The organism is Microcoleus asticus IPMA8 (assembly GCF_013179805.1).
Taxonomy (GTDB): Bacteria; Cyanobacteriota; Cyanobacteriia; order Cyanobacteriales; family Microcoleaceae; genus Microcoleus; species Microcoleus asticus.
The window spans coordinates 1-45,471 of sequence record NZ_SRRZ01000057.1; the positions used below are offsets into that span (position 1 = coordinate 1).

The 45,471-nt window shown below is 45.4% G+C and carries 38 protein-coding genes and 3 tRNA genes; 16 read left to right on the forward strand and 25 right to left on the reverse strand.

The window, feature by feature from the left end:
• Positions 1-83: 83 nt before the first annotated feature.
• Entirely contained in the window at positions 84-2,072 is a 1,989-nt protein-coding gene (locus E5S67_RS16125; RefSeq protein WP_246276810.1) for a CHAT domain-containing protein, read from the forward strand.
• Positions 2,073-2,238: 166 nt separating this feature from the next.
• The gene (locus E5S67_RS16130; RefSeq protein ID WP_172188936.1) at positions 2,239-3,696 is read left to right on the forward strand and encodes a hypothetical protein; all 1,458 of its coding nucleotides are present in this window, start codon (positions 2,239-2,241) and stop codon (positions 3,694-3,696) included.
• A gap of 202 nt (positions 3,697-3,898) precedes the next feature.
• On the opposite strand, the gene E5S67_RS16135 is transcribed toward E5S67_RS16130, so the two are convergent.
• From E5S67_RS16135 to E5S67_RS16155, 5 genes are all read right to left on the reverse strand, one after another.
• On the reverse strand, positions 3,899-4,678 hold the full coding sequence (locus E5S67_RS16135) for a photosystem II electron transport protein, Sll1252 family (RefSeq protein WP_172188938.1): 780 nt from the start codon (positions 4,676-4,678) through the stop codon (positions 3,899-3,901).
• Positions 4,679-4,916: 238 nt separating this feature from the next.
• On the reverse strand, positions 4,917-5,741 hold the full coding sequence (locus E5S67_RS16140) for an SWIM zinc finger family protein (RefSeq protein ID WP_172188940.1): 825 nt from the start codon (positions 5,739-5,741) through the stop codon (positions 4,917-4,919).
• A 15-nt stretch (positions 5,742-5,756) separates the two neighbouring features.
• Positions 5,757-9,047 (reverse strand): DEAD/DEAH box helicase, encoded by a 3,291-nt coding sequence (locus E5S67_RS16145; RefSeq protein WP_172188942.1) that lies wholly within the window; start codon positions 9,045-9,047, stop codon positions 5,757-5,759.
• 213 nt (positions 9,048-9,260) lie between these two features.
• Entirely contained in the window at positions 9,261-9,851 is a 591-nt protein-coding gene (locus E5S67_RS16150; RefSeq protein WP_172188944.1) for a Uma2 family endonuclease, read from the reverse strand.
• A gap of 84 nt (positions 9,852-9,935) precedes the next feature.
• Positions 9,936-10,442 (reverse strand): hypothetical protein, encoded by a 507-nt coding sequence (locus E5S67_RS16155; protein WP_172188946.1) that lies wholly within the window; start codon positions 10,440-10,442, stop codon positions 9,936-9,938.
• Positions 10,443-10,730: 288 nt separating this feature from the next.
• Between E5S67_RS16155 and serA the strand changes: the two genes are divergently transcribed.
• The 3 genes from serA (at position 10,731) to E5S67_RS16170 (ending at position 14,077) form a co-directional block, all read left to right on the forward strand.
• Positions 10,731-12,314: a phosphoglycerate dehydrogenase gene (serA, locus tag E5S67_RS16160; protein WP_172188948.1), complete on the forward strand. Its 1,584-nt coding sequence runs from the start codon at positions 10,731-10,733 to the stop codon at positions 12,312-12,314.
• A gap of 184 nt (positions 12,315-12,498) precedes the next feature.
• Entirely contained in the window at positions 12,499-13,389 is an 891-nt protein-coding gene (prmA, locus tag E5S67_RS16165; protein ID WP_172188950.1) for a 50S ribosomal protein L11 methyltransferase, read from the forward strand.
• 157 nt (positions 13,390-13,546) lie between these two features.
• A complete protein-coding gene (locus E5S67_RS16170) occupies positions 13,547-14,077 on the forward strand; it encodes a pentapeptide repeat-containing protein (protein WP_172188952.1) in 531 nt (176 codons plus the stop codon).
• Positions 14,078-14,268: 191 nt separating this feature from the next.
• On the opposite strand, the gene E5S67_RS16175 is transcribed toward E5S67_RS16170, so the two are convergent.
• The gene (locus tag E5S67_RS16175) at positions 14,269-14,835 is read right to left on the reverse strand and encodes a pentapeptide repeat-containing protein (protein WP_172188954.1); all 567 of its coding nucleotides are present in this window, start codon (positions 14,833-14,835) and stop codon (positions 14,269-14,271) included.
• Between the two features lie 109 nt (positions 14,836-14,944).
• Positions 14,945-15,091, reverse strand: coding sequence for a hypothetical protein (locus E5S67_RS16180; protein WP_172188956.1), 147 nt, complete (start codon positions 15,089-15,091; stop codon positions 14,945-14,947).
• Positions 15,092-15,306: 215 nt separating this feature from the next.
• Between E5S67_RS16180 and E5S67_RS16185 the strand changes: the two genes are divergently transcribed.
• Complete coding sequence (locus E5S67_RS16185) at positions 15,307-15,903, forward strand: pentapeptide repeat-containing protein (RefSeq protein ID WP_172188958.1); 597 nt, start codon at positions 15,307-15,309, stop codon at positions 15,901-15,903.
• 46 nt (positions 15,904-15,949) lie between these two features.
• Here E5S67_RS16185 and E5S67_RS16190 read toward each other — a convergent pair whose 3' ends face one another.
• From E5S67_RS16190 to trxA, 3 genes are all read right to left on the reverse strand, one after another.
• Positions 15,950-21,106 (reverse strand): DNA/RNA non-specific endonuclease, encoded by a 5,157-nt coding sequence (locus E5S67_RS16190; RefSeq protein ID WP_172188960.1) that lies wholly within the window; start codon positions 21,104-21,106, stop codon positions 15,950-15,952.
• A gap of 859 nt (positions 21,107-21,965) precedes the next feature.
• The gene (locus tag E5S67_RS16195) at positions 21,966-22,364 is read right to left on the reverse strand and encodes a hypothetical protein (protein WP_339382885.1); all 399 of its coding nucleotides are present in this window, start codon (positions 22,362-22,364) and stop codon (positions 21,966-21,968) included.
• Between the two features lie 87 nt (positions 22,365-22,451).
• Entirely contained in the window at positions 22,452-22,769 is a 318-nt protein-coding gene (gene trxA, locus E5S67_RS16200; RefSeq protein ID WP_015178505.1) for a thioredoxin, read from the reverse strand.
• A 73-nt stretch (positions 22,770-22,842) separates the two neighbouring features.
• Here trxA and fabG point away from each other — a divergent pair, with 73 nt between their 5' ends.
• Positions 22,843-23,607, forward strand: a complete 765-nt coding sequence (gene fabG / locus E5S67_RS16205; protein WP_172188962.1) for a 3-oxoacyl-[acyl-carrier-protein] reductase — start codon at positions 22,843-22,845, stop codon at positions 23,605-23,607.
• Positions 23,608-23,669: 62 nt separating this feature from the next.
• Here fabG and E5S67_RS16210 read toward each other — a convergent pair whose 3' ends face one another.
• The 3 genes from E5S67_RS16210 to E5S67_RS16220 form a co-directional block, all read right to left on the reverse strand.
• Complete coding sequence (locus E5S67_RS16210) at positions 23,670-24,188, reverse strand: HD domain-containing protein (RefSeq protein ID WP_172188964.1); 519 nt, start codon at positions 24,186-24,188, stop codon at positions 23,670-23,672.
• A gap of 69 nt (positions 24,189-24,257) precedes the next feature.
• Entirely contained in the window at positions 24,258-24,698 is a 441-nt protein-coding gene (locus E5S67_RS16215) for an NUDIX domain-containing protein (protein WP_172188966.1), read from the reverse strand.
• Positions 24,699-24,734: 36 nt separating this feature from the next.
• The gene (locus tag E5S67_RS16220) at positions 24,735-25,790 is read right to left on the reverse strand and encodes an adenylate/guanylate cyclase domain-containing protein (protein ID WP_172188968.1); all 1,056 of its coding nucleotides are present in this window, start codon (positions 25,788-25,790) and stop codon (positions 24,735-24,737) included.
• Positions 25,791-26,342: 552 nt separating this feature from the next.
• On the opposite strand from E5S67_RS16220, the gene E5S67_RS16225 reads away from it, so the two are divergent.
• Both E5S67_RS16225 and E5S67_RS16230 read left to right on the forward strand, forming a co-directional pair.
• Positions 26,343-27,476, forward strand: coding sequence for an SAM-dependent methyltransferase (locus tag E5S67_RS16225; protein ID WP_172188970.1), 1,134 nt, complete (start codon positions 26,343-26,345; stop codon positions 27,474-27,476).
• Positions 27,477-27,797: 321 nt separating this feature from the next.
• A complete protein-coding gene (locus tag E5S67_RS16230) occupies positions 27,798-29,501 on the forward strand; it encodes a lipoxygenase family protein (protein WP_246276811.1) in 1,704 nt (567 codons plus the stop codon).
• Between the two features lie 59 nt (positions 29,502-29,560).
• On the opposite strand, the gene E5S67_RS16235 is transcribed toward E5S67_RS16230, so the two are convergent.
• From E5S67_RS16235 to E5S67_RS16250, 4 genes are all read right to left on the reverse strand, one after another.
• Entirely contained in the window at positions 29,561-30,691 is a 1,131-nt protein-coding gene (locus E5S67_RS16235; protein WP_172188974.1) for a fatty acid desaturase family protein, read from the reverse strand.
• A 486-nt stretch (positions 30,692-31,177) separates the two neighbouring features.
• Positions 31,178-32,443, reverse strand: a complete 1,266-nt coding sequence (locus E5S67_RS16240) for a glutamate-5-semialdehyde dehydrogenase (RefSeq protein ID WP_172188976.1) — start codon at positions 32,441-32,443, stop codon at positions 31,178-31,180.
• 4 nt (positions 32,444-32,447) lie between these two features.
• A complete protein-coding gene (locus tag E5S67_RS16245; protein ID WP_172188978.1) occupies positions 32,448-32,852 on the reverse strand; it encodes a hypothetical protein in 405 nt (134 codons plus the stop codon).
• Positions 32,853-33,098: 246 nt separating this feature from the next.
• Positions 33,099-33,170: transfer RNA gene (locus E5S67_RS16250), tRNA-Gly, on the reverse strand.
• 219 nt (positions 33,171-33,389) lie between these two features.
• Between E5S67_RS16250 and E5S67_RS16255 the strand changes: the two genes are divergently transcribed.
• On the forward strand, positions 33,390-33,530 hold the full coding sequence (locus tag E5S67_RS16255; protein WP_172188980.1) for a hypothetical protein: 141 nt from the start codon (positions 33,390-33,392) through the stop codon (positions 33,528-33,530).
• A gap of 35 nt (positions 33,531-33,565) precedes the next feature.
• Here the strand turns inward: E5S67_RS16255 and E5S67_RS16260 are convergent, their stop codons facing one another.
• On the reverse strand, positions 33,566-33,712 hold the full coding sequence (locus tag E5S67_RS16260; protein WP_172188982.1) for a hypothetical protein: 147 nt from the start codon (positions 33,710-33,712) through the stop codon (positions 33,566-33,568).
• Between the two features lie 105 nt (positions 33,713-33,817).
• Between E5S67_RS16260 and E5S67_RS16265 the strand changes: the two genes are divergently transcribed.
• From E5S67_RS16265 to E5S67_RS16275, 3 genes are all read left to right on the forward strand, one after another.
• Positions 33,818-35,638, forward strand: coding sequence for an ABC transporter ATP-binding protein (locus E5S67_RS16265; RefSeq protein WP_172188984.1), 1,821 nt, complete (start codon positions 33,818-33,820; stop codon positions 35,636-35,638).
• Positions 35,639-35,832: 194 nt separating this feature from the next.
• Positions 35,833-35,917: transfer RNA gene (locus E5S67_RS16270), tRNA-Tyr, on the forward strand.
• A 71-nt stretch (positions 35,918-35,988) separates the two neighbouring features.
• Positions 35,989-36,060: transfer RNA gene (locus E5S67_RS16275), tRNA-Thr, on the forward strand.
• A 62-nt stretch (positions 36,061-36,122) separates the two neighbouring features.
• Here E5S67_RS16275 and E5S67_RS16280 read toward each other — a convergent pair.
• Entirely contained in the window at positions 36,123-37,037 is a 915-nt protein-coding gene (locus tag E5S67_RS16280; RefSeq protein ID WP_172188986.1) for a peptidoglycan DD-metalloendopeptidase family protein, read from the reverse strand.
• Positions 37,038-37,069: 32 nt separating this feature from the next.
• On the opposite strand from E5S67_RS16280, the gene E5S67_RS16285 reads away from it, so the two are divergent.
• Together E5S67_RS16285 and E5S67_RS16290 are read left to right on the forward strand one after the other, a co-directional pair.
• Entirely contained in the window at positions 37,070-37,351 is a 282-nt protein-coding gene (locus E5S67_RS16285) for a hypothetical protein (protein ID WP_172188988.1), read from the forward strand.
• Positions 37,352-38,572 carry an HhoA/HhoB/HtrA family serine endopeptidase gene (locus E5S67_RS16290; RefSeq protein ID WP_172188990.1) on the forward strand — a complete coding sequence of 407 codons (1,221 nt, stop codon included), beginning with the start codon at positions 37,352-37,354 and terminating at the stop codon, positions 38,570-38,572.
• 297 nt (positions 38,573-38,869) lie between these two features.
• On the opposite strand, the gene E5S67_RS16295 is transcribed toward E5S67_RS16290, so the two are convergent.
• The 6 genes from E5S67_RS16295 to E5S67_RS32480 form a co-directional block, all read right to left on the reverse strand.
• Positions 38,870-39,217, reverse strand: a complete 348-nt coding sequence (locus E5S67_RS16295) for a DUF760 domain-containing protein (RefSeq protein WP_172188992.1) — start codon at positions 39,215-39,217, stop codon at positions 38,870-38,872.
• A 42-nt stretch (positions 39,218-39,259) separates the two neighbouring features.
• Entirely contained in the window at positions 39,260-39,775 is a 516-nt protein-coding gene (scpB, locus tag E5S67_RS16300; protein ID WP_172188994.1) for an SMC-Scp complex subunit ScpB, read from the reverse strand.
• Positions 39,776-40,149: 374 nt separating this feature from the next.
• Positions 40,150-41,001 carry an ABC transporter ATP-binding protein gene (locus E5S67_RS16305; protein ID WP_172188996.1) on the reverse strand — a complete coding sequence of 284 codons (852 nt, stop codon included), beginning with the start codon at positions 40,999-41,001 and terminating at the stop codon, positions 40,150-40,152.
• Between the two features lie 363 nt (positions 41,002-41,364).
• Positions 41,365-42,051: a hypothetical protein gene (locus E5S67_RS16310; RefSeq protein ID WP_172188998.1), complete on the reverse strand. Its 687-nt coding sequence runs from the start codon at positions 42,049-42,051 to the stop codon at positions 41,365-41,367.
• A gap of 65 nt (positions 42,052-42,116) precedes the next feature.
• Complete coding sequence (locus E5S67_RS16315) at positions 42,117-42,368, reverse strand: TIGR02450 family Trp-rich protein (RefSeq protein ID WP_172189000.1); 252 nt, start codon at positions 42,366-42,368, stop codon at positions 42,117-42,119.
• A 632-nt stretch (positions 42,369-43,000) separates the two neighbouring features.
• Positions 43,001-43,225, reverse strand: coding sequence for a hypothetical protein (locus tag E5S67_RS32480; RefSeq protein WP_006635912.1), 225 nt, complete (start codon positions 43,223-43,225; stop codon positions 43,001-43,003).
• Between the two features lie 1,302 nt (positions 43,226-44,527).
• On the opposite strand from E5S67_RS32480, the gene E5S67_RS16320 reads away from it, so the two are divergent.
• Positions 44,528-45,471, forward strand: a 944-nt coding sequence (locus E5S67_RS16320) for an IS1634 family transposase (RefSeq protein ID WP_172189002.1), incomplete at its 3' end; no start/stop codon positions are given.

Consider the following 45,471-nt stretch of genomic DNA (forward strand, 5'->3'; position numbering starts at 1 on the left):
CCACTCCTCCTACAAATGCAGTTCACGCTTCTGTTGACGCTCTACCTATTATCCTCTCTGGATAGCACTTTTACAAAACCGGGATGCTCCCGATTGAATTTCACCAACAGTCTTTAGAGATTTCGCGGGAAATAGGAAATCGCCAATGGGAAGCCAATTCCCTAGGCAATTTGGGATTAGCTTACTATCAAGTCAGCAACGGACTTAGGATGCGTTATAAAAGTCTTTCCAAAATTTTAGCTTTCATTTTTAAAAAAATATTCATTATTTCGGATAATTATTGGCTTGAGCAAGCTGAAACAGCACTTCGTGCCTCAATCAAAATTCTTGAAACTCTGCGTTCTGAATTAGTTAATAATGACCATAAAGCTTCAATCTTTGAAACCCAAGTATTTGCCTATCGCCTGCTGCAACAAGTCCTAGTCGCCCAAACTAAATTCGATGAAGCCTTAGAAATATCAGAAATGTCGCGCACCCGTGCCTTCGTCGAGTTATTGCAACAAACCTTATTAACAAATGATTTACCAGCGAATGACCAAGCAGAAAGATTATCAATTCCCAAAATCCAACAAATCGCCCGCGACAGAAACTCCACAATCGTTGAATATTCGATTATTGATTCAGACATCATTTACATCTGGGTAATCCAACCAAACGGCAACATCACCCATCACGCCGCCAACCTCGAACCCCTCAACCAACAAAACCAAACCCTCAAACAAATCATCCTCAAAACCCGCGTCTCCATCGGCACCGAAGAAACCGACGACCAAGGCAACAAAATTCAGCTAGAATCCCAGTACAAACGAGACGAAACAGGCCGCTTTCCCCTACTGCAACTCCTCCATCAAATCCTAATCGAACCAATCATTGACTTACTCCCCACCGATGCCAATAATCCCATCATCTTCATCCCCCACTACGACTTATTTTTAGTTCCTTTCGCCGCCTTGCAAGATAGCAACAACCGCTACCTAATCGAAGATCATACCATCCTCACCGCCCCTTCCATCCAAGTATTAGAAAAAACCGCCGAACATCAACAGCGAGTGCGAGGATTGAGACAAGCCGCCCTAATTGTCGGCGATCCAACCATCGCCGCCAAATTCAACGAAAACCCCTACAAACTCCGCCAAATCCCCAGGGCAAAAGAAGCCGCCGAAGCCATAGCCGCAACTTTAGGAACCCAAGCAATTAGCGGAGACAATGCCACAAAAGTCGCCATTTTAGACAGGATGCTAAACACGCGCATCGTCCATTTATCCGCCCACGGACTCCTCGACGATTTCCAAGGTTCCGGCATCCCCGGCGCGATTATTTTAGCACCATCAGGAGATGACGACGGCGCACTTAACGCCGCAGAAATCCTGCAATTAAAACTCGATTCCGAACTCGTAGTATTAAGCGCGTGCAGCACCGGGCGCGGTAAAATTACCGGAGATGGAGTTGTCGGATTGTCGCGCTGCTTCATCCTCGCCGGAGTCCCCAGCATCATCGTTTCCCTGTGGAATATAGGTACACCAACAGCCAAATTGCTAATGACGGAATTCTACAAAAATTTAGCACGGGGCGACAATCGAGCAGCGGCTTTGCGGTGTGCTATGCTAACTACAAAAGCTCAATTTCCGAATCCGAAAGCTTGGGCTGCATTCACTTTAATTGGCGAAACCGAAACTTTACCGCTATCAACTGAAAAAACAGATTTAAGGAGATTAGTCATGTCACTTCCCGATGATAAACCTAAAGAAATTGTGGTCGCTTTTAGTAAGTTATTGAAAATATCGGAACCGCAATTTGTCGCCGAATTATCCGCGATTGATATTGGTGCGATGGATAATGTGAATGTTATAGCTGAAAGAATCAAGGATTGGTGCAAAAATAACCCTCAAATTGAAGATAATTTGGAGAATGAAATTTATGAAGCGGCTGCGGGCGGGACTGATAGTGATGCACCGGAGGAAGTTGTGAGGGAGTTTTACGAAACGCTGAAGGAAAATAAGATTCGATTGGGTTTGTCTGAGTCTTCTGTGGATGTGGTTGAAACTGATACTTCGGGCACAGAATCGACATAAAAAACTCTTGTCCCCCCCTTATTAAGGGGGGCTAGGGGGGATCGGAGGAATGTGGAGTCACAGATAAATCTCGCTTGCACTCCAGTCTCGATCCCCCTAAATCCCCCTTAATAAGGGGGACTTTGAACCGCCACGGAATCCCCTAAAATAATTAACAAACTTGATTATGAGCCAAGAATGGCAAATTAAAAATCCCAGCATTACCCTCTTTCCTTTCCACCTGCGGGATGATAGCGACGCAGGCTACGGACAAGTAGCCAGAAATGCTCAATCCTTGTGGGACAATCTAGCAGATAATGTCGGCAAAGAATTTAACATCCACGAACTAAAATCCCTCAGAGACAAGCTAATTTGCTACAAAAACGGTGTGTATTATCCCGACGGCGAACGGGAAAATCTGACTAACGAACAATTGCTAATTCCAGATGGTGGAAAAACTCTGAAGTTTCCGCAAATTATTCAGCCAGATAACCAGAAACTTGATGGTTCTATCTATGCCCTACGAATTCACGACACTTACACCGCAGACTTGACATTTTACTATAAAAATGTCACAATGAAAGTAGCGGACTTAACTCGATTAAATCCCCAAGGTTGCTTGTTGCCAAATGCAATTAAACCCTCTCTGGGACAAACATTATTATTATACGCCGAACCAGCAGTTTATGATAGTTACCGCAAACTAGCTGACGAATCGGTTAAAGCTTTTGTACAAGATAAACAGCAACCATTAGTAGAGTTTCGCGCCGAAGGAAAGTTATTCGGCAGTCCGATTTTTGAGTATGACAGCCGCGAAGATGATGCGCGTCAGCGGTGTCATTTTTTAGTATGGTTGCGAGAGAATTCCCAAACTTTGAAATTCGCAACCCTGGCGTTTAATTCTAACTTGATGAATCTGCTGTGCTCTCGCGCTAAAATTGTATTTGTGTATGGCGAAGCTAGGAAAAAGTATCGAAAAGCACAGCAAATAGTCAGCGAGTTAGAAAAGAAGCTTCCCGAATTCAGTCAAATAGAAAGCGAACAAAATCGACAAGTTAAGTTGCAGAAGTTAAAGCAATTGCTGGCTGAAGTCCGCACTAAAATGTTTGATTGTGCTCAGCAAGTGCGGTATTTGCAAGAAGACAGAAATACTATTGACACTAATGCTGAAAATTATGGTAATGCCTTGACAAAAATTAAAAGTTTGTGCATCCCAGGCGATAATCTAGATTTCTTGCAGAAGTTTCTAGATTTGGCTGAGAATAAATATCAGCGGCAAATTGAAATAGATTTAAACTACTTGATTGCTAGTCAAGATTTGTTCCAGCAGTCGATATCCACTGTGCGGGGGATGGTGGAAATTGAACAAGTAGAATTGGACAGGGAACAGGAAGACGGGGAGAAAAAGCACGATCGCCAGCTTGAGAATATCATCTTTTTTGTCGGAACTGCGATCGGCGGCGGACAAATCTTTTCCGCCGCCTATCCTCTAATTAAGGATAAACCGATTCAATGGCAACTCGATTTTTCTCTACCGCTGCATCCCTTTGCGGCGACTATTATCTGGAGTCTGCTGTTTGGCTTACTATTTGGCTTGTTAATGCTGGGTATCGCCGTGTGGGTAAGGAAAACTTTTCCCCGATAAATGAGTTAGCCGAAATCAGGACACGTCCGAAATCAGGACACGGCAGTGCCGTTTCCCTACAATTAATCCTCGGGCGATGGTTATATCCTCGCAAGGGCGATCGCGGCCGATCCCTCGCCCTTGCTACGATGTTTTGGGGTAGGGAAAGGGCATTGCCGTGTCCTCAATTGCTGGTAAAATAACCCGGTTTCTGGGCTATAAATTACAAATATCGAGTTAACTGGACTCGGTAGCGTTCCTTCTTAGTAACAGCAACTTCCCCAATTTCCAATCTTCCCTTGCCGGTAACAGCAATTAAATCTCCAGACTTGACATTATAACTAGCTTGAGTAATGTCTTTCCAGTTAACTCGCACGTCACCGCTGTCAATTAAATCGGCCATTTTGCTGCGAGACATTGCGAACCCAGCCGAGGCGACAGCATCCAATCTCATGGATGCTTCAACGGTTGTCATTTCTTTCTTTTTGGGTTCTCTAATTTTGAGTTCGCTCAACTCAATGCGCCGCGTTTGTACAGGAACCGATCGCACTTGCTGCAAACTCATCTCCAAATACTCTACCATCTCCGGCATGACAATGGCTTGCGCGCCGCGTTCTCCCAAAACAATCACATCGCCAGTTTTCTCCCGGACAATTCCCGTACCTAACATCGCCCCCAAAAAGTCGCGGTGAGAAGCTGTATCGAACAAGAAATTGCCAGCGATTTCTACCGCAGCAACGTTAACGCTAGCAGAGTCGATCGGGATATCCGATCGCGCGATCGCAATTCTTTGTCTTTCAGCTTGCGGGTAGCCACCCCAAGCCACTAATTCCACGTCTGTTAAGCGCTTAAATACCGTCAGAGTGTCCGCCAATTCTGGAGGAGACAGAAAATCAGTCTGAGTAACTTCCCAAGTTTTAATTGCTTGTTCCGCTTGGTCGAGTACCCGCGCCACACATTCGCGGTTTTCGATGCCTTTTAACAGTTCTTCTTTTTGTAACATCAGTTAATGCTAGATTCTAATTTGAAATTGCCAAAAATTGCTGTAAGTAAAAAGTCTACTTTTTTAACAGTCACGCTACTTTAATTATAGTCTAAGATCATCAAATAACGATCGTAGGATTTTAGTTGCTGGTAAAGCTGATATGATGAGCACGATTATTGTACCAAATCTATGAAGTCTTCGAGTTAAAGTTTTTGCAAGAGCTCGATCGAGTATGGCAGCAAAATTGTCCACCCAACTACTTATTCTTCTTCACCCGCAAATACAGTTCTTCCATCGCCTCAATAAACGAACCATCCTTGTGCCAAAACTGTGGAAAATCTCCCTGTTTCTTCACCACGATCGCACTTACCCCACTTTGCGCTGCCACCTCAATCGTCTGTGGCAATCGCTTCGCACCATGCCAAAACTCTTTCAGGCTGACCGTTTGCGCCTCACTGGCGATCGCCTGCGTGTAATAGGAATCCACCGCCACAGGAGCCGCTGCATCAGCCGTTAACTCGGCAGAAAGTGCCATTCCCAAAGGCGTTTTTGCCAATTCGCGGTGCAGCACTTCCTTAGAAAGCCCCCGTAATTCAAACAGTAAAAATGGATCTTTGTCCAATTCGGCCGCCACCAAATAATAAACTCCGGCAATATGTTTGCAGGGATTGCTATAGTCTGGGCAAGAGCAAGTAGTCTTAAAGTCCTCGCGGCTGCTGGGTAAAAGGTGCAATCCGAGGGGTGCAAAAGCATTTTCAATATTGTCGGGCATTTCGTTGAGCAGCAGCCGAGAAATGAAGCTGGCTTTTGATGCCATTTGGGCGATCGCCACTTTCCACTTTTCCTGACTAATCGGCTCAAACTCAATTTTAGTTTTGTACAGAGGCTCCTTATAAACCCCAAAATAAGGATTAACCGAGCCTCTTACTTCTGCCCTCACTAAGCCATCATTAATCTTAAAGCTTTTTACCTTGTCATTCCGTGCATAGGAACGTCCCCGTCCGAGCCGCCCAGAATCAGTAAATCTTTCCAGACCCTCGATAAATTTATTGCCCCACCAAGTCCGAGTAAATTGTGACATATTTTTTGGCTTCTCCTAATCTAGAACCGCATTTTTATTGAGCCTAATTAATTTCTTAAATGCCTCATTATCCAACTCAGTCAACCACGACTCATCCGCACCAATAATTGACCCTGCCAATTTCTTTTTGTCTTCAATCATTTGGTCAATCTTTTCTTCCAAAGTGCCAATCGCTACAAACTTATGCACAAACACATTTTTTTGTTGTCCGATCCGAAACGCCCGATCCGTTGCCTGATCTTCCACCGCCGGATTCCACCAGCGATCGAAATGGAACACGTGATTGGCTTTTGTCAGCGTAATTCCCACGCCGCCCGCCTTCAGTGACAGAATAAATACCGAAGGTTCAGACTCTGGATCTTGAAACTCTGAAATCATCCGTTCCCGTTTTTCGCGACTGGTGCCCCCGTGGATGTAGTAAGTGTTGTAATGTAGCGTTTGTTTAATATATTTTTCCAACGCGCTTCCCAGTTCTGTAAACTGCGTAAATACCAATAAACTTTCGCCTTCTGCTTTGACTTCCTCAATCATCTCGATCAGCCGTTCCAGTTTGTGCGATCGCTCTGGTGTAAACTCACTTTCATCTTGCAAAAACTGGCGCGGATGGTTACAAATTTGCTTCAGCTTCAGCAGTGTCGCCAAAATCATCCCTTTGCGCTTCATCCCTTCCGCCGCGTCAATTTCTTGCTCTACCTCTTTGACAATCGCTTCATAAAGCGAAGCTTGCTCGCGGGTGAGATTGCAGTAGAGTTTTTGCTCAACTTTGTCGGGGAGATCCTGAATAATCGACTTATCGGTTTTCAGGCGCCGGAGAATAAAGGGTTCCACTAATTTTTTGAGCGCTGCCGATTGCGTGCGACTCCCATTTTTTTGAATCGGGATCTCAAACAACTTCCGAAACTGCGCCTCTTTACCCAGATAGCCCGGATTGAGGAAATTAAAAATTGACCATAAATCCAGCAATCGATTTTCCACGGGTGTTCCAGTCAGCGCCAACCGATGGGTAGCAGGCAACTTTAAGATCGCCTTTGTTTGCGCCGCTTTCGGATTTTTAATATTCTGCGCTTCATCAATTACTAAGCGATGCCACGCTACGCTGCTCAACAGTTTCTCATCTTTGCGCGCCAAGGTAAAGGAAGTAATCAACATATCGCAACCTTGGACGGCGGTTTTGAATTCCTTGGCGTCTTGCAAGCGCCCAGGGCCGTGGTGTATGAGCGCTCGCAATTCTGGAGCAAACTTTTCCATTTCCTTTTGCCAGTTACCAACTACGGATGTGGGCGCAATTAGCAACGTGGGTAGAACCGAAGGTGCGATCGCTTTTTCTGTCTTTTTTTCCGTCTCTTTTTTAGTAGATAAAACTTCCCGCTCTTGCAATAATCGAGCAATTACCTGCGCCGATTTACCCAAACCCATATCATCGGCAAGACAGCCATTTAATCCCAAACTTTCCAAATAACTCAACCAAGAAACGCCCCGTTTTTGGTAATCCCGTAGCTTGCCTTGAAACTTTGCTGGATCTGCAATTAACTCTAACCGACTCTTATCGTTCAGCTTCTCCAACATATCCGATAAAGCCCGATCGCGCTCAACCTCCAACTGTTCGCTCGCTTCTCCTTCTGCCGTCAACTTCATAAAGTCAATCAGGCTTAAATCGGGGTTTTCTTGGCGATGTTTTTTCCAAAACTCCAACATCTCCTGCATCTTGTCTTTGTCCAGTTCCATCCATTGTCCTCGGAACTGCACCAGCGGTGTTTTGCTATTTACTAACGCCTGCCATTCTTGTTCGCTAACCCGTTCACCCCCGATCGCCAATTCATATTGATATTCCACCAAGGAATCCGCCGAAAACAATCCTTTACCCTTGATTGCAGCGCTCTTGCTGCCCTTCCCTTTGACTTGCAGGCGAATCTTCACCCGTTGTCGTCCCTTCGGCGTCCACCAAGCGGGGACAATCACTTTGTATCCGGCATCTTCTAATACCCAAGCGGACTCGCTGAGAAAGGTGAAAGCATCATCTAAGCTGAGGGTAATGTTAACGGGTTTGTCGGTTTCTAGCCCTTGCCAAAGTTGGGGATAAATGCGGGCAGCGTAGCCGAGATTTGTCAGCAAATGTTGCTCAAAGTTGTCTCCGAATTGTGTTTGCAACTGTTTTTGTTGAGTCGATCGCGATCGCCAATAATCCTGCAACGGCACCCGCAGAGATGGGTCTTTTTTCGCAGCCGCCTGAAACTCTAAAATCCAAGGCTGTTCGGGGTTTTCGGGGGATTGTAGTTGAAAGCAGAGGGAGAATGAGTCAGCAGATTGATTGCGCGTAATGCGATCGCGCCAGGTTTGCCATTGCCGGTATTGTTCAAGGCTTACTCGCGCGATTTTTCGTGTTTGGTTGAGGCAGATTTGCAGTAAAGAATCCGCAATCTTATTTTCAAACGATGCTGGGATGGGGGTTTGAGTGACAATTTCCGCGATCGCACACTCGGAAAAATGCCGCAGCAACCGTTCGCGATCGTAGAACTTTGGTGTATCTTGTAGCTGGATCTTCCGAAAACCGGACACACAAACTAAAGGCATCCATTCAACATAGCGTTGTAAATCAGTTTCGTACTGTGTTGAAACAATTTCCCATCCCGGATAAATCTCAAAGCTGGGTGCAATTTTGGCAGGTATTTTTGGAGTTTTTGCAGTTGTTTTGGTTTTTGTCTCGCCCGCTTTCTTACGCCCGCGCGTGGCTTTCTCAGCGGGTTCGGATGTTTCGATGGGTGCGATCGCGATCGGAGCAGTTTCTCGATAGCGCAACGCCGGAATATAATGATCTTTCAGAACAATTTGCTTAAAATTTTGGGTGTAGTGATACCAAAATAGCAAGTTTGAACCAAACTGAACTTCTGCTAAATCGTAGAGGGCAAAAAAATGCAGATCGTTCAATACTTTAGTCAAAGTGTGGGTGGCGATGGACACACAATCAACTTGCCAATACTCCAACTCAAATGTTTCGGGTAACTCTGTCTCTAAATATCGCGCTAGTTCTAAAGAAGGCAGCGGCTGGTTGTCAGCAGTGGGCAGTAAAAAATACCGAGGGACGATCGCGTATTCTCGCCCCATCGCACTTGTATTGCTGACTGGTGGCAGTTGCATCCCGGCTTCTTTCGTTAGAAACTCTCTTAACTGTGCCGTCTCCAATTGTCGGGGATGAACCTTAGCAGGCTGTTTTTTCTTTTGAGTGGTTTCAACCCAAAGACAAAAAGTTCCACCTTGAACAAAACTCTCTTCTGTTTGAGGAATCCAAGTCCCGTGGAGGATTTTCATAGGTCATACCAAACGCAACCTTTTGCCGCCTATCATATCATGAATGAGTGGGAAAAGATAAAAAGGCGGTTGAAAGCAGGTTTATACAAACCATGTCTGCTGGATGCCGACTATAGAGAATAACGTAATTTTACCCCACTTGTCCTCTTTAACTAGCAGAGGCGGGTTTTGACTAGATAGATGCGGTTTCAACCGCCGAGTCTTCTTACAAATTTAAAAAATATCCGTTAAATCCAACACAAAACCGGGTAGTACATCTTCACCGGACAAAGTTGCAGGTTCATCTAAAATTTCTACTTCTTTACCTTGACGGGAGATTTCTACTTTTCTATTTTTGCGATCGAGCAACCATCCCAACCTCGCTCCATTTTTCACATACAGTTTCATTTTAGCCCGCAATTTTTCTAGGGAGTCAGTGGTCGATCGCAATTCCACCACAAAATCGGGACAAATCGGCGCAAATTTCTTTTTTTCTTCAGCAGTTAAAGCATCCCATCTGTCGCGCCGAATCCAAGCAGCATCGGGAGAAATATCTGTACCGTCGGGCAGTTTAAATCCAGTAGAAGAATCAAAAGCAATTCCCAAATGCTTATTTTGTCTGCTCCAAGATTGAAGTTGATAGGATAAGTCAATGTTGAAATTACCAGTCTCGCTACCTGTAGGTGGCATAATAATCAATCCTCCACTAGCAGTGCGCTCAAATCTCAAATCCCGGTTGTCTAGACACAACTGAAAAAACTGCTCGTCTGTTAATTCGAGCGTTAATTCTAGGGGAGAATTGAGGGCGATAGTTTGTGATTCCATAACTGCCTCCAAATATTACACGAGTAAAATGTCAACAGTTAACAGTTAACAGTTAACCGTCAACAGTTGACAGTCAACAAATAACTAAGTCTCTGTATAACCTTGGATATTTTCCGGTTCAAACTGCTGCAAAATATTCGCAGCTTTCCCAGTCAAATCGTCAGTACCCTTAACCGCAATCAAAAATTTACCCGCATTCAAACGGTTGCGGTAGGGCAAAGCATCGCCGCTACCAAAAGCCATACCGCCCGCGCCTCCTACAAAAACGCTGCCCATCGCAGCGGCGATCGCACCGAGTAAGCCACCGATCGCGTGATCGCCAATTTCGCCCGCCCACGCAAAAGTCTTCAACTCAGTCATCAGACTGAAAGTAACGCCAGCAATAAAGCCAAAGGGAATCAGCCAAACAGCCATGAGTTTAGCTTGTTTCTTCGCTTGCTGGTTGGGGTCGATCAAGCCAAATTCATCAGCAGTTTTGTAGCCGCGGCCCAAAATGCTCACTTGCTTCATAGGCAAGCCTTCTTTTTCCAGAGCACAGTAGGCAGCTTCGGCTTGAATTCGATCGGGCAGTACGGCGATAAGATAATTCATTGACAATAATTCCTGATAGTTAGGCTGAAATAGCCAAAGTCTATTATATCCCGAAAAGACATACTAGCTAAGCAATTGGGGGATTTTAACACGGCCGTAAACTCCGATCGCCCGCAAAGCTAAAATATTTCACGCAAAAAACGGCCGACCTTGACCGAATACAGATACAATTCAAACTGCACAAAGGCAAGCTTGAGCTGAGCTGTTAGATACTGCTCTAAGTCTAAGTCTCAACTTTGAGCTCGCCAACGCTCGGTCTATTTTTACTATTGCACTCAATTGCTTGCTATGCCTAAAGTTCTAGTATCCGATCCGATCGACCAAGCCGGAATTGACATCCTCTCCCAAGTCGCCCAAGTTGACGTAAACACAGGACTCTCAGCCGAACAACTGGTAAAAATTATTCCAGATTACGACGCTTTAATGATTCGTTCTGGCACCCAAGTTACCAAAGAAATCATTGAAGCCGGGAATTCACTCAAAATCATCGGCAGAGCCGGCGTCGGCGTAGATAATGTCGATGTACCCGCCGCTACCCGCAAAGGAATTGTAGTCGTCAATTCCCCCGAAGGCAACACGATCGCCGCAGCCGAACACGCGATCGCCATGATGCTCTCCATGTCGCGCCACATCCCGGAAGCCAACGCATCCGTCAAAGCGGGTAAATGGGAACGCAACCGCTTTATCGGCGTAGAAGTTTACAAAAAAACCCTCGGCATCGTCGGTTTGGGCAAAATCGGCTCCCACCTCGCCGCCGCAGCCAAAGCAATGGGCATGAAACTGCTGGCCTACGACCCCTTCATCTCCACCGAACGAGCCGAACAGTTGGGCTGCCGCTTGGTAGAACTCGAACTGCTGATGCGCGAATCCGACTACATCACCCTGCACATCCCCAAAACGCCGGAAACCCTGCACTTAATTAACGCTGAAGTGCTCTCGAAAATGAAGCCCACGGCCCGCATCATAAACTGCGCCAGAGGCGGCATCATCGACGAAGCAGCCCTAGCAGAAGCCATCAAAGAAGGTAAGATCGCCGGCGCAGCTATAGACGTTTACGAACACGAACCCCTGGAAGCCGATTCCCCGCTGCGGAATGTCGGCCAGAACATCGTGCTGACGCCCCACTTGGGAGCATCCACAGCGGAAGCTCAGGTGAATGTGGCGATCGACGTTGCCGAACAAATTCGCGACGTGCTGTTGGGATTGCCCGCGCGATCGGCTGTGAATATACCCGGCATTTTCCCAGACTCGATCGAAAAACTCAAACCCTACCTGCAACTCGCCGAAACCCTCGGCAACCTCGTCAGCCAGCTAGCGGGAGGCCGAGTCGATTACCTCAACGTTCAACTGCAAGGCGAATTAGCCAACAACCAAAGCCAGCCCGTAGTCGTTGCCGCCCTCAAAGGCCTGCTCTCCCAAGCCCTGCGAGAGCGCGTTAACTACGTCAACGCCAGCATTGAAGCCAAAGAACGCGGAATTCGGGTCGTCGAAACCAGAGACGCCTCGATTCGCGACTATACCGGTTCCCTGCACCTCTCGGCCAAGGGAACCCTCGGCGAACACACCGTGACAGGTGCAGTGCTCGGCGAAAGCGAAATTCGGATTACCAGCGTTGACGATTTCCCGGTCAACGTTTCCCCCACTCACCATATGCTGTTTACCCTGCACCGCGATATGCCGGGGATTATCGGCAAAATTGGTTCCCAATTGGGCAGTTTTAATGTCAATATTGCCAGTATGCAGGTAGGCCGTAAAATCGTGCGAGGCGATGCGGTGATGGTTTTGAGCCTCGATGACCCTCTACCAGAAGGGATACTGGCCGAGATCCTCAAAGTTCCGGGAATTCGGGATGCTTACACGGTAAATCTTTGATGGATTTTGGAGTTTAGATTTTGGATGCCAGGACTGATAATTGGTAATGGGTAATTGATCGTTGGTAATTGGCAAGAAAGCGGGAATTTTTCTATTAGCCAATCCTTATTCCTCACTCCCCAGTTCCCAGTCTCCAGTTCCCCTGGGCCAATCTAAAATCTAAAATCTAAAATCTAAAATCGTTATGGCACATAGCTGGTGGGAAATTAGAATTCTTTGCGACCCGGCGCTGGAAGATATCATCTTTTGGCGTCTGGAACGGTTTAACTGTCGGGGAACTGCTACTGAGCTCAAAAGCAATTCCTGCCTGATGTCGGCTTATTTGCCCGAAGAACAGGCAGGATTGCTGGATTTGGCCGCTCTGTCTCTGTGGCTGCGCCAAGATGCTCTGTGTGTAGGCTTGCCCCTACCTGCGATGCAGTGGGATTTGATTGAAGAGGAAGACTGGGGCAGCACTTGGAAGCAGCACTGGCAGCCTCAAGAAGTGGGCGATCGCTTTTTAATTAATCCGGCCTGGCTGCCCCCACCGACTGATACCGATCGCGTTATTTTGCGTTTAGATCCCGGTGTGGCTTTCGGTACCGGTGCTCACGCTACTACTCAACTTTGTCTGGAGTCGCTGGAAATGCGTCTCGGTTTTGATGACAAAGAGTGCATCGTTGCCGATATCGGCTGCGGATCGGGTATTTTGTCGATCGGCGCGGTGTTGTTGGGCGCTACAAAAGTTTATGCTTTGGATACCGATCCTTTGGCAGTGCGATCGACCATTAGCAACAGACTACTCAACCGCGTTAATTCTCAGCAGTTAGTTGCAGATCTCGGCAGTATCGATCGCTTGAAAGAAATGGTAGATGAGCCGATCGACGGTTTGATCTGCAATATTTTAGCAGAAGTAATCATTGATTTAATCCCGCAGTTCACTGCAATTAGCAAACCGACTACTTGGGCCGTGCTCAGCGGCATTTTGCTCGAACAAGCTAAGCCAATTGCCGATACTCTCGAACAGCACGGCTGGATTGTCGCTACTCTGTGGAAGCGCCAAGATTGGTGTTGTTTTAATATTCGGCGCAGTTAGCGTTTTTAGATTTGAGAGTTGAGATTTTAGGACTGTTGTATTCATTCTGAGCCATCTGGATTACTTGGTATGCGATCGGGTTCAACCTCTCGCACAGCTTGATATATTTATTGATAAAAAGTAGAAGTAATCGCGCTACTATGAAAGTATAAACAGCTTGAACAAGAAAGCTATGGACGTTGAAGAACTATATAGGCGTTATGCTACCGGAGAGAGAGATTTCCCTGGAGTTGATTTAAGTCGTGCTAACTTAAACGTTGCTGGCGTGGGTGATATCAGAGACCTCGAACCAGGTCAAAATGACTTGAGCGGTATCAATCTCAGCAGTGCTAACTTGACTAGAGCAAAAATGAGTCATGTTAATCTCAGCGCTGCTAACTTGAGTAGTGCTAACCTAGACTCTGCTACCCTATGTGGTACTATATTGACTGGTGCCAATTTGAGGAAAGCTATTTTAGATTATGCCGACCTGGTATGCGACCTAATTGATGTTGACTGGAGAGAAGCCAGCCTGTTTTGTACAGGATTGGCTGGTACTGACCTAACCAGAGCTAACTTGATGGGGGCAACATTTCAAGTTCATGTAGAGGGGCGTTTGATTTTCCTTGATACTATCATGCCAGATGGTACTATTAATAATGAAAATTATCCCTCAAAAAATAAGTATAGCAACCGCCAACGCGGTTAGGATCTAAACTAGAAGTATTCCATTTTGCTGCTTCTAAATTTCATTAAAAGTCAATAGCCTGGTAGGTCAAGCCAGCTTTCCAGACTAATTTGTTTGCTGTCTAGACCATCAGCCTTCTGATTCGATTATTTACTCAATCTCCAGAGGGAATATTTGAGAAAAAGTCAAGGTCAGTCAACTCCTCGATTTGCTTAATCGTCAGTTTCTATCTCAGCATCTTCATCAGTCACAACTTGTCCATCTGGCATGATAGTATTTCGCTTGTAGCTGTCGCCTAAATCGCAACCTTCAACAAGTGCTCCTCTCAAATTGGCCTCGTACAGATAAGTTTCACCCATCATTGCACCTCTAAGGTCTGCTCCTTCCAGATTGGCTCGATCTAAGCTAACTTCAAATAAACAAGCATTTTGCAGGTTGGCATTTCGGAGATTAGTAAATCCGAAATTAGTACCTGTCAAGTTGGCATTACTTAGGTTAGCTCTCTCCAATGAAGCTCTTTCTAGATTAGTTTCTAAACTAGCATTAGACAAATCTGCTTCGTCCAGGATAGCATGACTTAAATCAGCATCTTCCAATCTAGCCGCTCTGAAAATAGTACGTCTGAGATTGCTTTCTTTCAGCATGGCACCTCTTAAGTCAGCTTCACTGAAATCAGCCTCACTCAAGTTTACGCCTCTTAGTTCTGCATCTTCTAGATTAACCCGACGAAAATCTCTTTCACCCGCTGCGTATCTTTTGAGCAGTTCTTCTGCGTTCATAACTTGCCTCTTTAATCTATTTACACTTTCAAATGATGCTGAAGTTCTATCCTCTGGGGTAAGTCCTGACTAATGAAGTTTAAGTGCCTTATTAGCCAGGAAAAGTCATTTATAAAAGAGGGCTAGAACTATCTGTTTCGATCGTCGCATAATTTGGTTGAGCGCGATCGACCCCAATCCTCTCCAGTTCTGCGTGCAAAGCCGGAGCCTCACTTGCAGATAGCTGATTCACATCAACCAGAGCGCTTGTAGACACGCTCGGTAACTCTTCACCATTATGAGAAGACCAACCAGGAATCGCATCATAAAAAATAATTCGACTACCACCCTACGGATTGAAAATAGCATCAAAATTGCCGTTAAACAGAGTGGTAACTGCAAAATCCCCCCGCATCCTGGCATCATAAGTATTGTCAAAATCAACCGGGATAGTGCTAATATGAAAGTATCAACAACTTGCACAAAAAAGCTATGGACGTTGAAGAACTATATAGACGTTACGCTGCGGGAGAGAGAGATTTCCCTGGAGTTGATTTAAGTCATGCTGACTTAAACGTTGCTAACGTGGAAGACCTCGAAGAACTCGAACCAGGTCAAAATTACTTGAGCGGTATCAATCTCAGCGGTGCTAACTTGACTAGAGCCGATTTGAGTTGTGTTAATCTCAGCGATGCTGACTTAAACGGTACTGAACTATATGATACCAGACTGAAAAATGTCAACCTAAGTGGTGCTAACTTAAGCGGTGCTGATATGAACTCAAGCATCTTGGAGCAGGTCGAGTTGAATGATGCCAACCTCAGTGAGACCTCTCTCTGCCACGCCACCATAAGAGATTCTAGTCTCAAGCGAGTTAATCTTGAGGGAGCTATGCTGGCGGAAGTGTATATGACCAACTGCGATCTAGAAGGCGCTAACTTGAAAAAAGTTATGTTAGAGGAAGCAGGTTTTTCCAACTGCCACCTGAGAGATGCCATTTTCGACGAAGATAACTGGTGGGGTCGTTGTTATGTGAGAAACACTATCATGCCGGGAGGAAACACTCTCACAAACGTGATTGAGGACTGAAGCGGAGACAGGATGTACACCCGCTTCATGAGAAATCAGTGTTGTGCTAACTAGGCAGTAATCCGTTATCTCTCTCCTCTATTTTATCTTGAATAGTCTCAGGTAAGTTGGAGAGGAAGTTATATCCTGTTAATCCTTCCAAGTAATCAATACTTACCTGCCAATCTTGCCAATTACTCCAACTCGTGATTTGGCGATTGGTTTCCCCCGGTAGTGGGAAGTCTCTCGGAGTAACCAGAGATTCTCGATTAGGCACCATGATAGCAACCACTTCCGTGTTAGCTGTAATGTCGTCAATACTCTGACCTGCAACCAGAGGTACTACGATTTTCCAAGTAAAATCAGGAATCAAAATTCCTTTGGGATTCACTGTCCAAGTTCCCTTGGGATCGAGTTCCGTGCGACCATCTGGGCGTACTGAAACTTTGTTTCCGATCGCCTTATTTGGATCGTACCCATATCCGCCGGCAACAATGTAATAATCTCTCGCTACACTGGGATTTTTAAGGGAGGTACGAATATTGCTTTCAAAATTTTGCCATGCACCGCGATTATTATCTTCATGCTGAGGCAGCATATTTGAGGTGAGGAATGTAGAGTAAACATCCTTAGTGGTACGATCGCGGTCTGCTACTGGAGTCATATGCCCTCTTTCCATCCCACGCTGGTTCCGTCGATAATCAGGCCCCTCTGTACGCACCCAGCTACTAGGCAGATCGTTATCTCCAAGCCAGGGATAGTCTACTTTCTCTGCCAGATAAGTTCCCTCTGGAAAACCTGCGGGAGGATATCCAGATGGGGCAGTCTTTGGTCCTGGTCTTGTTGTATTACCTAGCCAACTTTTGTTGAGCTGCCAACTCACCCAATTGGGGCCTTTGGTAGCATCGTTGTATGAAAGCGTGTACTGTGGCTTCTCGATTAGGTAGTTTTCACGGTGAGTAGTTTCAGAAGACCGGGCAAAGCTGGGATTCCCAAGTTTGGTAGAAATGCTTTGGAAGAAAACATCATCCAGATAAACAGTGCCGTCAGTTAATTCAAACTTGAGAGTCGCTACCTCGCCTCGCAATTCTTCTGGTATGTCTACGTGGAATGTTTCAAATCCTCGGTCTCCATAACCAATCCTGTAAGTATCGGTGTCGGGATAGCCTACGGGGTAAGCTATTTCAGAAGAACCTGGATTGACGCGACCATCTGCTGCTCTGAGATCGATCGTACCATCATCAATAGTTTCTAACAGTTGGTATTCATCGCTAGGTGTGTTGCCTTTGATAGAAACTTTGACTTTTCCATTGGTGGTAAGTTCAGGTACGTGAAGATTGAACCGCAAAGTTCCCCACTCAGGCACGACAAAACGGTTGTGGGTAATACTTTGACCTGATTCTAACTTCAGAGCATAATTTGCTTGAGTTCGATCGACCCCAATGCGATCCAATTCTGCATCCAAAGCCGGAGCATCCGTTGCAGATAGCTGATTCACATCAACGAGATTGCTTGTAGTTACACTCGCTGACGTTTCACCATTATGAAAAGACCAACCAGGAATCGCATCAGAAAAAAGAGTCCGATTACCACCCTGCGGATTAAAAACAGCATCAAAATTGCCGTTAAACAAAGTAGGAACCGCAAAATCTCCCCGCATTCTGGCATCATAAGTATTGTCAAAATCTACCGGTATGCGCTCTACAGATGTCTGCGGCCGCAACTCCTTCCCGCCGCCCAAAACCGAATAAAACCACCCCGTACCAATTCCCTCCCAAGGAGCACCATCAACACCATGTTCAAAACTGTGTTCCGGCGTATACCAAGGTGTAACCCGAGCAGAACTGTTCGCAATCTCGCTAAATGAAAAGTCCTTATCGAACAAAGGTTCGCGATACCCATCGCCGCGTCGGCGGAAAAGAGGATTAGCATCTAAGTTTTCATCGAATGGGAAGTTAGTTGGAAACAAATCTGATGTCCCCCCATACCAGCTCAAAACACGTCCGTGTACAGCTCCCCTTCCCGCAATACCAACAGTAGGATCGGTTTCCTTCGTAAACCCAGCACGACTGCTATTGTAATCTGGATTATCTTTATTAGTTCCCAGCAAAACCGACAAATCCGGTTCTCCCAACAGCGGAGCAGTAGCATCGGGATTTTCTGACCTCCAACCTTCTCGCGGAAACTGAAGTCCGGGGGCTGTTTTTCCATCTTCTGTAGATGGAAGATTGGGAATATCCCGGCCCGCAGGCGAAACCGTACCTCCTGATAAATCCGGTACTGTCTGATAGTAATTATCCGCAAAAGTGACATTTTCCCAAACCTGAACCTTCGGTTCGCGGAAATCGCCGAAATTATCTGTCACCACATTTAGCCCCGGTTGGTCGAAATCGTGGGGGTCTAAAGTTGTCATCTGAAGGTCGCGAATATCAGAGTTTTCTTTTCCACCCGCTTCAGGAAAATGAGTCCCCAAACGCTGAATAATTTCGCTGTTAACAACTGTTCCCCGACTGAAACCAACAAAATGCAGCGGTGAATTGAAAATTGCTCCTTGTTTGGCCGTGCTATTTTCATCAATAAACAGTTGGTCTAACTGCACGAGGGAAGCAAAGAAAGTATCTGCCACTGCTTCGCTAAAACCTGAATCAGGAGCTGCCGATTCATTATTATTCGACCAGTCATTCAGCAGCACTAACGGTTGATTGTTGTCAAGGTATGGAGCTATGTAACTCTCCAACTTGGTGAGATAGTCGGCGTCATCTTCTGGATTCTCACCTGCTGGGAAATCTGGCGCAACCGCTCCATATTTGTTGACAGGAACCCAATAACCAGTAGCGAGGTCGTACCTCATCATCAAACCGTTGTCCTCAGCACCTGCATTGGCAATACTATTGCCGAGTTGGTAAAACTCTGAAGGAATTCCAGGGTTATCAAAAAAGGGAGCACTAAAGGGAGGCTTGAAGCCATGAGTCAGCACAGTTACGCTGGGGAAGACATCATTACCATCATCGGGCTCGGTCAATATTGGCGTCCAAAAATCGCCAAACTCTATGTTCCGGCTGCCATTTTTATTCCAAGCTTCAACGGCCCAGTTGTACTCCTGACCCGCTGTCAAAGTGAGGTTGTCAGGTAGCGTGAAGCTGGTATTTGTACCTTCAATAAATGTTTGACCGCCATCCAAAGTCCACTTGCCAATGTCGTCGTCACCTTTTTTCCAAGTTGCAGTTAGAATTCGGTTGGGGTTGAAGTCGTTCTCTTGGCTGCGGTAAAAAGAAGTATTCCAAGGTTTTGTCAATAAGTCCAACTGTTCTGGTTTGCTCAATCCTTGGTTGAAAAGAAATTCGTTGCCATTCGGGTCTGGTAAATCGACAACTTCATCCCACGGCAGCAGTCCTTCACCTTCATCGAATACGCTGAGGAAGAGGTTAACTTCTTCTACATTTTCACTCGGCAATTCGTCAAATTCCCATTCTAAAGTAGGAGTCAAGTCATTTGAACTGTCCCCTGGCCCAGTTAAATCCAACCAATCCAGCGGTGTCGCCGCCAAACCGCGAGAGTTAGTCGCAGCAACGGGAGCTCGCTTGCTACCAGGCGGCACGCCGTAAGTATACTGGCTGTTCGCATCAGTCAGAATCTGGAAGTCAGCAGCAACACTAACCGCTGGGTTAATATTATCGATGGGTACTGTGGAAAGGTCAGCAACCGTAGCATTTCGTGCTGTAGTGCTGTCGAACAAAGGCAGCCCGACACCCCGACCTTTAGCATCAATTTGAAATTGAGCGGGGTTTGTCACTGTTTTGACGAATTCTTCAGTGTCAAAAACATACACCTTGCCATTAGCACCGCTCAAATTGGGATAAGAAGCATAGAGGTACTTGCTGTCACTAGAAAGCACTAAATCAGTAGTCAATCCGTCAGGAATTGGTCGAGTTGCTGCTAGTAATTGCGGATTCGTCAGCGGGTCTTTGATAATGCCGATATTGCTCCCGGCCCGCGGGTCTCCATCCACGCTGGGCAATTCCTGACCGAAAAATTTCGCGTCCGAATTGCGACCCACAACAAACGCATAACTCGCATCCGGTAAAACAGTTACCGAAACTCCCTCATTCAGATCAAAGTAATCAAAGTCGGAACCCAGCCCTAAATTTGCATAGCGAGTAGTCGCAGCAAAACTCAGCGGCTCGTTATTAGTAATATCCAGTACCCCAAATCCTTTGCTATCTTTCCCGCTGTTTGTAAACGTCATCTTCAGCGGATCGACCGTAGAAGCTAATCCTTCTACCCCTTCATCGGCTGTTATATTTCCAATTAATTGATTCCACTTTTTAGGGTTCTGACTGGGGTCGCTGGGTCGGTCTTTGGGGTCAATATTTACAACGTAAATCTGGCTGTTCAAACCGTTCGGTGCGGTAACGAATAGCTTCTTTCCGTCGCTGCTAATTGCCATCTGCCGCAAACCGCTGGGTGCTGCACCAACTGTAATAGTTTGGGTAACTTGGTGATACTTGGAGGAGAACGGGTTGATATCGAGAACGTATATGGAATTGCCGCCAGCTTTGCCGTCAGCAATGTAAGCGTATTGGTCGCGGGAATCAAGTACAATTGAACGAGGCGATGCACCGCTAGGCAAATCGATCGGGTTTAAGCCAGCTACATCCGCTTTAGTATCTACCTGCTGGCGGGTTATCGGATCGACCAAAGCCACTCTACCGGAAGCTTCCAGGGGTACGTACACGCGAGAACCGTCGCTAGTTACAGTCAAATCTCTGGCTCTATCTAGCCGATCGTCCGTACCTACAGCAATGTTACCAATTAGCAAGTCGCTGCTGTTAGTTGTTGCCACAACAGATTCGGGGTCGGAAGCGTTGAGTACGGCGATTCTATCCGCTGTCCACTGGGCCCCAAAAACATATTCTGTATCGTTTTCAATCCGGTAGGAATTGCTGTTGTAGAGAATTTCTGTTGCTGGTTCTGCCGGATTTTGACTGACTTTTTCATTCTGTTTGCGGCCCAGGACGATCCGGGAATCGCCCAAGGGTACGGTGTCGGGAACTCTGACGGCTACTTCAAATTGATTGTCTGCTAATTCGCGACTGAGGTTGGTTAATATTGTGCCTTCGTAAGTTTGGCCGCCAACATAAAATTTTACTACTAAATCGCTGAATTGGCTACCTTTTGGGTCGCCAAAGTTGTCTGCTAAAACGTTGCTCCCCGTCAGGAACAAAACAGGTAAATTATTCTCAAAAGGTTGATTGTTTGCGTCTTTGAATTTGAGTTCGGCACTTTCAATCTGTGGAGAATTTTTGGGATTGGCCGCATTTGGAGCGAGTTGAGATGCGCGTCTTTCCGCAAAAATACCCTCTTTACCGAAGTAGTCGATTTGTCTTTCGTTTACAGGTTCGCCAGTGAGAGTATCGAGTTCAAAAGATTTTTTTACGGGGGGGGGTAAAACTGAAATCCTTTAATTTGGGGCTAAAATTGATGGATTTGGAGGAGATTGCGGTGTCTTCGGGGTTATTGTTAAAACTGTCGGGAAGTCCGGGGAGTGCTGGTTCTGGGGTAGGGCTGCTAAGGGCTTGAGGATTGAGTGAGTTTGCGCTATTTAGGTCGAGTTCAGGTATTAAGTTCGTTTCACCAATAGGGAATTGCTCTTGACTGTTGAAGGGCGATTTATTTAAAAATTTCATATTTGGTTTGGTAGATGCAAACAAGCGGTACAAACTTGTCTTGTTGTTACTATCTGACCATAGGAAAATCTTTTTGTCAAGCTGTTGAGGCAGAAATGTTGATTATTGTTATAAAACTTTACATCATCTTCTAGATTCCTGGTACGATCGCCCTCAATTGGGCAAAAACAATCTCGATAATCAGGTGATAGAGCAATTGCAGCAGCATAATTAAGAACGAGAAATTAAAGAACGAATGTAAAAATACACCGCTCCAATTAAGTAAAAACAATTCACCCAAATCAACAATCCTTTACCAACATAAGAATTAACAAAACCAAAAACGCGGTAAGTTGACAGCAGCACTAACAACATTTCAACCAGAGAAACAATTGACCCGTAGTGCTTCCGATCCCACTAAGAAAACGGACTGATAAAACGGTAATTGCTGAACGGAAAAAAGTGGCGGTGAGCGTCGTCATTGTGGACAGGCAAATCTCCCAGAGAGTGCAGGATCGTGCTGACAAACAGAATTTGCACGCTTTGCCAGCCAAAGTAATAAGCAATTAGCAAACCAATAACCGCAAGGGGAATTGAATGAAACAGAGCCACAAAATTTTGCACAAAAGGCTCATAATATGCTTTTGACCAAATTGTAGCTGCGGGCAAGCGAGCAATGTATTTCGCCCAAAAGTAAAATAAAAATATCGGAATATCCGGCAAAATTCCGCCGATCGCAATAATGAGATTAGCTTGCGGCAGTTGCGGTTTCCCGAGAATTGCCAGATTGATAATAGCGTGGCTGGGAGTCTTCATAAGTAGGGTGCGTCAACTAGGATTATCTTATTCATAATTAATCAGATGTGGGCTGACGCACCCTACGTGTGAGATAATTAGCTCCGGCTACAAGTAAGGTTGCACTCGATCGATCAACTGCGCCGCTTGCATCACTCCCTCTATTCGATCGACCTCAGCGCCATTTTTGAACAGCACCAAAGTCGGCAAAGCATAAATGTGATGCTGCGACGCCAACTGTTCGTACTTATCGGTGTCAATTTTGACAACCATCAGCTTGTCTTTCATCTGACCGCTCACTTGCTCTAAAATCGGTGCCATCATCTGACAAGGCCCGCACCAAGTAGCGTAAAAATCTACCAACACCGGCAAGTCAGAGCCCGATAGTAACTCCTCAAAACTGCTGAACTGTTTTTGAACTGCCATAAGACAAAATAATTTTTTGGGTTCTGGCTCGATTTTAGTGCAAAATTCTCTGGTAGATTGCGAGGATACAATTATGGAATTATTACCAGAGACTTTTCAGAGATTGCGGGGTCAAGTTGCTGTCGTGACCGGTGCGTCGCGGGGAATCGGCCGCGCCGTTGCTCTAACATTAGCCGCAGAGGGCGCTAAAGTCGCCGTCAACTATGCGAGTTCGAGTGCTGCTGCTGATGAGGTGGTAGCAGAAATAGTCGCTGCTGGAGGAGAAGCTGTCGCACTTGCAGCAGATGTCTCGAAAACTGAGCAAGTAGATTTACTCACCAGTAATGTCATGGAAAAATGGGGACGGATTGACATTTTGGTGAACAATGCAGGCATTACTCGCGATACTTTGCTATTGCGGATGAAGTTGGAAGATTGGCAAGCGGTAATTGATTTGAATTTAACTGGCGTGTTTTTGTGTGCGAAAGCTGCGAGTAAAATCATGCTGAAGCAGCGAAGCGGCCGAATTATTAATATTGCTTCGGTTGCTGGGCAAATGGGCAATCCCGGACAAGCTAATTACAGTGCGGCGAAGGCTGGGGTAATTGGGTTTACTAAAACTGTGGCTAAGGAGTTGGCGAGTCGCGGGATTACTGTGAATGCAGTTGCACCGGGTTTTATCACCACAGATATGACTAAGGATGTCAAGTCTGATGAGATTTTGAAGTATATCCCGCTGGGGAGATATGGGGAAGTTGAGGAAGTTGCGGGGATGGTAAAGTTTTTGGCGGCAGATGCGGCAGCGGCTTATATAACCGGGCAGGTTTTTAATGTGGATGGGGGGATGGTGATGGCTTAGGATTTGGGGATTTTTTTAACCGCAGATGAACGCGGATGAACGCGGATATTTGCGGTTAATAATTATTTTAGGGCGGCACGCAACTGACTGAGGACTTTTTTGTATTTGGCCATACGTTGAAAATCTGCCTCTGTCGGATTGGCGATGCGACGAAGATCGAGGTTATGACTAACATCAGCGATTTTGACTGGCAATGCGATCGGGTTGGCAATCACACGCTCTAAATAAGCTGCATAAGCTTCTCCTTCTATTTTGGTAATCGCCTCGATCGCCGAGACGAGAACTTCAGGAAAACCTTCGCTTCTAAGTTGCTCAAGTGTAAGTTCAGAATCTTCGACCGCATCGTGTAGCACCGCTACGATTTTCTGATCTATAGAATTTACATTTTCCATCACAAATAGCGGATGATCGAAATAGGGATTGCCTGCCTTATCAACCTGGCCCTCATGAGCTTTTGCGGCGATCGCGATCGCTCGTTGTAGTAATAATTCGTAATCGAAATTCATATTTGACAACATAGTAAAGAATTTCTCTATTATAGTTTCATCCCCCTCGCGGGGAAAAGCTAAGTAGTCGGACATAAATAGGACTTACGCAAGAGAGTAAATTTTTCACTGTTTATGTATGGTGTAAGCTACGTACTGCGCACTCTACATACACAGGTTATTTGATTTTAAATATTCTTGCAACAATTTCCAAGCCATTTGAGTACCCTCCCCTGCATTGACTTTCTCGAAATCGACATCTTTTCTCAAAACTACAAAACCCACACCTTCTTTGATTTCTATTTTTTCAATATTGCTAACTTTTGCCAAAAATAGGTGATTTTTTTGGATAAATTTTGGATTATTGTTTTTCATGTAAATAAAAGTTGTGATAAATGCAATGTTGCAATCGCTTTTTAGGCTAGTTTCTTCCTCCAATTCTCGCACTGCTGCTTGCTGTGGACTTTCTCCAGTGTCCACGCCACCACCAAAAGTAGAAAGCATTCCTTGGCTTGCAATACCTGGAATATTATCTCGCAGTTGTGCGACTATCTGACCGTTCGGGAGCATGATAAAAATGCGGACTATTGAATTGGGAATATTCATCTTATCAAGGGAATAACAAAACTTAAAAAAGTTGCTCTATAGTTTTCTAATTTGAATCCAAATTTTATTAATCCAATTGTACACCGCAGCATACAAAGCCAACAATTTATTGACAAAACTTTGCCAAATAGAACGTTCCCTTACTTCAGAAACTTTTTTGATTTCCACGGGCAGCGGCGGCATCCCGACAACTTCATACAGCGGATATTCGCCACTTTTCCCCGGAATTGGCACGGATACGCACCGATCGACGATCGCCAATTCCTTAACTTCCTGATAAGTCTCCTCGGAAATCAGTAAACTTGTTCCCACTTGCTTATTAGCAGCTTCGATCCGGCTGGCAAAATTCACCGCATCTCCGATCGCCGTCACTGTCTGATTTTTAGACGCCCCCAAATTCCCCACAACCACCCAGCCGCAGTGAATGCCAATCCCAATCCGCAATCGGTGACGGTACAAATTTTCAAAATAGGGATTGAGTTTCTCTAGTTCCTCTAGCATCTCCACCCCAGCCCTCACTGCTTGTTCCGCAGCTTTGTCGGGATTTTCCAACCCAAACAGCGCCATTAAACCGTCACCCATATAATTATTAATCATCCCGCCATTCCGATTGATCGCAAAACCCATTTTTTGGAAATAGCGATTTAAAACATAGATTACATCGTAGGGTAACAGCGATTCTGCAAAAGGCGTAAATCCTCGAATATCCGCAAACAAAATCGCAATTTTTTTCTCTTGTCCGACAGGAGGAGAAATTGACTTTCCCGCCATTTGGTCGGTAAATGATTCCAAGTCTTCAGAATCGATCGCCAATCGGCGCAAAATCACCTTGCCACCTGCAACCTGCGTCTGACAAGCCAGCCTAATTTCCGGTTCTAAACGCAATTTTTTGGCAAGTTCCTCTTCCGGCGAAGTGCGCGGAGAGCAAAATTCTAAACCTTCGACAATCAATACCCGGCAAGTCGAACACCGGCCGCTACCGCCGCAGATGTGGGTGTGCGGAATGCCCGCACGCAGGGAAGCTTCGAGAATTATATTGTCGTCGTCTACCTCGATCGTGCGATCGTCCGGCAGATAGTGAATCTGTGGCATATGTGGCGCGTCTAGCTAATTAGCGAGGAATCTCGCGGACATCTGTTATTGCAGCGAACCTGTATGCAAACCCGGTTTCTCGGCATTTTTTATGTATCCCCTGATTCCTTAACTATAAATCGCGATCGGCATTTGCTTCTGGTTGCGTCAGATCGAGCGGCCAACTGACACCAGTTTAAAAAAAGAATGCAACTCTAGGCAATAGTCCAACTCTTAGCTCATCAGTCATTGCCAATTCTCAAATCTAAAATGGTATAACTGAGCACTAAAATCGCCATCGCACCGTGAAAATACCCCATTCAAGCTGTGGAGTTAATCTGAAATCTAAAATCTAAAATCTAAAATTGGCTGACATAATTCTTAATAAAATTAAGCTCGCCCAAAACCCTATAAATCCGTTATCAAATCCCCCTCAATCGCCATATATTTTTAGGATTTTGGGAAGTTTTGCTGTGCAAACCTTACTTGGCAATAGTTTCAGCTTTTTGGCTCTCTAACAACCAGCCAATTTTCGTGAGATAGAATAGCAGCATCTTTAAAACCTGTATAACCATGAGTTCATCAACAGCCCTACAAAACCTCGAAAAGCACATTCCCATCGTGGGAGATGTGCATACCAAAAGTCCGATCGCCTACGGAGCAACCCGCCTCGCAGTCAGTGCTGTTAACACGGTGCAAATGGCAGTAGCAGAGTCTTACATCAACGGATTAGAAGTCCCAGATTCAGTATTGCGATCGCTTTTTGATACCTGTATGCCCGTCTTTTTTAAGCATTTCCCGTCCCTCCTTGCACCCTACGAATGGGTACTAACAGAAACAGACAATACAGCCGAAGGGCCGCGGGATTTAATGAAGATTCAGTACGACTTACCTCAAGCCATGCTGAATCCGATGTTAGGCGACGGCAAACTCATTTATCCTAAATACAGCATGGGGTTGTGGGAAAAAGGAGCCACCAATCTGGAACAATCCCAAATGCAAATGATTGATGATGTGATTGAGAAGCTAGACATTCAGGATGGCGACAATATTTTAGACTTTGGCTGCGGTTGGGGTTGCGTTCCCAATTACATTCTTTCCAAATTCCCCAATGTCACCTTTACTGGCATTAACCTCAGTCACCACCAATGCGACTATATGCGTCAGAAGATGCAAGACCCCGAAAGCTACCTCAGTTCAGGTCGATTTACCCTATATGAAGGCGATTTGAACGACGCCAACTTCGAGACAAAATTTGACAAAATTCTCTCGATAGGCGTTTTTTGTCATGTAGGCAATTTAACGCAAGCTTTCCAAAAGCTCGCCTCTTTCCTGAAGGATAACGGCAAAGTTTTCATTCACATCATCACAGTTCGCACTCCCAACAATATATCCAGTGTTTTCACCCACAAATACATTTTCCCCCACGGCCGTTACTGGAAATATGATGCAGTTCCCAGCCACAATAAAGACCTCAAGACCATTAAGAGATGGTATATCAACGGATCTAATTACTCCAAAACATTTGCTAACTGGCTGAAAAACTTTGACGATTCTCAGGCAATAGTCAAAGATTTGGACTACGGCATCGACTATGCCAAATTTCGCCGCATTTGGCGGTTTTACTTGATTTGGTTTGTGGCTAATTTCGCGAGTTGCGACGGCGAATACAACGGTAACGGCCAATATTTAATGGTTCGTGCCTAACCGCTAATCAGTAGACCAAGCTCAAACAACCTAACACCCTGAACCCTGACTTCTTTGAGAAGTCGGGGTTCTCAAGTGCGAGCTACTTATCGGGAAAATGAAAGTTTTCTAGGTTGATTTAAGGCGATCGAGAAGTGTTGCCTTCTGTTGAGAAATTTGTTTGAGTTTAAAAAAGTCCGGAATCAGATTATCGATCGGCGAAGAATGAATATATCAAGCGCGATCCTGCGCAATACTTTTTAAATTCCCTCCCCGATCGGTAGTGATGATATCCGATATTTTACTACAAAAAAAGGGTTGATTTATACAATGGTACAGAATATGCAACCTTCTCTTCCTCAAGACGATCCGAACAAAGAACAGCGCCGTGATTCCTTGAATCGTCAGCAAAAAGCTTATCAGTTTGACTATGACAGTTTATCACCTTTGGCATTATTGAAAGATGTGCCACCAGTCGAGAATTTTTCGAGCAAGTATATTGCAGAACGGATATTAGCAACATCGGAACTTCCAGCAAATATGCTGGCAGCCGACGCGAGAACTTTTCTCGATCCTCTCGACGAGCTCCAAGACTATGAAGATTTCTTTACTCTGCTGCAGCTACCTGCTGTTGCCAAAATCTACCAAACCGATCGCTCTTTTGCAGAACAGCGCCTGTCTGGAGCCAATCCGATGGTGCTTCGCCTCTTAGATGCGAGCGATCCTCGCGCACAAACACTGGCGGGCCTTTCAAGTTTGCACCCATTATTCGATCTGGGCCAAGAGTTGCAGCAAAAAAACATTTACATTGCCGATTACACAGGTACTGACGAACACTATCGCGCGCCTGCTCTCGTTGGAGGCGGAACCTATGAAAAAGGCAGAAAATACTTGCCGAAACCGCGGGCTTTTTTCGCTTGGCGGTGGACGGGAGTCCGCGATCGCGGTGAAATGACACCTATTGCCATTCAACTAGATCCGACGCCAAATAGCCACGTCTATACCCCATTCGATCCTCCTGTCGATTGGCTGTTTGCGAAACTCTGCGTCCAAGTAGCAGATGCCAATCACCATGAAATGAGCTCGCATTTAGCTCGAACTCATCTAGTGATGGAACCAATCGCGATCGTCACCGCCCGACAGTTAGCTCAAAATCACCCGCTGAACCTGTTGCTGAAACCGCACTTTCGCTTTATGTTGACCAACAACGATCTGGCGCGTTCTTATTTGATCGCTCCCGGCGGGCCCGTCGATGAATTGCTAGCTGGCACCTTGGCAGAGACAATAGAAATAAGTAGAGAGGCTTACAGTACGTGGAGTCTTGATGAATTTGCCTTACCCGCTGAACTGAAAAATCGGGGAATGGATGACCCCAATCAACTGCCTCACTATCCTTACCGAGATGATGGATTGCTGCTGTGGAATGCGATCGAAACCTTTGTATCGGGCTATCTCCAATTCTTTTACCCAACTCCGGGGGCGATCGCACAAGATGTGGAACTGCAAACCTGGGCCCAAGAATTAGCATCAGATAGTGGCGGTAAAGTCAAAGGAATGCCAGACCAAATCAACACAGTTAAACAATTAATTGAAATTGTCACAACTATAATTTTTACCTGTGGCCCGCAGCATTCAGCAGTCAATTTTTCCCAGTATGAATACATGAGTTTTGCCGCCAATATGCCCTTAGCAGCCTACCGAGACATTCCTAGAATTACCGCTGCGGGTAATCTAGAAGTGATTACGGAAAACGATATTTTACGGTTGCTTCCTCCGTACAAACGAGCCGCTGACCAACTGCAAATTATGTTTATTTTGTCAGCTTATCGATATGACCGTTTGGGTTATTACGATAAATCTTTCCGAGAACTCTACCGGATGAGTTTCGACGAAGTTTTTGCGGGAACGCAGATCGAACTTTTAGCCAGCCAGTTCCAGCAAAATTTGAATATGGCTGAACAGAAGATTGATGCCAACAATCAAAAACGAGTAATCCCTTACTTTTCTCTCAAACCTTCGTTGGTACTAAATAGCATCAGTATGTAGAATTAAAAATTCAGCACAATATCTCAATGTAGGGTGCGCACTGCGCACCTTACTCTGTATTAGCCGTTTTTGTATTCTTCAGCGATCGAGCAATTCACGGACATTATACCAGAGGAATCGGTGAAGGTGACTTCATCTTGATAATGCCGCGGTGTTGACATCAGCAACCGCCAAGCTTGACCGGCATCGATTAAATTCAGGCGTCCGGGATAGTGAATTTGCAACAACTCTTGCACCATCGGATAATAGTCTGAGTTGATGCTGGGGAAAATATGATGCTCTGTGTGGTAAGAAAAATTTAAGTGCAGCAGGTCAAATATTTTAGGAACCCGCACTGACATACTGTTGATCAGCGGGTCATTAATGTCTGTCATCCGGCAACCCATATGGTTGGTATAGATGTAAAACATTGCGCCTGCATGACCAATTGCGATCGGCAAAAAGTAGGCGAGGGCTATTTTGAGCGGATGAAAATTTAGGTAGAACAAAATGCTGGCATGAATTCCTAAAATTCCCACACATTCAAAGGCGATCGTCAATCTATCTTTAGGACTAACTGTAAAGGCAGCCGGTACGTAATCGACAGATTTATCGTTAAAGAATAGTACCGAGGTGAGATTGCGGAAATTATGCACTAACCACGAACCGGCCATCCCTACGATTAACCACAGCGGATTGACTTCTACCGACGGTACAAACAGATTTTGAATCCATTTTCCCCAAGTATCTGGTTGCTGGTACAGATAGTTGCGATCGGGGTCTGCCAAAGAATTCGTGTTATTGTGATGTACGAGGTTGTGCAGATTTTTCCACTGAGTAAGCGGCATAAACAGCATACTTAGTCCCAAAAAAGCGATCGGATAAGTGAGGCGCGACTTTTTCTGGACGCTACCGTGCATCAAATCGTGGGAGCTAAATAGCAAAACTATGATGCTATTGCCCATGATGACGGCTAGAGGTAAGTAAAGCCATAAAAGATAGACAGGCCAGCGATCGAGATTAGCAGCAATTCCCCATCCTAACAATAAAATCCCGATATTTATCAGCAGTATCCCTAACTTGCTTGAATTCGGTTCAAAAGCATCTGACGGCAGCAGCGGACGCAATTTTTTAACATATACCGAGTGATGAATTAGCGTTTCTTCGCTGGCAGTCTCGTATACACTATTGATGCTTTTTGCTAAGTTCATATTTTCGCTGAATGCGTCTTAAGGTGAGTTGTCAGTTGGCAGTTTTCAGTTGGCAGTTGTCAGTTGACAGTTTGCATGAAAAAGTATCAACATTGTTGTACAAATATTTAATTATATGCCCTAAAATAGTTTTTGTAAAAACTATTAAGCTGGACTTCCCCATACAAATGTACTAAAAGCCCTAAAACTCCTATTTATGAATCGATGCAACTGTTGAGTTAAAAATCTGTAGCCATGTATAAGCAATAGCTGACGCAGGCAATCGCGCTTCCATGTTGTAGATCCAATATAATTGTCGATCGCAAACAGATATCAATCATCTACATGGGTATACAATGTTAACTCAACAATTGAAACCTTTGTGATGATAGACTTTTGAGCCTGTGTAAGTATATTTGCAGGAACTTCTGATTAAGGCTTACTATATATTCTCTCGTTGCTAGCGTTGCCAAGCAATCTCATATAAGTGCCAAGTGCCAACTGACCTTAAAATAGTCCGTTACCCTGAACAATTTCTTTAATTGTCGTCAGCGTATCTAACCCGATCAATCCCCGACGATAACCTTTTTGGTTGGACATTCCCAAAAAGATCGCATCTCCCCGATTTTGATAACGCCAAAACCGAGGTGAGGCATTAATAAAAGTTGAGGCACTGTTAACATCCAGAGCAAATTGGCGACTTTCTAAGTAAGATTCAGTAGCGATGCAGTCAGCGTGGCCGCTGCTGTAGCGGTTGATCCAGCCGATCGCAATCTCTAAACTATCGACAACTTTAAACGCTATGGTTTTGTTTAAATAAGGTTGAGTCCACTCGTATGGTTCCGCCAGCTTTAAGTCGGGGAAATCTGCGACGAGATCCGCATCGGCGCTAATTTGAAAGCCTTTTTCTTTTAAAGTGTTCCACAGCCTGACTAAGGAAGAAGGCTTTTGGTTGCGATCGATCAGCACTTTCTCGATCGCGTTAACAGGATCGGGCACGCTTTGATGGCTGTCCAAAATCATCCACCTTGCCATCTCCAAACTGCCAGTCGGCGACCAATAAAGGTAACAATTTCCCATTGCCGACCTCAAAACGGGTGCGGTGCACAACCTTACCACCTGCTGCACCAAACTCGGCCTGCCGTAGGGAATAATTAAATTGAGATATTGGTCTTGAGTGACCAATTCTCGGATCGAAGCCCCCCGATCCGGCGGCAGTACCTGCAAACATCCTGACGGCAAACCGACTTCATCGATCGCCGACATCAAAGCTTCTCCAATTACAGCATTAGTTTGCCAGCTTTCGCTACCGCCTTTAAGAATCAAACTGTTAGCGCTTTTGAGACACAAACCGGCTGCGATCGCCCCCAACTCGGGAAACGCCTCGTAAATTAGAGCGATCGCCCCCAGCGGCAGCGACTGACAGTAAACCTGACACCGATCGACCTGATAAGAAGCATTGATCACCCTGCCGATCGGATCTGGCATTTGGCCCAACCGTTCCAGAATTTGCACAGTTGTCTTGATCCGTTCTGGCGTCAGCTTCAGCCAATCCACAATCAAGTCTGGAATCGCCATGTCCCGACTCGCTTCTAGATCCAGAGTATTTGCTTCTAAAATTTCATTTTGCCGACCTTTGAGCGATCGCGCCATCGCCTGCAAAGCGGCAGCGCGAGCCGTACTCTTTGCCGCAGCCAACTCCAAAGAAGCTTGATAAGCCCGGCGGGCGACATTTGCTCCATCTGATGAATGGGTAAAATCCTCTATTATCATCTAGCTAACGCCTGTAAGCCAGCCATACCATCAGCGCCGGCAGCATTGCTAGCAGCACGGCGACCATTGCCCACAGAATAATATTCGGGCCTGGGGAGTGCAGCGCCAAGGGCAACCAAATCACTAGCGGCACCAATATCATACCCAAAGCCAGTGGCAAGTAATGTGCCTTCAAACCCGGATGCGCTCTGTTCCACTGGTGACCCGTCCACCGCCAAGCCTGCTTGTAAGGATAGTTTGTTGATAGTTGCTCGATGACGTGTCCGCTTTCCTCTAATACAAATATTTGCTGACAGCGGTTGCAGCCAAAGGCTTCTGTCAACGTTATGGGCACGAGACGACCCCGCCGCCGACAAGGGCAGGGGTACTCATCGTTTAAGTCAATCTTGGGAGCTTTTTGAGATGGCACGAGCGATCGGATAAAAAAAGCGTTTTTGCAAAAATAATCGTTAACCTATCCACTTAATCAAACTTGTCAATTCTGCCCTAACCAGGCTTTCAACTACCTGTTCTCAGATATCGCCCGAGTGGCAATTGTGACTTGCAAGTTTTCTACTCCAATTTACCACTAACTTAGGTATTTTCAACCATCCTTAGGAGTATACCTAAGACTTTCCTGCTATACTTTCCGGTTTTTGATTTTTTTATTTTCTAAAGCGGGTGACGCGATTCGAACGCGCGACATTCACCTTGGCAAGGTGACGCTCTACCACTGAGCTACACCCGCATTTCCTGCGGTATTAACAATACTCTCTTAATTCTGAAAATCTGTCAAGTCTTTTTAGTATTTTTTTTTCTGAAACCCAGTCACAACCCCCCAAAGCTACTGCCCACCTGAAATTGCAGCAGCCAGATTATGAACCAAATCAGTAATTGCCGTGAAGAGTGACCGCCATCCGCCGACGGCAAAGCTACAATCAAGCTGGAATTGTGGGAGAACACTGCCATGTCAGATTTAAATCGCGGAATCATGAAGTTCAAGGGAGCTGACAGTCCTATAGCGATCGCCATTTCGGCGATCGTCATTGCCGGCGGAATCGGCTTCTTGATCTGGTGGGCGCTGCAATCAGCCTACACCTTCAGCTAAAAGACTACTCAAACGTAAAACTTATAAGGCATTGCTCAGAAGGCAGAATTTAAGAAAAATTCTGCCTTCTGCATTTTTTTGCCCTTAGTCTTGAGTTTATTGGTAAAGACTGCGGAGCGATCGCTGACGATCGAACTATTGCCATAAATCACCCGATCGGGCGAGTCGCTAGCATGATCCAAATGACTCCCCGATCTACTACTTTTGTAGTACAGTTGTCAACAAATACGCAGAGATCGCAGTTTTAGACTCAAGTGTTTGCAAGGGTTGTATCTCAACAAAAATTTATGGCAAGCTTTCAGGACATCTTCAAATACTACAGCCGCTACTGGAAAATATCGGTTTACAGCATAGGCGCATCCAGCGTTTTGGCACTAGCCGATTTGCTTGTTCCCTACGCGATCGGTCAAATATTAAACGTATTGTCGGGTCAACCTACAGATACAGTAACCCAAAAACTGATAACAGCGATCGCCTCTGTTACTCAGCAGTCACCCAACAAAATATTATCGCTATCCGTCTTGCTAGGCATAATTTTTCTGGTAACAGTAGCCAAAGCACCGATCCAACCTTGGGTAGCAAATTGGTTCCACTGGGCGATACCATTGAGGGCGAGGCGCGATCGAATGAGAAGCGCGATCGGGAAAATCCTCACCTTACCCCTAGAATTCTACGACGAAAACAACGCCGGACGGATTGCCAGCCGCATAGCCAAAGGTATCGGCAACCATACTTGGACATATCCAGAAATTGCCGGCGAACTCATCCCCGAAGTTGCCCGCTTAATCGGCATTTTTGCCGTTATCTGGTTAATTGAGTGGCGGATTGGCTTATTAATTTTGGTTTCATTCCTATTTATCCTCAGTTTCACCCTCAAAAGCCTGCAAGAGGTGACTGCGCGAGAAGAAATTCTGGATGAATACATCGAAGATACCGAAAGCCGCAACTCGGAAATTATCACCAACATCAAAACAGTCAAAGCTTTTGCGACAGAAAGCGATGAACTCAAAAGGCAAACAACCAGACTCGATCGCGAATTAAAAGTCGTGCTCCACCGCATTCACAAAGGATACGTCACCCTGGGGACATACCAGCAGACAATCGTCCAGTTGTGTTTGTTTTCAGTTCTCGGTTTTAGCCTAGCAGCAACCCTAGGAGGCCAAATATCCCTCGGATATTTTGTTACCGTCTACACGTTAGCAAGCATGGCATATTCCCAACTGCGTCCGATTAGCATGATCGCCGAATTATTGGCGCGCCGTTATTCTTCAATGATCCGGTTCCACGAGTTTATGCAAACGCCAGACGGTGTTGATGCGGTTAATTTAGCAGAAAATGCTCGATCGGCACAGCCACCTTATAAATTTACCGGCAAAGTTGAACTCAGCGGTTTAACATTCGGGTACGACAGTCAAAAACCCGTTTTGCAGGATGTGAATTTATTGATTCATCCCCGTCAAACTGTAGCATTAGTCGGGCGATCGGGTTCCGGGAAATCGACTTTAGTTAAACTCCTGTTTCGCTACTTTGAACCCAACTCCGGTCGCATTTTGATCGACGGAGAAGACATTCGCAGCTTAGACGTGACTCGCTACCGCCAGCGTTTAGCGATTGTCCACCAAGAAGTAGATGTTTTTAACGGTACTTTGCTGGAAAATTTGACTTACGGAAACAGAAACGCAACTTTCGAGCAAGTTGAGGATGCTTGTCGCATCGCCAAAGTAGATGATTTTGTGCGGATGTTGCCCCAAGGCTACTATACCGTGGTCGGGGAGCGAGGAATGCGCTTGTCCGGCGGTCAGCGGCAGCGGTTGGGGATTGCTAGGGCGCTTTTGGTGGAGCCGGATGTGTTAATTTTTGATGAGGCTACTTCTAGTTTGGACTATGAAAGCGAGCGATCGATCCAGGTAGCCATGCAGAATATTCTCGGTACGCGCACCACCATAATTATTGCCCACAGACTTAGTACAATTCGCGAAGCCGATGCGATCGTCGTACTCGACGGCGGTAGAATCGTCGAAGTTGGCAGTCACGACGAACTCTTGAATCAACGAGGCATTTACCGCCGCCTGCACTCCCTGCAAGAAACCGGGGAATTAGTGAATTAGGGATTTGGGTTAAGTCTAGAGTTCCGGTGCTCCGGGCGGACACCAAGCCTAGACTTAGCAATGCGCACTTTAAACAGTATTCTATTTTTTTGCCACTAACTGACTTATGTGTTCTCAACTTAATGATTAGAGTTTTAAATATAATGTTGCAAAAAAAGAAGAAGCTGCTAGGATGTTTAACTGTGGGTACAAATGGGTCGGTGCCCGAGCGGTTAATGGGGGCGGACTGTAAATCCGCTGGCTACGCCTACGCTGGTTCAAATCCAGCCCGGCCCACCACAATTTAAATAAAAATAAAAAGTTAAAAATAAAAAGTTGAAAACTTTTATTTAACATTATTAATTTTTTATGCCCGTGTAACTCAGTGGTAGAGTACCTCCTTGGTAAGGAGGAAGTCACGAGTTCAAATCTCGTCACGGGCTTTTGCTAAATTATGCCATACAAAAAGATATGGGCGGTTGAATAGCTTCTTCAACCGCCCATCCTATTTTTTAACAGTCGCTTGCAAATAAAGCAGCGGGTCTTCAGCAACCCAACCCAAACCCGAATTGTAGCGAACTTCAAAATGCAAATGAGATGGCGGAATGTCCCGTTTCCCCGTCATCCCGACAGTTCCCAAAACTTCTCCAGACTGCACTTTTTGACCGACTTTTACCGCAATATCTTTCAAATGAGCGTAGCGCGTTTGCTTCCCCGCTTGATGGTTTACCACCACTAAATTCCCGTAATCTCCCTGCGGCCCAGCAAAGGCGACAGTTCCCTCGCCTGTTGCTAAAACCTGCGTACCCTCCGACGCTAAAAAATCTACGCCGCTGTGGAAAAAAAATTCGCGCCGCACCGGATGCAATTGCCGCCCGTAACGCAAAGCTTCAACCGCTGCAGCGGGTAGGGGAAATCCTTGCACCGAGGGCGTTGGGTCGGGATTGGTATAAGGCCCGATCGACCTATTCACCGCAGGCACAAACACGGTTTGTCCCAAAGGCCTGCACCCATTCGCCTCAAATAACAAATCTGCGCGCACTTTGTAAGCTTCTGCCAGTTTTTGCCAATTCCAGCCCGCAGGTACTTCTACCTCGATGCCACTGTACGGAGGAATGACGATCGCACTTCCGGCAGACACTCGACCTCCCCGCAACATCGGATTTATCCCGATCAGCGCCGCAGGAATCACATTGTACTGCCGCGCGATGCTTTCTATCGTTTCGCCCTGGGCCGCAGTGTGGCGGCGCAACCGAGACATAGCCGGACTCGGGCAATCGCGGGCGGGGTCGGGGTTTTCTAGAGGTGTACCTGAAGGAAGATTTGCAGGTGGGATCTCGGTATTTGCCACCGTTTTCCCAACGGGTGCGATCGACCAAAGTAGTGCAGAAATCAGCAGAAATAAGCGTTTAAACCTCATAATCTAGAAAAAAAAGTATTCATTTCGGACAATTGACAATTTTTGAATCGAGTGAAACGGCATATTTGGAAGCTCTAGCCACCCCCCAGACTGTAAATCCCAGGCTAAGCCAAGTTAGGATGAGAATTATTAGTTTGAGTCGCTCTTGGGAAATCAGGCAAAAATTGCCTGTGATGCCCATCAGCGCCTGCCTGTTAACAGCTATGTTCTTGAGGAAGCGGTACGCCCCGCCCCGCTTCCTTCCCGTCGCCAAGACAAAAATGCTTGATTCGGAACGTGTCTGCGGGGATGAAGTATTTAGCGGGAGTTATTAAATGAGTTTATCTTTTAAGCAAACGACCCTTTATTTGACTTTACTGTCGATCGGGGGAGGCGTGGGATGGTTGGGGAATCGCTATTTGCAAGGCTCAAACAATCTGGAAACCGGATTGGTTTTGCCAGTAGTGCGCCAGCAAATCCCACCTTATGCGTCTCCTCCAATTCTGGAAAATCGGCCGGTCGATCGCAGCAATCCCAATTTTATTGCTGAAGCAGCCGAAAAAGTAGGCCCTGCTGTAGTGCGGATTGACGCATCGAGCAAGGTGGCGAATCAAGTCCCCGAAGCATTCAAAAATCCTTTGTTTCGTCGGTTTTTTGGGGAAAATTTGCCGCAGCCGGAAGAACGAGTCAAGAGAGGTACGGGTTCGGGGTTTATTCTCACTCCTGACGGCCGCATCGTTACTAATGCTCACGTTGTCTCCGGGACGGATACTGTCAAGGTGACGCTCAAAGACGGTCGCGAGTTTGAGGGTAAGGTGCAGGGAGTCGATCCGCTGACGGATGTCGCTGTGGTTAAGATTAATGCTAAGGAACTGCCGCAGGTGGCTTTGGGCCGATCGGACAATATTGTACCGGGACAGTGGGCGATCGCGATCGGCAATCCTTTAGGTCTGGACAATACCGTGACTGTGGGCATTATCAGCGCTACGGGTCGATCGAGTTCCCAAGTCGGCATCCCCGACAAGCGAGTCCGCTTCATCCAAACCGACGCCGCCATCAACCCCGGCAATTCTGGCGGCCCGCTGCTCAACGACCAAGGCGAAGTAATTGGCATCAATACCGCTATCCGCGCGGACGCTCAGGGCTTGGGATTTGCAATTCCGATCGAAACCGCCAAACGAGTTTCCGATCAGTTATTCGCCAAAGGTAAAGCCGAACATCCCTATCTCGGCATTCAAATGGTCAGCTTGACTGCAGCCACCAAGGCAGAACTCAACAAACAGCTCGATAATAATAAAATTACTCTCGATCGAGGCGTAGCCGTGACGCGAGTAGTGGAAAATTCCCCCGCTCAAAAAGCGGACTTGCGCGCCGGAGATGTCATTCAAAAAGTTGACGGAATTGCGGTGAACACTCCCGGGGACGTGCAAGAACGGGTGGAAAGCACTGTTGTAGGCAAAGAACTCGAAGTGGAAATTAACCGTTTGGGTGAAGTTCAGAAAATTACAGTACGTCCGGGTGCTTTTCCCCTATCGGGTAGCCTCGCCGGTGGGTAATACCATTTTCGATTTTCGATTAAAGAATTAAGAATGACTTACTGGATAAGGATTTGGAGCTTATCTACAGTTGCATTCTTTTTTGAAATTGATATTACTTGCAAGGGTGGAGGATGGAAGATGAATTTGATGCTTTATAGTCCTAGACGCAGCAACCGGGTTTTTTCACCAAAATCCTCGGTGTAGCGCTAGGGATATCCGGTTAAAAACCCGGTTTTTTAATTCCCTGTGCGTCCAAGATTATTGATTTTTTTGAACAACTTTCATCTTTCTGGCTTCCCCAACCCGTCGATCTTTTTACTTGTCTTTGGGAGAGTTTGGTTGAATCGAGCTGGTGCTTGCTAAATTTTCTTCTAGGTGCATCCTCTGCTCCATTTGTCTCAGAAAATAGCCTGTCATCATCGCTGAAGCTAGCAAACCTGCTAAGTTTTCGCGATCCGTGGTAATTTCGACGTTAAAATTTTCTGAAGGCAAGACGCCGACAAGTCCTTGAACGTTATGAGAGATAATTTCTCTGATTTCTGGGCTGGCGGACTTGGCGATGCGGGCTAGAACCTCCGGGGATTGGTGTTGGAGGTACTTGAGCAGTGGATTGACTGCGGTTTGTTGGGCATTGGAACTGTCAAAGTCAGGGTGAAAAACCATTTGGCGATTCTTAATTTCTGGCTTGTTACATTCTACTTTAAACTACTCGTCTTTGCTTGGGCCCAAATTTGCCTGAAAGTCAATTTGCAATTGTTTTGGCAGTTGGTCTACTTGAAAGTACCGATGAAATTTATCGGTAACTTGCAACCAATACGATCGCCCCTCAGTCGGCCGCCGTTTGCGGACGAAACCCATTTCTACAAGTTCCTGCACTTGTTGGTAAGCTCCGGAACCTCGCAAGTTAACTAAGTCTGGCTGAGCGATGCCACCTTTGAGGGCGATCGCCGCCAGCGTCCGCAAAGCTCCAACACCTAATTCTGGAGGTATTAAAATTTGCATTAAACTGGCAAACTCTTCTCTGAGTTGCAGGCTGTACCCCGTGGGGGTTTCGACGACTTCTAATGCACTCTCGCGGCGGGATGAGTCAGACATGAGTTCGATGATGGCGTCTTCGGCCTCGGCTCGATCGCACTTGGCAATCTCGGTAATCTCTGCTATTGAAACTGGCTGACCTTTTAGGTAAAGTATGGCTTCTATCGTTGTGGCTAAGCGAGTCATTTGGGAATTAGTAATTAGGAATTGGGACGTTAAAGTTCGGAAACGACCAGTGTACGGAATTTAACGGATGGATGTTGAGGGAATAAGTCAAGCGTGAAGAAAGAAGAAGGAACCAGCAAAAAACCAACTATCCGTCTATCCGTGACTTCGGGATTGTGAATCAAGGGAATTCGTAAAAAACATTCTCATTACACAATAGATTGATAATGTCGGTTGTTTATCAAAAAAAGAAAACTCTTTCTGTTTTCAGTTTTTGATTTGACTCCTGGGATTTTTGATTATAAAAATTGCTGTTTTAATCGCCACTTGGGCAATCTAAAATCTAAAATCTAAAATCTAAAATCGCAGGACTGCTATTAGCAATTAGCCATTAATCAATCTAACTGTCGGCCTGTCAGTTCTACAAAAATATCCTCTAAATTAGAAGGACGAACCATCATCCCCGTCTTATCATCTTTGGCATCCAGATATAAATTAGCTTCTTCCAGAGTAGGGAAAAACTTGTATTCCCAGCGATCGCCTATTTGTTTCATCACTAACCCTTGACCGTGTTGTTGCCGCAGTTGAGCCAACGTTCCCAGTTGAATTAACTTGCCGCCGTCCATAATGCCGATGCGATCGCACAAATATTCCACCTCATCCATATAATGCGTTGTTAACAGCATTGTCATTCCCTGCTTGTTCAAATCTAAAATAATTTCCCACAATCGGCGCCGCGTTTGCGGGTCTAACCCTACAGTCGGTTCGTCCAAAAATAAGATTTGTGGCTCATGCAAAAGTGCTCGGGCAATTTGCAACCTCCGCTTCATTCCTCCAGACAAAGTTTTTACTAAGTCGTCTCGCCTTTCTGCTAATTCTACATATCCCAACCACTGTTTAATTAACTGTTGGCGTTTCGGGTTTGGGATGTGGTGCATCCGCCCGTGAAACTCCATATTTTCCCATACTGAAAGCTCACTATCAACGCTGATTTGTTGGAGCACGACGCCTATGCACTGTTTCACTTGCAAGCTTTGCCGCATCACGTCATATCCAGCTACCTGGATTTGACCGCTGCTGGGCTTAGTCAGGGTAGTCAGCATCCGAATTGTGGTCGATTTCCCGGCACCGTTGGGGCCTAGAAGCCCGAACATTTCTCCGGCTTCAATCGTGAACGAAAGGTCATTGACAACGGGGATTTTGTTGTAAATCTTACAGGCGTTTTGCAGGGAAACAGAGACAGACATAGGTATTTCGGTATAATTTAGAGGAAACAAAGCTCTTTCTTCTCAGTCATATCATGTCCGGTAAATTAACCACAATACTTCTTGGGGAGGTTTCACCAACAATCTGTAATTGACATCCACAATTTTTATAAACCCGCCCCAACCGGGCGACAAAATTTTATAACGGGCAATTCAACAGACATGATATCATTCCTGGACGCAGAAGCGGGGTTAGCTCTACTAAAATCTCTGGTCATCTCCATCGGTACTGATACCAGAAAAACCCAGTTTATCGGCTATTTCTGCACGAGTTTTTGTAGTGTAACTAATCTGAGTGTGAGCTGCAGGTAGAAAAATGATTTTTTTACAGCTTGCAGCACCCACTTATTGCGGTTGAGTTAAATCAGGTTTCAATTCCATCATCCGGCTGTCGAATTTGCGCCCTGCTTCGCTAATCGTAATAGTCGGTTTAGTGCCGTCGAGATATATAGTTGCCATAACAACCCCTATTTGCCCCCGTCGAAACAGCGCCAGATCGCAATTCATGGGTATATTTTCTACTTTTCCTTGACTTCTCCACCCAGCCGATACCTCGCCAATCTTGTCTTGCAAAGTTAAAGCGGCGGGAGGATTGAACTGCAATTCCTTGTTATCGTTTAAACCTTGAGAGAATGCTTTTGCAAAAAGCCCTTCACCGCTTGCTCGATCGAACATAGCTTGTAGGGTTGGTTCTGACAGTTGCACTGTAAATCCTATCAGCAATTGGAGTTCAAACAGCTTGCTATTATCGATTTTTTGGTACGCAAAGATGCTGGCTGGCTTAAAGTGACGACCCTGGCTGAGTTTATTTCTTAAACTTGCCACATAGTCAGATGACATCTCTGTAAAACCTGGGGTGAGGTCTTGTAAAGTCAGGACTAGGCTGGACAAGTCCGCTGCGGGATCTGCAATATCTGCAGACACAATATGGCTGCGATCGATCGCTGGACTTGCGATCGAGACTTCGCCAAATCTACCGCCCAATGCAGCAGTAATTAGCAAACAGGCCAATAACACAAATTTTTTTTTCATTATTTTACCCTGTTGCTATTACCCATTACCAATCTCTACATCACTCTAGCCCAAGGCGCTGTCTTTTATTCCGCTGCTTCTAATTCCTCTAGTTCTTGCGTAGACTGCCATCCAGCTTGCCAGAGCGATCGGTCTTTGAGCTGTGCGGCGTTCAGCCAAAAACGGACATTTGGATCGCAAGCCGCCACCATTTCCGCAAATACCCATTTACCCTCATTTTTTCGGTTGACTACTTGGAAGTGTCGCCACCCCCAAGTTTTTTGGTGTGAAGTCCATCGGGAACCCACTAAATAAGGAAATTTTTGTTTCTTCGGCACAGTATTTTCGTTGACAAATATATTAGAAAGCAAGTTAATTGTAATAACTCCTTCTGTTTGATGATATTAATTCCCTATCAAAACTCGTCTAATTCAATCCTCTCTCCCTCCCCTCTCGAACATAACAGATAATATAGAGACGCTGCAGCTTTCATCAGAGTTCACCTAAACTCTATCTGCAAGTAGATGCGTTTATTGTAACTTGCAGTAATTTCGCCTCGGGTTTCAAAATTAAGGGCAGTTCAATGACTGCCCCTGTAATTAGTTATACCTATTGAATAGGGATGATTTTTCACTCGATCCACAAATAGGAAATTTATGCAGCACGAGCTAAATCGTGAATCTCAAATCTAAAAGCAAATAACCCAGGTTCATAGTTGTGCACAATAATCCGTTCTGTGAAACTTACTCAAATCTACCTTTCGAGCAGGTTTGACCTTCACTTCCTGCTTCTGCCAAAGCGGTCGGCCGCTTCTTGTCCGCAGGCGTCTTTTCGAGCCCAACTCTCCCTACAAACATTTTTTCAATCTTAATCGTGTTTCATTGATCCTGTACAGCTCAATAAAAAAGCACTTTTAGGAAAGATTGACTAATTTTTTTCATTCTGTCGTCACCACTTGATTACTTCCTTGTTAAGGCTTTTGGCCCGATAAATCCAGAGGAAGTTGGGGTAGCCGGAGCCGAACCGCATTTGTTTGCAGCCAGAGAGTGATGGCGTGCTTCCGCTGAGGAGTCACGTACTCTCCGGGTCTGATCACGCCAGCACAGACGCCGATGTTCTTAATAAGGGTCTCTCGCTCCGATGAACTTGCACCCTGTAGCAACCTGACTTGGGCTTTGATAAAATCCACGTTCATAGCTGAAAGTAAAAGTAACTAAAGAACTCAGTTAAATAGCGATGCTTTGTTTCCAAGTGTAACTCTAAAACCCTTTGGTACGAATCAAATTGATTCAACATCCCCAGGATGGGGATCGGGGCCTCTAGAGCTAGCCAACTTTATTTACTTTATCTGTTTTTGTTAGCAAAAGTGTCACTATGCTAGCAATTTTGGCAGAATTATTCATAGTTAAGAACTGTTACAAATTTGGCTCGTTCCCGACAATACGGCAGAGTTTAGTGCTAACGCTACTCTCGTGAATTCAAAAAGTTTAGCCTTGTCTCCAACTCCTTGCCTTCTTAGGTTTTACCATCCTCCATTGGGAAGCGATCGCTCGCCGAACATTCCTCTTCGATCGCCCCTCTTAACACTCAGACACAACCACCTCACCCTATTGATTTAGATCTACCCGTAGGTCTCGCTGTGGGCTATAACTTCAGGCATACGTGTTGTTGCCTGGGCTACCATAAGCGAGCAAGTTTTTATTCTTGTTTCTCAATGATATATTTTTTTGCTAGTCTTGCAAAGCCCTTATTTGTGTTAATTAAGGCACCTTTGTGATCTCCACGCCAATTAAGAGTCGCAGCTTGGGAATCCTGATTTTTTGGGCTGTGTGGCGGTGAATCTGTTTTCTGAATTCATTGCGGGCGATCGTTCGTCGGCTAGAATTGCCAGTAAAGGCTCAATTTGTATAATTCATAACAGATCCGTCAATGCTAATAATTTTAAAAAAGCACCAGTTTAAACAGTCTTCCATCCGTTGATATCTCCTAATAGCCTCAAAAGAGCGGTAAAAAAAATCCACTTTGCCTACCCGCATTCTCAAGTCTATTTCGCATTCGAGTTGGTGTATTATAGCCATTAAATATCGCCCAATTTGCTGGTTACTAAAGTTTAAATTAATTACTAATTAACCAGATAAGGTGAAGTGATAAAACACAACATTTAACTATTTTAATTACAAATTAAAATTAACTCATTTAAGACTTGTGCATCAACGTTTTTTGTTAAAAAAGTATCCCTACAGCCATCCTTCTGGTAAAAGAAATAGTTTTTTGATTGTGGAGGGGTGGGTTTATGAAGATCCTGGACGTGGATTAAAGATATTAATAAACCCGCCCCTAGGATATTTTTTTCCTAAAACCCACATTCCGCAGATATTTAAGTTCCGTTAATAGAGGATGGATTCGGAATAAATGAAGCCTCAAGTGATTGCGGTGCAATCATTTGAGGCTTTTTTAGGATATAATAAGTTTCTCCAGTAGACCAACTCTAAAAACCATGAAAAAGCCCTCAGAAGCAATAAACATCGTAAATTTAGACCATTTGGGAATAGTAGCAGGAATAATAGATGAAATGGAATTGGTAGAAGAAGTCAACACAGAAGTGGGAATAAGAATCAAAGAAACTGTCAGCCCTGGACAAGTCATGAAAGCGATGATTTTGAACGGATTGGGGTTTTTGAGCGCTCCCATATATCTATTCGATACATTTTTTGTGGGAAAAGCAACAGAACATCTAATAGGAAAAGGAGTAACCCATGAAAAATTAAACGATGACAGGATAGGCAGAGCATTAGACAAATATTATCAAGCTGGGACGACAAAATTATTCACAGCAATTGCCTTGAAAGCAGCGAAAAGATTTCAAGTAGAAATGAAGAGCGTTCACCTAGACAGCAGTTCAATATCAGTAGAAGGAGAATACAAAAGCCGTCAGAAAAAAAGCCAAATAATTGAAGCAGAATCCTCAGAGAGAGAAGATGAGATGAAAGCGATAAAAATCCTTCACGGATACTCAAGAGATAAAAGACCAGACTTGAAACAATTTATCATAGACACAATCGTAACTGGAGATGGAGACGTACCATTGTATCTAAAAATAGATGACGGAAACGCCGACGATAAAAGTGTATTTGTAGATAGACTGAAAGACTTTAAAACTCAGTGGACATTTGACGGTATCTGTGTAGCAGACAGTGCCTTATACACAGCAGAGAATTTGTCAGCGATGGCAGGAATGAAATGGATAACCAGAGTGCCATTAAGTATCAAAGAAGCCCAAAATAAAATCTGGGATATAGAAGATAATGCCTGGGAGCCAAATCAAATAAAGGGGTATAAAATAGCAGCGATATCAAGTGAGTATGCCAACATCAAACAAAGATGGCTAGTGATAGAGAGTGAAATCAGAAAACAAGCAGCCATTAAAAAAATAGCCGAGCA

What these genes read in the sequence shown, in the direction of transcription:
- E5S67_RS16210 (WP_172188964.1), bottom strand. Translation starts at nt 24,188, where the DNA reads ATGTCCGACTACTTAGCTTTTCCCCGCGAGGGGGATGAAACTATAATA.
- E5S67_RS16280 (WP_172188986.1), bottom strand. Translation starts at nt 37,037, where the DNA reads ATGAGGTTTAAACGCTTATTTCTGCTGATTTCTGCACTACTTTGGTCG.
- E5S67_RS16235 (WP_172188974.1), bottom strand. Translation starts at nt 30,691, where the DNA reads ATGAACTTAGCAAAAAGCATCAATAGTGTATACGAGACTGCCAGCGAA.
- E5S67_RS16225 (WP_172188970.1), top strand. Translation starts at nt 26,343, where the DNA reads ATGAGTTCATCAACAGCCCTACAAAACCTCGAAAAGCACATTCCCATC.
- E5S67_RS16265 (WP_172188984.1), top strand. Translation starts at nt 33,818, where the DNA reads ATGGCAAGCTTTCAGGACATCTTCAAATACTACAGCCGCTACTGGAAA.
- prmA (WP_172188950.1), top strand. Translation starts at nt 12,499, where the DNA reads ATGGCACATAGCTGGTGGGAAATTAGAATTCTTTGCGACCCGGCGCTG.
- E5S67_RS16240 (WP_172188976.1), bottom strand. Translation starts at nt 32,443, where the DNA reads ATGATAATAGAGGATTTTACCCATTCATCAGATGGAGCAAATGTCGCC.
- E5S67_RS16130 (WP_172188936.1), top strand. Translation starts at nt 2,239, where the DNA reads ATGAGCCAAGAATGGCAAATTAAAAATCCCAGCATTACCCTCTTTCCT.
- E5S67_RS16295 (WP_172188992.1), bottom strand. Translation starts at nt 39,217, where the DNA reads ATGGTTTTTCACCCTGACTTTGACAGTTCCAATGCCCAACAAACCGCA.
- E5S67_RS16290 (WP_172188990.1), top strand. Translation starts at nt 37,352, where the DNA reads ATGAGTTTATCTTTTAAGCAAACGACCCTTTATTTGACTTTACTGTCG.
- E5S67_RS16305 (WP_172188996.1), bottom strand. Translation starts at nt 41,001, where the DNA reads ATGTCTGTCTCTGTTTCCCTGCAAAACGCCTGTAAGATTTACAACAAA.
- E5S67_RS16195 (WP_339382885.1), bottom strand. Translation starts at nt 22,364, where the DNA reads ATGAAGACTCCCAGCCACGCTATTATCAATCTGGCAATTCTCGGGAAA.
- E5S67_RS32480 (WP_006635912.1), bottom strand. Translation starts at nt 43,225, where the DNA reads ATGAACGTGGATTTTATCAAAGCCCAAGTCAGGTTGCTACAGGGTGCA.
- E5S67_RS16230 (WP_246276811.1), top strand. Translation starts at nt 27,798, where the DNA reads ATGCAACCTTCTCTTCCTCAAGACGATCCGAACAAAGAACAGCGCCGT.
- fabG (WP_172188962.1), top strand. Translation starts at nt 22,843, where the DNA reads ATGGAATTATTACCAGAGACTTTTCAGAGATTGCGGGGTCAAGTTGCT.
- trxA (WP_015178505.1), bottom strand. Translation starts at nt 22,769, where the DNA reads ATGGCAGTTCAAAAACAGTTCAGCAGTTTTGAGGAGTTACTATCGGGC.
- E5S67_RS16310 (WP_172188998.1), bottom strand. Translation starts at nt 42,051, where the DNA reads ATGAAAAAAAAATTTGTGTTATTGGCCTGTTTGCTAATTACTGCTGCA.
- scpB (WP_172188994.1), bottom strand. Translation starts at nt 39,775, where the DNA reads ATGACTCGCTTAGCCACAACGATAGAAGCCATACTTTACCTAAAAGGT.
- E5S67_RS16150 (WP_172188944.1), bottom strand. Translation starts at nt 9,851, where the DNA reads ATGGAATCACAAACTATCGCCCTCAATTCTCCCCTAGAATTAACGCTC.
- E5S67_RS16220 (WP_172188968.1), bottom strand. Translation starts at nt 25,790, where the DNA reads ATGCCACAGATTCACTATCTGCCGGACGATCGCACGATCGAGGTAGAC.
- E5S67_RS16145 (WP_172188942.1), bottom strand. Translation starts at nt 9,047, where the DNA reads ATGAAAATCCTCCACGGGACTTGGATTCCTCAAACAGAAGAGAGTTTT.
- E5S67_RS16135 (WP_172188938.1), bottom strand. Translation starts at nt 4,678, where the DNA reads ATGTTACAAAAAGAAGAACTGTTAAAAGGCATCGAAAACCGCGAATGT.
- E5S67_RS16185 (WP_172188958.1), top strand. Translation starts at nt 15,307, where the DNA reads ATGGACGTTGAAGAACTATATAGACGTTACGCTGCGGGAGAGAGAGAT.
- E5S67_RS16255 (WP_172188980.1), top strand. Translation starts at nt 33,390, where the DNA reads ATGTCAGATTTAAATCGCGGAATCATGAAGTTCAAGGGAGCTGACAGT.
- E5S67_RS16155 (WP_172188946.1), bottom strand. Translation starts at nt 10,442, where the DNA reads ATGAATTATCTTATCGCCGTACTGCCCGATCGAATTCAAGCCGAAGCT.
- E5S67_RS16140 (WP_172188940.1), bottom strand. Translation starts at nt 5,741, where the DNA reads ATGTCACAATTTACTCGGACTTGGTGGGGCAATAAATTTATCGAGGGT.
- E5S67_RS16215 (WP_172188966.1), bottom strand. Translation starts at nt 24,698, where the DNA reads ATGAATATTCCCAATTCAATAGTCCGCATTTTTATCATGCTCCCGAAC.
- E5S67_RS16175 (WP_172188954.1), bottom strand. Translation starts at nt 14,835, where the DNA reads ATGAACGCAGAAGAACTGCTCAAAAGATACGCAGCGGGTGAAAGAGAT.
- serA (WP_172188948.1), top strand. Translation starts at nt 10,731, where the DNA reads ATGCCTAAAGTTCTAGTATCCGATCCGATCGACCAAGCCGGAATTGAC.
- E5S67_RS16125 (WP_246276810.1), top strand. Translation starts at nt 84, where the DNA reads ATGCTCCCGATTGAATTTCACCAACAGTCTTTAGAGATTTCGCGGGAA.